The sequence below is a fragment of the Azospirillum sp. SYSU D00513 genome, assembly GCF_017356015.1.
In the GTDB taxonomy this organism is placed as follows: domain Bacteria; phylum Pseudomonadota; class Alphaproteobacteria; order Azospirillales; family Azospirillaceae; genus Azospirillum.
The window spans coordinates 1-53,494 of record NZ_JAFIQV010000038.1 but is presented as its reverse complement, the minus strand read 5'-3'; the positions used below and the strand labels follow the sequence as shown (position 1 = coordinate 53,494).

56 protein-coding genes and 1 tRNA gene (1 of these 57 cut by a window edge) are annotated in these 53,494 nt (G+C 69.3%); 18 read left to right on the top strand and 39 right to left on the bottom strand.

The window, feature by feature from the left end; all coding sequences use genetic code 11:
- Nucleotides 1–401, top strand: partial view of a thioredoxin-like domain-containing protein gene (locus JUB11_RS24265; protein WP_247887290.1) — the end only. 1,099 nt of this gene lie to the left of the window's left edge; 401 of the gene's 1,500 nt are visible here — the last part of the coding sequence; its start codon lies beyond the left edge, outside the window; its stop codon occupies nt 399–401.
- A gap of 71 nt (nt 402–472) precedes the next feature.
- Here JUB11_RS24265 and JUB11_RS24260 read toward each other — a convergent pair whose 3' ends face one another.
- The 4 genes from JUB11_RS24260 to JUB11_RS24245 form a co-directional block, all read right to left on the bottom strand.
- On the bottom strand, nt 473–1,246 hold the full coding sequence (locus tag JUB11_RS24260; protein ID WP_207461365.1) for a copper resistance protein B: 774 nt from the start codon (nt 1,244–1,246) through the stop codon (nt 473–475).
- Entirely contained in the window at nt 1,243–3,000 is a 1,758-nt protein-coding gene (locus JUB11_RS24255) for a copper resistance system multicopper oxidase (RefSeq protein WP_207461364.1), read from the bottom strand. The genes JUB11_RS24260 and JUB11_RS24255 overlap by 4 nt, the downstream gene beginning before the upstream one ends.
- 11 nt (nt 3,001–3,011) lie before the next feature.
- Entirely contained in the window at nt 3,012–3,569 is a 558-nt protein-coding gene (locus JUB11_RS24250) for a cupredoxin domain-containing protein (RefSeq protein ID WP_207461363.1), read from the bottom strand.
- A gap of 132 nt (nt 3,570–3,701) precedes the next feature.
- Entirely contained in the window at nt 3,702–4,064 is a 363-nt protein-coding gene (locus tag JUB11_RS24245; RefSeq protein WP_207461362.1) for a hypothetical protein, read from the bottom strand.
- A 234-nt stretch (nt 4,065–4,298) separates the two neighbouring features.
- On the opposite strand from JUB11_RS24245, the gene JUB11_RS24240 reads away from it, so the two are divergent.
- Nucleotides 4,299–5,630, top strand: coding sequence for an erythromycin esterase family protein (locus JUB11_RS24240; RefSeq protein WP_207461361.1), 1,332 nt, complete (start codon nt 4,299–4,301; stop codon nt 5,628–5,630).
- A gap of 19 nt (nt 5,631–5,649) precedes the next feature.
- On the opposite strand, the gene JUB11_RS24235 is transcribed toward JUB11_RS24240, so the two are convergent.
- Complete coding sequence (locus tag JUB11_RS24235; protein ID WP_207461360.1) at nt 5,650–6,738, bottom strand: site-2 protease family protein; 1,089 nt, start codon at nt 6,736–6,738, stop codon at nt 5,650–5,652.
- Nucleotides 6,739–6,924: 186 nt separating this feature from the next.
- On the opposite strand from JUB11_RS24235, the gene JUB11_RS24230 reads away from it, so the two are divergent.
- A complete protein-coding gene (locus tag JUB11_RS24230; protein ID WP_207461359.1) occupies nt 6,925–7,371 on the top strand; it encodes a PPC domain-containing DNA-binding protein in 447 nt (148 codons plus the stop codon).
- Between the two features lie 4 nt (nt 7,372–7,375).
- Here the strand turns inward: JUB11_RS24230 and JUB11_RS24225 are convergent, their stop codons facing one another.
- The 4 genes from JUB11_RS24225 to JUB11_RS24210 all read right to left on the bottom strand — a co-directional run bounded on the left by JUB11_RS24225 (nt 7,376) and on the right by JUB11_RS24210 (nt 10,479).
- Nucleotides 7,376–7,615: a hypothetical protein gene (locus JUB11_RS24225; protein ID WP_207461358.1), complete on the bottom strand. Its 240-nt coding sequence runs from the start codon at nt 7,613–7,615 to the stop codon at nt 7,376–7,378.
- 211 nt (nt 7,616–7,826) lie between these two features.
- Nucleotides 7,827–8,795, bottom strand: a complete 969-nt coding sequence (locus tag JUB11_RS24220; protein ID WP_207461357.1) for a tripartite tricarboxylate transporter substrate binding protein — start codon at nt 8,793–8,795, stop codon at nt 7,827–7,829.
- 44 nt (nt 8,796–8,839) lie between these two features.
- Nucleotides 8,840–9,163 carry a hypothetical protein gene (locus JUB11_RS24215; RefSeq protein WP_207461356.1) on the bottom strand — a complete coding sequence of 108 codons (324 nt, stop codon included), beginning with the start codon at nt 9,161–9,163 and terminating at the stop codon, nt 8,840–8,842.
- Nucleotides 9,160–10,479, bottom strand: coding sequence for an acyclic terpene utilization AtuA family protein (locus JUB11_RS24210; protein ID WP_207461355.1), 1,320 nt, complete (start codon nt 10,477–10,479; stop codon nt 9,160–9,162). The genes JUB11_RS24215 and JUB11_RS24210 overlap by 4 nt, the downstream gene beginning before the upstream one ends.
- Nucleotides 10,480–10,589: 110 nt before the next feature.
- Between JUB11_RS24210 and JUB11_RS24205 the strand changes: the two genes are divergently transcribed.
- Nucleotides 10,590–11,486, top strand: a complete 897-nt coding sequence (locus JUB11_RS24205) for a LysR family transcriptional regulator (protein ID WP_207461354.1) — start codon at nt 10,590–10,592, stop codon at nt 11,484–11,486.
- Between the two features lie 197 nt (nt 11,487–11,683).
- On the opposite strand, the gene JUB11_RS24200 is transcribed toward JUB11_RS24205, so the two are convergent.
- The 3 genes from JUB11_RS24200 to JUB11_RS24190 all read right to left on the bottom strand — a co-directional run bounded on the left by JUB11_RS24200 (nt 11,684) and on the right by JUB11_RS24190 (nt 13,163).
- Nucleotides 11,684–11,893, bottom strand: coding sequence for a hypothetical protein (locus JUB11_RS24200; RefSeq protein ID WP_207461353.1), 210 nt, complete (start codon nt 11,891–11,893; stop codon nt 11,684–11,686).
- Nucleotides 11,894–11,961: 68 nt separating this feature from the next.
- Nucleotides 11,962–12,615 carry an ERCC4 domain-containing protein gene (locus tag JUB11_RS24195; RefSeq protein WP_207461352.1) on the bottom strand — a complete coding sequence of 218 codons (654 nt, stop codon included), beginning with the start codon at nt 12,613–12,615 and terminating at the stop codon, nt 11,962–11,964.
- Nucleotides 12,616–12,683: 68 nt separating this feature from the next.
- Nucleotides 12,684–13,163 (bottom strand): hypothetical protein, encoded by a 480-nt coding sequence (locus JUB11_RS24190; protein WP_207461351.1) that lies wholly within the window; start codon nt 13,161–13,163, stop codon nt 12,684–12,686.
- A 286-nt stretch (nt 13,164–13,449) separates the two neighbouring features.
- On the opposite strand from JUB11_RS24190, the gene rpoZ reads away from it, so the two are divergent.
- The gene (rpoZ, locus tag JUB11_RS24185; RefSeq protein WP_207461350.1) at nt 13,450–13,905 is read left to right on the top strand and encodes a DNA-directed RNA polymerase subunit omega; all 456 of its coding nucleotides are present in this window, start codon (nt 13,450–13,452) and stop codon (nt 13,903–13,905) included.
- An 11-nt stretch (nt 13,906–13,916) separates the two neighbouring features.
- Here rpoZ and JUB11_RS24180 read toward each other — a convergent pair whose 3' ends face one another.
- From JUB11_RS24180 to JUB11_RS24170, 3 genes are read right to left on the bottom strand one after another with little or no spacing between them, the layout of a single operon-like run.
- Complete coding sequence (locus JUB11_RS24180; RefSeq protein ID WP_207461349.1) at nt 13,917–14,252, bottom strand: hypothetical protein; 336 nt, start codon at nt 14,250–14,252, stop codon at nt 13,917–13,919.
- A gap of 47 nt (nt 14,253–14,299) precedes the next feature.
- On the bottom strand, nt 14,300–14,545 hold the full coding sequence (locus JUB11_RS24175; protein ID WP_207461348.1) for a hypothetical protein: 246 nt from the start codon (nt 14,543–14,545) through the stop codon (nt 14,300–14,302).
- Nucleotides 14,546–14,589: 44 nt separating this feature from the next.
- Nucleotides 14,590–16,131: a ribonuclease J gene (locus JUB11_RS24170; protein ID WP_247887289.1), complete on the bottom strand. Its 1,542-nt coding sequence runs from the start codon at nt 16,129–16,131 to the stop codon at nt 14,590–14,592.
- Between the two features lie 617 nt (nt 16,132–16,748).
- On the opposite strand from JUB11_RS24170, the gene JUB11_RS24165 reads away from it, so the two are divergent.
- Nucleotides 16,749–17,210 carry a GNAT family N-acetyltransferase gene (locus tag JUB11_RS24165; protein ID WP_207461347.1) on the top strand — a complete coding sequence of 154 codons (462 nt, stop codon included), beginning with the start codon at nt 16,749–16,751 and terminating at the stop codon, nt 17,208–17,210.
- A 2-nt stretch (nt 17,211–17,212) separates the two neighbouring features.
- On the opposite strand, the gene JUB11_RS24160 is transcribed toward JUB11_RS24165, so the two are convergent.
- The 6 genes from JUB11_RS24160 to JUB11_RS24135 all read right to left on the bottom strand — a co-directional run bounded on the left by JUB11_RS24160 (nt 17,213) and on the right by JUB11_RS24135 (nt 22,628).
- Complete coding sequence (locus tag JUB11_RS24160; RefSeq protein WP_207461346.1) at nt 17,213–18,181, bottom strand: TIGR03885 family FMN-dependent LLM class oxidoreductase; 969 nt, start codon at nt 18,179–18,181, stop codon at nt 17,213–17,215.
- 317 nt (nt 18,182–18,498) lie between these two features.
- A complete protein-coding gene (locus tag JUB11_RS24155) occupies nt 18,499–19,542 on the bottom strand; it encodes a methyltransferase domain-containing protein (protein ID WP_207461345.1) in 1,044 nt (347 codons plus the stop codon).
- Between the two features lie 139 nt (nt 19,543–19,681).
- Nucleotides 19,682–20,668 carry a biotin synthase BioB gene (bioB, locus tag JUB11_RS24150; protein ID WP_207461344.1) on the bottom strand — a complete coding sequence of 329 codons (987 nt, stop codon included), beginning with the start codon at nt 20,666–20,668 and terminating at the stop codon, nt 19,682–19,684.
- Entirely contained in the window at nt 20,665–21,240 is a 576-nt protein-coding gene (locus JUB11_RS24145) for a biotin transporter BioY (protein WP_207461343.1), read from the bottom strand. The genes bioB and JUB11_RS24145 overlap by 4 nt, the downstream gene beginning before the upstream one ends.
- Nucleotides 21,241–21,527: 287 nt before the next feature.
- A complete protein-coding gene (locus JUB11_RS24140; protein ID WP_207461342.1) occupies nt 21,528–22,196 on the bottom strand; it encodes a GntR family transcriptional regulator in 669 nt (222 codons plus the stop codon).
- Between the two features lie 69 nt (nt 22,197–22,265).
- Entirely contained in the window at nt 22,266–22,628 is a 363-nt protein-coding gene (locus JUB11_RS24135) for a hypothetical protein (protein ID WP_207461341.1), read from the bottom strand.
- 67 nt (nt 22,629–22,695) lie between these two features.
- On the opposite strand from JUB11_RS24135, the gene JUB11_RS24130 reads away from it, so the two are divergent.
- Nucleotides 22,696–22,947, top strand: coding sequence for a hypothetical protein (locus JUB11_RS24130; protein ID WP_207461340.1), 252 nt, complete (start codon nt 22,696–22,698; stop codon nt 22,945–22,947).
- A 133-nt stretch (nt 22,948–23,080) separates the two neighbouring features.
- On the opposite strand, the gene JUB11_RS24125 is transcribed toward JUB11_RS24130, so the two are convergent.
- The 13 genes from JUB11_RS24125 to JUB11_RS24065 form a co-directional block, all read right to left on the bottom strand.
- Entirely contained in the window at nt 23,081–23,287 is a 207-nt protein-coding gene (locus JUB11_RS24125) for a DUF2795 domain-containing protein (RefSeq protein ID WP_207461339.1), read from the bottom strand.
- 57 nt (nt 23,288–23,344) lie between these two features.
- Entirely contained in the window at nt 23,345–24,355 is a 1,011-nt protein-coding gene (locus JUB11_RS24120; RefSeq protein ID WP_207461338.1) for an NAD(P)-dependent alcohol dehydrogenase, read from the bottom strand.
- 86 nt (nt 24,356–24,441) lie between these two features.
- On the bottom strand, nt 24,442–25,236 hold the full coding sequence (locus JUB11_RS24115; RefSeq protein WP_207461337.1) for an SDR family NAD(P)-dependent oxidoreductase: 795 nt from the start codon (nt 25,234–25,236) through the stop codon (nt 24,442–24,444).
- Nucleotides 25,233–26,744 (bottom strand): glycerol kinase GlpK, encoded by a 1,512-nt coding sequence (gene glpK / locus JUB11_RS24110; RefSeq protein ID WP_207461336.1) that lies wholly within the window; start codon nt 26,742–26,744, stop codon nt 25,233–25,235. Before glpK ends, JUB11_RS24115 begins: the two co-directional genes overlap by 4 nt.
- 195 nt (nt 26,745–26,939) lie before the next feature.
- The gene (locus JUB11_RS24105; protein WP_207461335.1) at nt 26,940–28,691 is read right to left on the bottom strand and encodes an ABC transporter substrate-binding protein; all 1,752 of its coding nucleotides are present in this window, start codon (nt 28,689–28,691) and stop codon (nt 26,940–26,942) included.
- A gap of 52 nt (nt 28,692–28,743) precedes the next feature.
- Nucleotides 28,744–29,046, bottom strand: coding sequence for a DUF2160 domain-containing protein (locus JUB11_RS24100; RefSeq protein ID WP_207461334.1), 303 nt, complete (start codon nt 29,044–29,046; stop codon nt 28,744–28,746).
- A gap of 13 nt (nt 29,047–29,059) precedes the next feature.
- On the bottom strand, nt 29,060–29,857 hold the full coding sequence (locus JUB11_RS24095) for a carbohydrate ABC transporter permease (protein WP_207461333.1): 798 nt from the start codon (nt 29,855–29,857) through the stop codon (nt 29,060–29,062).
- Nucleotides 29,858–29,872: 15 nt separating this feature from the next.
- Nucleotides 29,873–30,757 (bottom strand): sugar ABC transporter permease, encoded by an 885-nt coding sequence (locus JUB11_RS24090; RefSeq protein WP_207461332.1) that lies wholly within the window; start codon nt 30,755–30,757, stop codon nt 29,873–29,875.
- Nucleotides 30,757–31,857 carry an ABC transporter ATP-binding protein gene (locus JUB11_RS24085; protein WP_207461331.1) on the bottom strand — a complete coding sequence of 367 codons (1,101 nt, stop codon included), beginning with the start codon at nt 31,855–31,857 and terminating at the stop codon, nt 30,757–30,759. The genes JUB11_RS24090 and JUB11_RS24085 overlap by 1 nt, the downstream gene beginning before the upstream one ends.
- Before the next feature lie 29 nt (nt 31,858–31,886).
- Nucleotides 31,887–32,987, bottom strand: coding sequence for an ATP-binding cassette domain-containing protein (locus JUB11_RS24080; RefSeq protein ID WP_207461330.1), 1,101 nt, complete (start codon nt 32,985–32,987; stop codon nt 31,887–31,889).
- Between the two features lie 65 nt (nt 32,988–33,052).
- Nucleotides 33,053–34,573 (bottom strand): glycerol-3-phosphate dehydrogenase, encoded by a 1,521-nt coding sequence (glpD, locus tag JUB11_RS24075; protein WP_348771497.1) that lies wholly within the window; start codon nt 34,571–34,573, stop codon nt 33,053–33,055.
- A gap of 179 nt (nt 34,574–34,752) precedes the next feature.
- The gene (locus tag JUB11_RS24070) at nt 34,753–35,538 is read right to left on the bottom strand and encodes a DeoR/GlpR family DNA-binding transcription regulator (protein WP_207461328.1); all 786 of its coding nucleotides are present in this window, start codon (nt 35,536–35,538) and stop codon (nt 34,753–34,755) included.
- Between the two features lie 220 nt (nt 35,539–35,758).
- Entirely contained in the window at nt 35,759–35,986 is a 228-nt protein-coding gene (locus JUB11_RS24065) for a hypothetical protein (RefSeq protein ID WP_207461327.1), read from the bottom strand.
- A 791-nt stretch (nt 35,987–36,777) separates the two neighbouring features.
- Here JUB11_RS24065 and JUB11_RS24060 point away from each other — a divergent pair.
- From JUB11_RS24060 to JUB11_RS24025, 8 genes are all read left to right on the top strand, one after another.
- On the top strand, nt 36,778–37,431 hold the full coding sequence (locus tag JUB11_RS24060; RefSeq protein WP_207461326.1) for a hydrolase: 654 nt from the start codon (nt 36,778–36,780) through the stop codon (nt 37,429–37,431).
- Nucleotides 37,432–37,508: 77 nt separating this feature from the next.
- Nucleotides 37,509–37,811: a XapX domain-containing protein gene (locus JUB11_RS24055; protein ID WP_207461325.1), complete on the top strand. Its 303-nt coding sequence runs from the start codon at nt 37,509–37,511 to the stop codon at nt 37,809–37,811.
- A gap of 58 nt (nt 37,812–37,869) precedes the next feature.
- Nucleotides 37,870–39,738, top strand: coding sequence for an amidohydrolase (locus tag JUB11_RS24050; protein ID WP_207461324.1), 1,869 nt, complete (start codon nt 37,870–37,872; stop codon nt 39,736–39,738).
- A gap of 14 nt (nt 39,739–39,752) precedes the next feature.
- On the top strand, nt 39,753–40,178 hold the full coding sequence (locus JUB11_RS24045; protein WP_247887288.1) for a DoxX family protein: 426 nt from the start codon (nt 39,753–39,755) through the stop codon (nt 40,176–40,178).
- A complete protein-coding gene (locus tag JUB11_RS24040) occupies nt 40,175–41,830 on the top strand; it encodes an MFS transporter (RefSeq protein ID WP_207461322.1) in 1,656 nt (551 codons plus the stop codon). The genes JUB11_RS24045 and JUB11_RS24040 overlap by 4 nt, the downstream gene beginning before the upstream one ends.
- 218 nt (nt 41,831–42,048) lie before the next feature.
- The gene (locus tag JUB11_RS24035) at nt 42,049–43,674 is read left to right on the top strand and encodes an MASE4 domain-containing protein (RefSeq protein WP_207461321.1); all 1,626 of its coding nucleotides are present in this window, start codon (nt 42,049–42,051) and stop codon (nt 43,672–43,674) included.
- On the top strand, nt 43,671–44,363 hold the full coding sequence (locus tag JUB11_RS24030; RefSeq protein ID WP_207461320.1) for a response regulator transcription factor: 693 nt from the start codon (nt 43,671–43,673) through the stop codon (nt 44,361–44,363). The genes JUB11_RS24035 and JUB11_RS24030 overlap by 4 nt, the downstream gene beginning before the upstream one ends.
- A gap of 152 nt (nt 44,364–44,515) precedes the next feature.
- A complete protein-coding gene (locus tag JUB11_RS24025) occupies nt 44,516–45,151 on the top strand; it encodes an SH3 domain-containing protein (protein ID WP_247887287.1) in 636 nt (211 codons plus the stop codon).
- A gap of 28 nt (nt 45,152–45,179) precedes the next feature.
- On the opposite strand, the gene JUB11_RS24020 is transcribed toward JUB11_RS24025, so the two are convergent.
- Both JUB11_RS24020 and JUB11_RS24015 read right to left on the bottom strand, forming a co-directional pair.
- Nucleotides 45,180–45,389 carry a hypothetical protein gene (locus JUB11_RS24020; protein WP_207461319.1) on the bottom strand — a complete coding sequence of 70 codons (210 nt, stop codon included), beginning with the start codon at nt 45,387–45,389 and terminating at the stop codon, nt 45,180–45,182.
- 115 nt (nt 45,390–45,504) lie between these two features.
- Nucleotides 45,505–46,434: an AraC family transcriptional regulator gene (locus JUB11_RS24015; RefSeq protein WP_207461318.1), complete on the bottom strand. Its 930-nt coding sequence runs from the start codon at nt 46,432–46,434 to the stop codon at nt 45,505–45,507.
- Nucleotides 46,435–46,680: 246 nt separating this feature from the next.
- Between JUB11_RS24015 and JUB11_RS24010 the strand changes: the two genes are divergently transcribed.
- From JUB11_RS24010 to JUB11_RS24000, 3 genes are all read left to right on the top strand, one after another.
- Complete coding sequence (locus JUB11_RS24010; protein ID WP_207461317.1) at nt 46,681–47,517, top strand: oxidoreductase; 837 nt, start codon at nt 46,681–46,683, stop codon at nt 47,515–47,517.
- 151 nt (nt 47,518–47,668) lie between these two features.
- The gene (locus JUB11_RS32940; RefSeq protein ID WP_247887286.1) at nt 47,669–47,908 is read left to right on the top strand and encodes an Atu4866 domain-containing protein; all 240 of its coding nucleotides are present in this window, start codon (nt 47,669–47,671) and stop codon (nt 47,906–47,908) included.
- Nucleotides 47,909–48,099: 191 nt separating this feature from the next.
- Nucleotides 48,100–50,373, top strand: coding sequence for an EAL domain-containing protein (locus JUB11_RS24000; RefSeq protein WP_207461315.1), 2,274 nt, complete (start codon nt 48,100–48,102; stop codon nt 50,371–50,373).
- 180 nt (nt 50,374–50,553) lie between these two features.
- Here JUB11_RS24000 and JUB11_RS23995 read toward each other — a convergent pair whose 3' ends face one another.
- From JUB11_RS23995 to JUB11_RS23985, 3 genes are all read right to left on the bottom strand, one after another.
- Nucleotides 50,554–51,981 (bottom strand): UdgX family uracil-DNA binding protein, encoded by a 1,428-nt coding sequence (locus tag JUB11_RS23995; protein WP_207461314.1) that lies wholly within the window; start codon nt 51,979–51,981, stop codon nt 50,554–50,556.
- A complete protein-coding gene (locus JUB11_RS23990) occupies nt 51,981–53,192 on the bottom strand; it encodes a putative DNA modification/repair radical SAM protein (RefSeq protein WP_207461313.1) in 1,212 nt (403 codons plus the stop codon). The genes JUB11_RS23995 and JUB11_RS23990 overlap by 1 nt, the downstream gene beginning before the upstream one ends.
- Nucleotides 53,193–53,407: 215 nt before the next feature.
- A tRNA-Met gene (locus JUB11_RS23985) sits at nt 53,408–53,484 on the bottom strand.
- Between the last annotated feature and the right edge of the window lie 10 nt (nt 53,485–53,494).

Here is a 53,494-nt window from a genome sequence, read left to right as displayed (position 1 = left end):
TCGCCGATCCTGAAAGCTCCGCCATCCGAGCTGTGGATGCGGCGACAGGGGCGGTGAGGACGTTGGTGGGCGGCGGGCTGTTCGAATTCGGCCATGTGAACGGCCCGCTCGATCTGGCGCGGCTTCAACATCCCCTGGGCGTCGCCCTGTGGGACGACCGGCGCCTCCTCGTCGCCGACAGCTACAATGGCGCCGTGCGCGTGCTCGACCTGGAGCGGCGCACCCTTTCCGATCTGGAGGACCGCCCCTTCACCTGCGCCGACCCGCTCTGCCTGCCGCTGGGCGAGCCCGCCGGCATTCAGCCGGACGGGCCGGACCGGCTGCTGCTGTCCGACACGAACAACCACCGGATCGTCGAATACCGGATCGCGGAGCGCACCAGCCGGACTTGGTCAGGCTGAACGGGGGCAGGCTGAACGGGGCCGGCTGAACAGGGACCGGCCGCAGCAGTGGCCGGCCCCCGTTGCGGCCGTCAGAACCAGACGCGCAGGCCCGCCAGGAAGGACAGGCTGCTCGCGTCCTCGCCGTGGGCGCGGGCCATCTCGGCCGTTTCGCCGAGTTTCCGCTCCCAGCTCACCCCGACATAGGGCGCGAACTCCCGTGCCACCTCGTAGCGGAGCCGCAGGCCGAGTTCGACGTCGTTCACGCCCCGGCCCGCGTGCAGTTCCCGCACGCGCTGAGCCGACGCGTTCACCTCGATCCTGGGCTGGAGGACGAGGCGCTGGGTGATCAGCAGGTCCTGTTCGGCCTCCAGCCGGGCGCTGAGGTCGCCGTCCTCGCTGAGAAAGGCCAGGGCGGTGACGTCGAGGAAATAGGGCGCCATCCCCTCGAACCCGGCGACGGCGTAGGTCGTCTGCGGCAGCGGCCGGACGTCGTGCCGGACGCCGATCTGGGCATCCCAGAACTCCGAGACCATGCGGCTGTAGAGGAGCTGGAACTCCGCCTCCTCCACCGGCCCGTCCACCGGCTTTTCGCCCTCCGCACGGAAGCGGAGCTTGTGGGTGTCGCCGCCGATCCAGCCCTCGGCTTCCCAGTCCAGGCTGTTCTCTCCGTCCTTCCAGCGGTGCTCGAACCGCTCGACGGACAGGGTGGCCAGGATCGGCGGCTCCTCATGGAAGGCCTCCGCGCCGTGCTGAGAGGTGCCATGCGGATCCGCAGCCATGGCCGCGCCGGTCGAAAGCGCCAGCGCGCCGGCGATGAGCGTGGCGCGTGCCGCCGGGATCATCCCCTTCAAGTGCCGTCTCATGCGCCGTTCCCCCGCCGGAGCTGGGCCGTGCGCGGCTCGACGATGAAGCGCGTCATCATGCCGGAAGCCATGTGATAGAGAAGGTGGCAGTGGAAGGGCCATTCGCCCGCCTCGCTCGCGGTCAGCACGACTGAACTGGTCTGGCCCGGCGGAACGAGCACGACGTGCTTCTTCGGCAGCCGTCCCTTCTGGCCGTTCTCCATCTCCACGAACATGCCGTGCAGGTGCATGGGGTGGGCCATCATGGTCTCGTTCACGTAGCGGATGCGGATGCGGTCGCCCTGGGCCACCCGGATCGGTTCGCCCTCGCCGAACTTCCGCCCGTTCAGGGTCCAGATGTAGCGGGACATCATGCCGTTCAGCCGCAGCTCGAGCTCATGGGAGGGCTCGCGGGAATCCTCGGTCGGGGTGAAGGACTTCAGGTCCGCATAAGCGAGCGCCCTGGCGCCCGGCGGTGTGCCCGCGTCCGCCCAGCCGGCGGCGTGACCGGCACGCTTTTCCGCGCCATGGTCCATGCCGGCCATGGCGCCATGCTCCATCGAACCATGATCCATCGCGCCGTGGTCCATGGAGTCATGCCCCATGCTTCCATGGTCCTTCCCGCCATGGTCCATTCCTCCGTGATCCATTCCCCCATGCGCCATTCCCCCATGCGCCATTCCCATGTCGGCCATGGTCAGCACGGTGCGCGGGCGTCGCTCGGGTAGGTCGCCCTGCATGCCCTCGCGCGGGGCGAGCGTGGCGCGGGCGAAGCCGGAGCGGTCGATGGGCTCGGCGAAGAGGGTGAAGGCCTTGTCCTCGCGCGGCAGCACGACGACGTCGTAGGTCTCGCCCACCCCGAAGCGGAATTCGTCCGCCCGCACCGGCACGACGTTCTGCCCGTCGGCCGCGACCACGGTCATGGGCAGGCCCGGAATGCGGACGTCGAAGATCGTCATGGCCGAAGCGTTGATGATCCGCAGCCGCACCCGCTCGCCGGGGGTGAAGAGGCCGGTCCAGTTGTCCTGCGGCCCCTTGCCGTTGACCAGGAATTGGTAGCCGGTCACGTCGGCGAGGTCGGTCGCCTCCATCCGCATTTCGCCCCAGTCGAGCCGGTCGCCGACCGTGGCCTGGAGCCCGTCGCGGCGGGCGTCGCGGAAGAAGTCCAGCAGCGTGCGCTTGCCGTTGTTGTAGTAGCCCTCGCTGATCTTCAGCTTGCGCAGGACCGCTTCCGGGTCCTCCGCCGTGTGGTCGGAGAGCAGGAGGACATAATCCCGGTCAGCCCGCACGGGGTCGCGGCCGGCGGGCTCGATCACGATGGCGCCGTACATGCCCTCCTGCTCCTGAGAGGCGGAGTGGCTGTGGTACCAGTAGGTGCCCGCCTGGCGGAGCTGGAAGCGGTAGGTGTAGGTCTGTCCGGGCCGGATCGGCTCGTAGCCGTTGAAGCCCGGCGCGCCGTCCATCACCCCCGGCAACAGCAGCCCGTGCCAGTGGATGGAGGTCGGCTCGTCCAGGCGGTTGGTGACGCGGACGACCACCTCCTCCCCCTCGCGCCAGCGCAGCGTGGGGGCGGGAATGGAGCCGCCGATGGCGATGCCCCGGCCCGGCACGCCGTCGATGGCGATGCGGGTCCGCTCCACCGCCAGATCCAGCGTCCGGTCGGAGGAGGCGAAGCTGCGGCGCCCCGGATAGGCGGTCACCACGCCGGCGAGCCCCGCCATCCCGGCGAGCCGCAGCGCGTCGCGCCGGGAGAGGCCGTGCGATTGGTTGGTCATGCCTTCCCCCCTCAGCGCTGGACGGCGAGCTTGCCGACCATGCCGGATTCGTAATGGCCGGGCATGTTGCAGGCGAATTCGAGCGCCGTGGCCTTGGTGAAGGTCCAGGTCAGCTCCCCGGTCCGGCCGGGTTCGACCAGCACGCTGTTGGCGTGGTCGTGCTTCATGGAATGGTTCATTCCCGGCATCTTGGAATGGTCCATGTTCATCATCTTGTGGTTGATGCCGCTCTCCGTCAGCATGCCGTGTTCCACCATCATGGCCATCTGCTCCTGGTGTTCGGCGTGCATCGCGGCGGTGCCGAGATTGAACTCGTGCAGGAACTGGCCGCTGTTCTTCACGACGAAGCGGACCGTCTCCCCGGCCTTCACCTGGATGGTTTCCGGCTCGAAGAAATTGTCTCCCATGGTGACCTGGATGGTGCGCTTGGCGGCGGAGGCTTTCGCCGGCTTGCCCACGGCGTCGGTGCCGTGGGAATGGCCGGCGGCACCCTGGGCGGCCAGGGCCGGCGGCGCGATCAGGCCGGCGGCGGCGATCAGGGCGGCGAAAAGCGTGCGGTTCGAAGGCATGGGGATGCTCCTCCTCCACGGCATCGGGGATGCCGGGCAGGGTTGCGGCTCGCGGCTGTGGCGGGCCGGACGTGACTGGGGAAAAAAGGCCGGCGGCCGGACGACGAGGGTCCGGCTCTTCCGGGAAAGGCCTCAGGCGGCGCGGGGCGGGCGTCTCGGCGGCGACAGGGCGCGCCCGTGGCGCGCCGATTCCGTGAAGGCCGGCAGGACGGCCTCCGTCCAGGACACCGGCGTCATCTCGGCCCGCGCGGGCTCCAGCGCCACGGCGCCGCAGGCCATCAGGCAGCAGCCCGCATGGCCCTTGTGGGAAGCATGGCCGCCATCGGAGCCGCCGCCAGGGGCGCCGTGATCGCGAGCGCCATGGGAATGCGCGTCACCGGAGTGGGAGGCTTGCCCATGGGCGCCATGCCCATGCAGGCCGTTCCCATGCTCCGCATGCGTGGCGCAGTGCGGGGAAACGGCCCCATCGAGCGGCGCCGCCGTCGCGGCGGGCATGGCGAAGGCTCCCCAGCCGAGGAGGAGTCCGAACAACACAAACGCCAGCAAGCGTGCGATGCGCATCCGTGCCCTTGGTGCCATGCCGGCCGGGCCGCTGCCCGGTCCCGCCCAATATAGGGCCGCACCCCCGCGGGCCGCAATGCCGCGCGGCCCTCCCTCGTGCCACGGAACCCCGGCGAAGGCGGACGGTTACGGGATCCGACATTGCTTCCCCAAGCTGGAGTGGCGCCCATGGCCGCCTTTCGCGCTTCCCTCGACCCCGTCCCGAAGATGATCGCGGAACAGGCCCGGCCTCTTCCGGATCCGGACGATCCGGACTTCGCCGCCGCCTTCGACAGCCTGGGCGAGGCGCGGGTCGTCCTGCTGGGCGAGGCGTCGCACGGCACGTCGGAGTTCTACCGGGCGCGGGCGGCGATCACCCGGCGGCTGGTGGAGAAGCACGGCTTCACCATCATCGCGGTGGAGGCCGACTGGCCGGACGCAGCGCATCTCGACGCCTTCATCCGCGGGGGGCTGCGCCCCTCCCAGGCGGACGGGCCGCCCTTCGGCCGCTTCCCGACCTGGATGTGGCGCAACGAGGAGGTCGCCGCCCTGATCGGCTGGCTGCGCGCCCACAACGAGACGGTTCCTGAGATGGAGCGCAAGGCCGGCTTCTTCGGCCTCGACCTCTACAGCCTCAACAGCTCCACCCAGGCGGTGCTGGCCTATCTCGAGCGCATCGACCCGGAGACCGCGAAGGAGGCGCGCCGCCGCTATTCCTGCTTCGAGCCCTGGCTGCGCCGGCCGGAGGTCTACGGCCACATGACGATGGCCGAGGGCTTCGGCTTGTGCGAGGACGGCGTGCTGAAGGTGCTGCGCGACCTGCTGGAAAAGCAGCTCGACTACATGCGGCAGGGCGGTACCGCCTATTTCGACGCAGCGCAGAACGCCCGCGTCGTCGCCTCGGCGGAACGCTACTACCGCTCCATGTACCGGTCGGACGATGATTCCTGGAACCTGCGCGACACCCACATGGCCGACACGCTGGACGCGCTGCTGTCCTGGCGGCCGGACGGCAAGACGGCGCCGAAGGCGGTGGTCTGGGCGCACAACTCCCACATCGGCGACGCGCGCGAGACCGGCATGTCCGACCGGGGCGAGCTGAACCTGGGCCAGCTCTGCCGGGAGCGCCACGGCGACGCGGTGCGGCTGGTCGGCTTCGGCACCCACACCGGCACGGTGGCCGCCGCCACCGACTGGGACGACCCGATGGAGGTGAAGAAGGTGCTCCCCTCCCGTCCGGACAGCGTGGAGCGTCTGTTCCACGACAGCGGCCTGCCCCGCCTCGCGCTCGACCTGCGGGCCGCCCCGGAGGAACTGCGCGAGCTGCTCGCCACGCCGCTGCTGGAGCGCTACATCGGCGTCATCTACCGCCCGGAAACCGAGCGCTGGAGCCATTACGTCGAATCCCGCCTGTCGCGGCAGTTCGACCAGTATGTCTTCTTCGACCAGACCCGCGCCGTCACCCCGATCGCCGGCGCCGAGAAGGCGGGTGCGGCGGAAACCTACCCCTTCGGGCTGTGACGCATGCCGGCGCGGCGCCTCACCGCCGCGCCGGCTGAGGCCGCGCCGACTGGATCATCATCATCTCGCCGACATTCTCCGGCGTCACCAGCCCGACCAGCCGGCCCTCGCCGTCGGTGACGCCGACGGCGGGCAGCCGGTTCTCCTGCATGACGCGCAGGGCTTCCTCTAGATTGCCGCGGTTGCGGACGACGGGGATGTCGGTGCGCATCACCTCCAGCACGGGGGTGTCGGGGCCGCGCTCGCGCAGGGCGCGGATCATGTCGTCGCGCGTCAGCACGCCGCGCAGCCGCCCCGCCCCGTCCACCACCGGGAACTCGTGCTGGGTGGTGCGGATCAGGCACTGCACGGCGTCCTCCACGACGCTGGAGGGCGACAGGCTCTCGAATCGCGTGACCATGGCGTCGGACACGGCGACCCCGCGCGTGATCTCCCGCATCTGCACCGCGTGCGCCTCCGACGCGGCACCCAGATAGACGAAGAGCGCGATGAAGATCAGCAGGGGGTTGCCGAACAGGCCGAGCAGCCCGAGCCCGAAGGCCACCGCCTGACCGACCGAGGCCGCCATCTGCGTGCCCCGCCCATAGCCAAGCCGTGCCGCGAGGATCGCCCGCAGCACGCGCCCGCCGTCCATGGGAAAGGCCGGGATCAGGTTGAAGAGCGCCAGGAACAGGTTCACCGAGGCGAGCCGGGCCAGCATGTCCACGCCCGCGTTCTGGACCTCCATGCTCCCCGCTGGCAGGAAGCCGCCGAGCAGGAGATAGAGGATGCCGGCGATCACGATGTTCACGGCCGGACCGGCCAGCGCGATCACCAGCTCCTGCGACGGCTTTTCCGGGATGCGCTCCAGCCGCGCGACGCCGCCGATGGGCAGGAGCGTGATGTCCGGTGTCTGCACCCCGTAGCGCCGGGCTGCGAAGACATGGCCGAACTCGTGCAGCAGGACGCACAGGAACAGCAGCGCGATGAAGACGACGCCCTCCAGGGCCGCCTCCGCCCCGCCCTGCGCGTGGTGGGCGATGCCGATCCACAGCAGGAACAGCAGGAAGGTGATGTGGATGCGGATCACCGTGCCCTTCACGGTGCCGATGGGGATCGACCAGTTCATCGCGCGTCTCGCCCTTTGAGTCTCGCCCTTTGAGGGAAGTAAGGCGGGAACAGGCGGAAAACAGGAACGATCCGTCACGATGGCTTGAGCGGAGCTTGTTCGCCCCCGGCCCCCTCCCCACCGGAACCGTGACCGGACGGTCCTGTTGCGAAAAGGGAGGCATGGTGGAACGGAAAGGGCCTGCGCATGAGGATCAAGAAGCTGAATGACGGCGCCGAACGGGTCTTCGCGGTCGTCTTCCAGAGCGGGGAGGACCCCATGGCCGGCCTGACCGAGATGGCGCGGCAACGGGAGTTCAACGCCAGCAGCTTCACCGGGATCGGCGCCTTCCGCCGCGCCGTGCTGGGCTTCTTCGACCTGGACCGCTCCGACTACCACCGCATCCCGGTCGAGGAGCAGTGCGAGGTCGTGTCGCTGACCGGCAACATCGCGCTGGTGGACGGGGCGCCCAGCCTGCACATTCACGCCACGCTGGGCCGCCGTGACGGCAGCGCCGTGGTCGGCCACCTGCTGGAGGCGGAGGTGCGCCCGACCCTGGAACTCATCCTGACCGAACTGCCCGCCTGCATGGCCCGCCGCCGGGATCCTGCCACCGGCCTGCCGCTGCTGGCACCGTCGAACCTCGGCGACTGACCGGTCAGCCCGTCCGCATCAGCCGTTCGCGCGCCAGCCGGGCGCTGTTGTGGCGCAGGCCCGGCGGCCTGGTGCGCAGATAGGCGACCCGGAGCGAACGGGCCAGGGCGCCCAGCGCCGCGAGGCTGATCCCGGTGAGGATGGCGGCAGACGCCATGTGCTTTTCCGTGCCCGAGGACTGAAGCGTGTAGAGCAGCCCGAGGCCCGTCACCGTGAGAAGCAGCAATCCACCGCGAAAGGTCATCGACGACGCTCCGTCTCCACCAGCCTATTTGGAGACAATGCGAACGCGATGGTGCGGTTTCCAGGCCGGCTCAAGCGGTAACGCGCATGAGGCTGTTCGGGACCGGAGAATCGGTGGCGGGTCCTACTCCGCATGACCGGGATCCGACGTTCGGACGGGAGCGGCGGGCCGCAGGCCGCTCCCGTCCGCCGCCCCCATCAGCCGAAGGTGCTCACTCTTTCTGGATGCCGGCGGCCTGGACGATGTCGGCCCACTTCTTGGTTTCCGACTGGACGAGCGCCGCCAGCTCCTCCGGCGTGCTGGTGGTCGGCTCGATGCCGGCGTTGTTGAGGCGGGCCGCCGAGTCCTTGTCCTTGATCGCGGCGGTGAAGGCGGCGTGCAGCTTCTCGATGACGGGCTTGGGCGTGCCGGCCGGCACGAAGGCGGCGAACCAGGCGGTCAGCTCGTAGCCGGGAACGCCGGCCTCGGCCATGGTCGGCAGCTCGGGCGCCAGCGCGGCGCGGCGAGCGCCGGAGACGGCGAGACCCTTGGCCTTGCCGGCGCGCACGTGCGGCAGGGTGGTGGCGAGATCGGCGAAGACCAGCGAGATCTGGCCGCCCAGCAGATCCTGGATCGCCTGCGGGTTGCTCTTGTAGGGCACGTGCAGCATCTCGATGCCGGTCATGCTCCGCACCATCTCCGCCGCGATTCGCGACGAGCTGGAGCCGCTGCCGAAGGAGAGTTGGCCGGGGTTGGCCTTGGCGTGGGCGACCAGCTCCTGGACCGTGTTGGCCGGCACCGAGGGATTGGCGATGAAGGCCAGCGGGATGTCGCCCAGCTTGGTCACCGGCGCGAAGTCCTTCACCGGGTCGTAGGACATGGTCTTCATCATGTTCTGGTTGGCGGCGTGGGTGGTGTTCGTCGCCATCAGAACCGTGTAGCCGTCCGGCGCGGCGCGCGCGACCTGCGAGGCGGCGATGGAGCCGTTGGCGCCGGGGATGTTCTCCACCACGATAGACTGGCCGAGGGTCTGGGACATGTGCTGGCCCAGCACGCGCGCCAGCGTGTCGGTCGCGCTGCCGGCGGCGAAGGGGACGAGGAAGCGGACGGACTTCTCCGGGTAAGTGGCCTGCGCCCCGGCCGTGCCGGCCGCCGTCACCGCCGCGAGGGCGATGGCCCCCGCCATGATGGTCCTGAACATGTGTCTTCTCCCTAGGGTGCTTTCGTTTTTCGGATGAATGTTTTTCAAAGGCCGGTGCCGGTCTCCAGCTCCATCTCCAGCAGTTCGGAGCTGAGGCACTTGCCGTGCGGATCGATGGCGAGCGAGGTGGTGACCCCGCCCCCCAGCGCGCCGGTGCAGACGAACTGAAGGGCGGGCAGGTTCGGCAGCTCGTGGCGCGTCACTTCCCCCCGGATGGTCCGGCCCAGGAAAGCCTTCACGGCCTCGGCGGTGACCTCCCGGCACAGCAGCGGGTAGTCGGCCTCGTCGAAGGGGATCAGCGACAGGGTGGAGGTGTCGCCCTTGTCCCCGGCGCGGCAATGGGCGATGTCGTGCAGGCGGAACTTCATGGCGCGGTCCGGATGAGGGTGACGCCGGGGCGGGCCTTGCCGCGCGGCAGCAGGGTGGACACGATCCCGACCGTCTCCTGCGCGTGGCGGCGGGTGCCGCCGCCGCCGGCCGGCCCGTTGGTCAGCATGGCCTCGACCTCGCGGCCGATCTCCTCGGCCTCGGCCAGGGTGGTGGCGCGTCCGGCCACGCGCAGGCGGTATTCGCGGGTGGGCTCCGCCCCCTCCAGGAAGCCGTAGCGGTAGGCCTCGCCGCCCAGGCATTCGATGCGGAATTCGGAGAAGCCATGGGCCAGCCGCCGGTGCAGCACCGCGCCGGCCTGGCGCGCGCGGGCCAGCGCGTTGGCGCCGCAGTAGGAGATCTCCCCCTCCCCGACATAACCGGCGTGATAGCCGACGCTGACCTTCAGCGTGTCCGGCCGGGTCCGCCCGGTCCCGCCGCTGACCTCCACCCGGTCCCCGCCCAGCGGGCGGATGCGGATGGCGCGGAAGTCGGCGGTCACGTCGGGGGTGAGATAGCCGCCGGGATCCGTGACCTCGTAGAGGAGCTGTTCCTTGACCGTGCCCGCGGTGATCAGCCCGCCCGTCCCCGGCAGCTTGCCCAGCACGCAGCGTCCGTCCGGCTCCACCTCGGCGAAGGGGAAGCCCAGATCCTCCAGCCCCTCGACCTCCTTGCGGCCGGGGTCGGCGAAATAGCCGCCGGTGACCTGCCCGCCGCATTCCAGGAGATGGCCGATGGCCGTCGCCTGCCCGATGCGCGCGGCGTCGGCCAGGTCCCAGCCGAAGTGATGGGCGAGCGGGGCGACGACCAGGGAGGGGTCGGCGACGCGGCCGGTGATCACGATGTCGGCCCCGGCCTCCATCCCCGGCAGAATGGCATCGGCGCCGAGATAGGCGTTGGCCGACAGGATGCGCCCGTAACCCGACAGCGGGCGGCCGTCTTCCATGGAGGGCGCCTCCGGGTCCAGTTCGGACAGGACGTCGTCCCCCGTCACCACCGCGATGGTGAGGTCGAGCCCCATTTCCCCCGCCATCCGCGCGGTCAGCCTTCCGGCCGCCAGAGGGTTCGCGGAGCCCATGTTGGTGACGAGGCGCGTTCCCTTCACCCTCAACAGCGGCAGCAGGGGGCGCAGGCGCCGTTCGAGCAGCGGGTCGTAACCGGCCTCCGGATCATGCAGCCGGCGCTTCTGGCCGAGCGCGATGGTGCGCTCCGCCAGACACTCCAGCACCAGATAGTCCAGCCCGCCCTCTTCGAGCAGCCGGACCGCCGGCTCCAGGCGATCGCCCCCGAAGCCGGCCCCGCAACCGATCCGCACCATCTTCCGGCCGCACTCCCGCTGGTCATGGACGTATTGTTCGTCGGGCAGATTATTGCGCTAACCTTCATAGGTGAATTGAAAAATTCTGATATCAGCGATAAAGAACCGTTATGAACGTGAACCTGCGTCAGGTCCGGGCCTTCATCGTCACGGCGCGCTTCGCCAGCTTCACGCGGGCGGCGAACCTGCTGAACCTGTCCCAGCCGGCGCTGACGGTGCAGATCCGCCAGCTCGAACAGTCGCTCGGCGTGCGCCTCTTCGACCGCAACACGCGGTCGGTGGAGCTGACGCGGGTCGGCCGGGATCTGCTGCCGGCGCTGGAACGGCTGCTCGGCGATTTCGACGCGGTGGTGGAGAGCGCGCGGGAGATGGCCGCCCTGCGGTCCGGCAGCGTCTCCATCGCCGCCCTGCCCTCCGTCGCCGCCACCGTCCTGCCGCCGCTGATCGCGGAGTTCCGGGCGGCGCATCCCCGGATCCGGGTTCAGATTCGCGACGGCGTCGGGCGCCGCATCAACGCCCTGGTGCAGGAAGAGGCGGTGGATTTCGGCATCGGCGCCGACATCGAGCCGGAGGCCGGGCTGGAGACCGTCCGGCTGTTGGGCGACGAACTGCTGGCCGTCCTGCCGCCGGACCACCGGCTCTGCGCGGCCGAGCGCCTCACCCTGGAGGAGTTGGCGGCCGAGCCGCTGATCCTTACCAATCCTGAGAGCACCGTGCGCTATCTGGCGAACCGCGCCTTCGCCGAACGGAACCTGCTGATCGCGCCGGCCTACGAGGTCACCTACATGAGCACCGCCGTCGGCCTCGTCCGCGCCGGTCTGGGCATCGCACTGCTGCCCTCCACGGCGATCGAACTGTCGCTCGCCCCGGCCATCGCCCTGCGCCCGGTGGACACGCCGGCCCTGCGGCGCTCCATCGCGCTGGTTCTGAAGGCCGGCCGCTCCCTGTCGCCCGCCGCCCAGGCCTTCCGGGAGATGCTGACGGCGCGGGTGGACGCCCAGGCTTGACGGCGTCCGGGAATCGGCCAATATGAAAAATGCATCTATGGTGCTCATAACGATCTGTTTGCCGGCCTGGGCTTTTCGAGCTTTCATCCGGCAGGCGGATCGAAGTCTTCAGAGGCCTGCCGTCTGCTACCGGCGGGCCTCGCTCTTTTGACGAAACCGTGGTGTTTTTGAAACCGCAGTGTTTTGTGACTGTCTCTCTACAGCGTCGCGTCCCCGGCATCCGGCTTCGGCCGGTCGATCTCTGGCTGCAACTCTGTCTGCCCGTCCTCGACCGAGCGGCCGGCAGGCTGGGCGTCGGATTGATCGAGGGCGCCGTCGTCGGGCATGGGGCGGTCCGGGCCGCCGACGCCCGGCTGCATGGCGCGCTGGTCCTGCTCGACCGCGTGGTCCTTCCGTTCGTCCGTCATCGGCTGTCCTCTCCTGTCGTGCCTTCCCCTTTCAACGGGGCAGCAACGGAGGCATCACGCCGGGCGGATCAGGGTGGAACCTGGTAGGGCGTGTCGAGCGCCGCGCGGATGGACTCCGCGGTCTTTCGGCCGAAGCCGCGGACTTTGGCGATGTCGGCCGTGTCCGCCGCAAAGACCCCGCGCACGGTGCCGAAGCGCTGGAGGAGGGAGCGCGCCTTGGCGCGGCCGATGCCGGGCAGGCCGCTGACGATGTATTCGGCGAGAAGGCGCGGGTCGGCCGGCTTGCCGGGGCGGAGCGCCAGGTCCTGGCGGCCGTCCTGAAGCCGCTTGGCCATGGACAGCAGCAGATCCGCCGTTTCCTGGAGGCTCTGCGTCCGCAGGACGGTGGCGCCCTCGACCATGGCGAGATGGCTGATGGCACCGGTGATCACCTTCGGCTCCAGCGCGACGTGGCCGTCGTAGGGGTTGCCCTCGATGATCCAGACGACCTTCTCGTAGCTCGCGCGCAGCTTGGCCGCCTGCTCGGCGAAGCGTCCGTCGAGGAGCGAGGCGACGAAATCGCCGCCGGCCTTGCGTTCGACGGCGGCGCTCGGACCGATCAGGTAGTCGCCAACGTCGAGCAGGCCGGCCTCGACCTCCACGGCGCTGCCGTCCACGCTCTTGGTCGCGCGGAGCAGGTTGATCAGTTCTGCGGGCTCGTGGCTGTCGGCGACGATGCGCATGGGGGTTCCGGTGCCGGTGGCGGTCGCAATAAGCACAACCGCGCCGGGACCGGAACGTCGCGCGGACCCTACCGGTCGTCGCGGGGCTTGCGCGGCGGCCAGCCCATGGCGTTGCGTTCCCCGGCGCGCGCCGGGGGACGGGACGCGGTGGCACCCTGCGGGCCGGGCGCCGGAGCCACGCCCTTCGCGGCGACGTCGCCGAGCAGTCCGAGCGCCCGGCGCTTTTCCGCCATGCCCTCCCCCAGCCCGGCGAGCGCCCAGAGGTCGGCCACATAGATGCGGGCCGCGGCCAGCAGCGCGTTCGGCCCCGAGGCGCCGGTGACGCGGCTGGCCGCCGAGGCGAAGCGGCGGCGCTCGTCGGCGTCGGTCCGCGCCGCCTCCTCGATGACCGCCATGGCCGCCGCGCGCGACCGGGGATCGTCGAGCGCTGCCAGCGCGTCATCGCCGAGATTCCGCTCGCGGCCGCGCGGCGTCGGAGACGCGGAGGCCTTGGACGGCATGCCCCGGTTGGGGCGGGGCTGCATCGGGGAGCGGGGCGGAGGTGACATTCTGAAACTCATGATCGCGGATGATTCTGGCGTGCTGGGTAACCCCGGTCCGGGGCCTTTGTTGCCGGGCGGCGGCCCGTGCCGGGCCGCCCTGGCCCGTCGGCCTATCCCATCGGAACGCGTGGCGGCGTCACCCCCGCACCCTGTTGGGATGAGGGTGCCGGATGCCCGGCCGGCGGGCCGACGGTCATAGGGGCCAAGCGCCGGCACATCAACCTTTTTCCACCGCCGGCATCGTTGCCGCCGGCCTGTCCCAGCCCGATGCCTCAAGCCAGGAGTGCGCCGCATGGCCCGCGTCACCGTCGAAGATTGCGTCCTTCACGTCCCGAACCGGTTCGATCTGGTCATGGTGGCGGCCCAGCGCGCCCGGCATCTCGCCGGCGGGGCCGCCCCGTCGCTCGACCGCGACAACGACAAGAACCCGGTCGTCTCCCTGCGGGAGATCGCCGAGCAGACCGTGTCGGTGGAGGAGCTTCGCAACGCACTGATCAAGGGCCATCAGCGCAGCGTCGAGCCGGACCAGCCGGAGGAGGAAATCGCGGAGCTGATGGCGAGCGAGCATGACTGGGCCGCCCGCACCGACAACTCCCTGGACGGCGACGACGCCATGGGCGACCGCGAGGAGGACCTGACCGAGGACGAGGACATGCTGTCTGAGATGGATGGCAATCCGGGCGCCGCCTTCGACATGACCGAGGAGGACGTGGTCGGTCAGGACGCCGACGGCGACGTCGGCCCCTGATCCGCCCCCTCTTACGCGGCGCGGGTTCCGCGCCGCTTGCGGTCGCGGCGGCGGCCGAACCGGTGGATGGTGTCCATGAGATCGCCCAGATCGGCGGCGCCCTCGACGTCGCCGAAATGCAGAAGCTCGCGGATGTAGGTGTCCAGGACGATCAGGATCGCCTGCTCGTCCGTCACGCCATGGGCCGGGCGGCCCAGCGCGTCCACCATCAGCGTCCCGCAATCGGCGAGCGTCTCGGCCACCTCGTTGATGGCCCGGTCCAGCGCGACCTCGTCGCCTTCGAGCACGGTCAGGACCGGCTCCAGCAGTTCGGACAGGGACAGTTGGTTGGCAGCGAATTCCGCCATGATGCACTCCGTAGCGCGTCGCGGCGGCCCGTCCGGTTTCGCCCGGCTCAGGCCGCCTTCAATTCCAGTGTGGCCGGTTCAGGCTTGGCCGGTCCGGCCCCGCTCAGGAGGGCGCGGGCCTGGTCCATGGCCGTGGTCAGGTCGGGGCAATGCGCCCGGGCGCGCCCCTCGACGAGAACGACCCAGTTGCTGAGGAAGCCGTCCGCCTCGTAGACGAGCCGGACGTCCTGGCCGGTGCCCTCCGCCCTCAGCAGGCGCGGGGTTTCGAACGACCAATGCAGGGATGTGGACATGATCCGCCTCCTTCGCGGATGCGTCGGTTCAGGATGCGCCCGCCTCAGGCGGCGAGGCGCACCGGTTCTTCGGTCCTGGCGGCGGCTTTCCCGCTGGCCTCATCGGCCGCGGGCAGGCCGGCCCAGGCGACCAGCTCCTGGCCGTTGTTGGCGAGGCGCTTGGGCTCGATGCGGCCGACGACCGCCGTGCCCTCGCGGGCCAGGCGCAGGATGTCGCCGTCCTCCGGGATCAGCGCGCGCTCGGCGCCGCAGTCGCGGGCGAGACGGGCGTGCGCCTCCAGATGCTCGATGGTGCCGTGGACCGGAACCGCGAAGCGCGGCCGGACCAGCCCGTACATGCGGCGCAGGTCGTCCCGCTTCGGGTGGCCCGAAACGTGGACCGGCGCCTCGGCCGGGGTCAGCACCTCAACCCCGATGCTGCGCAGATGGTTCTGCACGCTGCCCAGAGCCTCCTCGTTGCCGGGGATGGCGCGGGCGGAGAAGATCGCCGTGTCGCCGCGCTCCAGCCAGAGGTCGCGGTGGTCGTTGCGGGCGAGCCGGCTCAAGGCCGCCCGCTCCTCGCCCTGGCTGCCGGTGCAGAGCAGGACGAGGTTGCGGCGGTCGGTCCAGGCCGCTTCCTGCACGCTGATGAACTCCGGCACATGGTCCAGATAGCCGCAGGCCCGCGCCGCCTTCTCCATGCGCAGCATGGAGCGGCCGACCAGCACGACCTTGCGGTCGTTGGCCGCGGCGGCCTCGGCGACGGCGGTCATGCGCGCCACGTTGCTGGCGAAGCCGGTCACGGCAATGGCCCCCTTGCGTCCCGCGAAGGCCTGGATCAGACCCTCACGCGCGTCGGCCTCGGAGCCGGTGCTGCCCTCGACGTTCGCGTTGGTGCTGTCGCAGAGCATCGCCAGCACGCCTTCGTCGCCGAGGCGCTTCAGCGCCGCGATGTCCGTGGGACGGCCGACCAGCGGGTTCGGGTCGAACTTCCAGTCGCCGGTGTGCAGCACCGTGCCCGCCGGGGTCCGGATGGCGAGCGCCATCGGTTCGGGGATCGAGTGCGTCACGGCGATGGTCTCGACCTGGAAGGGGCCGAGCTTGAGGGTGTCGCCGATCGTGAAGCTCCGCACGCGGACCTCGCGCAGGGTGCCGGCCTCCTTGAAGCGGTCACGGATGACGTGCGCCGCGAAGGGGCTGGCGTAGATCGGGCAGCGCAGGCGCGGCCACAGATGGTGGATGGCGCCGATGTGGTCCTCGTGCGCGTGGGTCACGACCATGCCCACCACGTCCTCGATCCGCTCCTCGATGAAGGTCGGATCGGCCATGAGGGAGTCAATGCCCGGTGCCTCGTCGCGCATGAAGGCGACACCGGCATCCACGATCAGCCATTTTCCGGCATGGCCGTAGAGCGCCATGTTCATGCCGATGCGCGAGCAACCGCCCAACGGAAGGAACAGGATCTCGTCGGTGCCCGGGACGGGGCCGCCCGTCGGGCGGCGTCCGCCGCCCTGGTGCGGGCCGCGCGGGTGGGATTGCGACGTCGTGCGTTGCTGGCGCAGACGGTCGTTCGGCGCCATGCGGCGCCGCTTCTGTTGGTGGGTCATTCGTCTTGGTCTTCGATCAACCGGCATTCGACGCTGCCGGGCGGGCGTGCATCGCTCGTCGATGCGGAAGCTCGTTTTTGAAAGGGGTCCTCCCCGGCCATGCCGGCGGCGCCAGGACGCGGGGAGGCATCAAGGCGGCCAGCCGAACAGGCCAGGGAGGAGGGGGACCTCTCCAGCCCCGCCGGCGGCGCCAGGATCGCGGGAGGGACGATCGAGGCGACCGGCGCGTGCGGGGCCGGAGAGGAACGCTGAGGCGCGCGGTTGTCGGCGCGCCAATGGGTGTGTCTGGGAAGTCGTCCTGCCGCCGGCTCATCGCCGCGACAAGGATATATGTAAGAACGCGGTGTCGGTTTTCAAGAGCGCTTTAGGATCTTGTCCAGGGAGCTGTTCCGAAACAGTTCAATGAACGCACTGTTTTATTCAGGATGATGCCTGATGTTTCTGATGCGAGCGGCGCGGTTGCTGGAATTGTTCTTCCCCTATCCGCAGCCATCGGGCCGTTGTCGCGGGGAAACACCTAGATGGGCATCGCAATGGCGGGAACAAGGGGCGGAACCAATCCTTCCTGTCCGGTTATGTGCGTGTCACCGCGACACCGACCGGGAGCCACGGCCGCCATGATCCGCCCCGCCACCGCCGCCGACCTGCCGTCGCTGACCGACACCATCCGGCGCGCCTGGATCTTCGCCTATGGGCAGATCCTGCCCTTCGACGTGATCCAACGCTGGGCCTGCGAGGACTGGAGCGGCAACCAGGCCGCGGAGCAGTGGCCGGAGATCACGGTCTACGAGCATGAGGGCCGCGCCGTGGGCATGGTGCGGACGGAGGGACCGGACATCTCCGACCTGTTCGTCCACCCCTCCTGCCACCGCCGGGGCATCGGCACGGCACTGCTCCGCCACGCGGAGGCCCGCGTCGCGGCGGATGGGTACGAGGACGCCGAGGTCGGCGTGGTGGACGGGAACCTGACCGCCCTCTCCTTCTACGGTGCCCAGGGCTACGCCCGGCTCCGGGTGGAGGGGGAGACGGTGCCCGGCGAGGAGGCGGCCATTTTCATCCTCGCCAAGCGCCTGCGCTGAACTCAGAGGCCCTTGCGGAGCGCCGGCAGCACACGGCTTCCGAAGGCCTCGATGAACTCGGCCTGGTTGGTGCCGACATGGTGCAGGTGCAGCTCCGAAAAGCCCAGGGCCGCGAACTCGGCGAGCCAGCCCGCATGCCGTTCCGCGTCGGTTGAAATGAGAACGCTCTCCCGCATGTCCTCCGGCCTTATGAAGCGCGTGGCCATGTCGAAGTCCTGCGGCGTGCGCAGGGTCCAGTTCACGTCGCCGCCGATGGCGTTGGCCCGCCACTGGTCGTGCGCCTGCCGCAGGGCCTCCTCCTCCGTCGCCGCCCAGGACAGCCCCACCTGGAGGAACAGCGGCTTGCCCTCCCCGCCGCCGCGCCGGAAGGCCTCGATCACCTTGCGCAGCTGGTCCGGCTTGGCGCTGACCGTCAGCAGCCCGTCGGCCCAGCCGCCCAGCCATTCCGCCGTCTGCTCGGTCACCGCGGCACCGACCAGCAGGGGCGGCGTCTCGGGCCGGGTGTAGAGCTTGGCCTCGACCACGTCGATGCGGCCGCGGTGCGTGACCGTCTCGCCCGCGAAGAGCGCGCGGATCACGTCGGCGCATTCGCGCATCCGCGCGTTGCGCTCCGGCTTGTCCGGCCAGGGCAGGCCGGTCATGTGCTCGTTGATGGCCTCGCCGCTGCCGAGTGCCAACCAGAAGCGGCCCGGATACATCTGGCAGAGCGTCGCGGCCGCCTGTGCCAGGATCGCCGGGTGATAGCGGTAGCCCGGCGCCGAGATCACCCCGAAGGGCAGCCGCGTCGCCTCCATCGCCGCTCCCAGCCAGGACCATGCGAATCCCGACTGCCCCTGCCGCTCGCTCCAGGGGTGGAAATGGTCCGACGACATGACCGCGTCGAACCCCGCCGCCTCCGCCAGCCGGACCCAGCCCAGCAGGTCCCTCGGCGTGAACTGCTCGTGCGACGCGTGATAGCCTATGCGCACCATGTCCCACTTCCCCCTGTCCGTTCCGCCAGCCGCGTGAGGCGCACGGAGAACCGGGCGGGAGTGGGACGGGTTCCGTCAGAGGCGGCCGCGCATGGCCTCAACTCAGACAGCGTTTTCGAAATCGTCGGTCAACCGCTCCTCCGTTGTGAGGAACCACTGAACGAATGGGTCTGGTGGAAGGGAAATCGGGGCGAGTGTGCTCGCTCTTTCCGGACGGATCCGGAAGCGCATTCGACGTTTCCGTGCTGAAGACGGGGCTTGTCGTGGGGGCATCGGACACAGGCTCCGCGATGGGTTTGAGAATAAGGCACAATTTCTCAGCAGCAGCTTGCCGCGACGCCCTCCCCGGTGTCCGTGTCGAAGGGCAGGCTGCCGCCGCAGCCGGGAAACAGGCCGAAATGGCGGTCCCAGTCGCCCAGGAAATCGAAATGGTCGCGGAAGCGGGTCTCGTTCAGCATGCGGTAAGTGTTGCCGCAGACCGGGAAGATGCGGCCCGCGTCGATCAGGTGGTGCTTGTCGAGCGGGAACTGCCTGGGGTGCTGCGGGATGGTGCCCTTGTAGCGAACGGCCTGCCCGTAATCCTCGCAGGCCGGCTCCAGCCCCTCCAGCTTGAACAGCCGGTATGTGGCCGAGAAGAAACGGATCGGGGCGACGCGCTCGGCCAGTTCGGCGTTGCCCAGCGTGATGGGGCGGTCCTCCACGAGGCGCGGGTCGAGGAAGCCGCAGGCCTTCGCCAGATTGACGAAATCGTTCCAGTAGAGCGCCCCGCTGAGGCATTCGCCGTAGAGGACCGGGTCGTCGCGGAGCGGCTTCGGCACGCGCCGGTCGGAGTAGACGTCGGCGAAATACAGCTCCCCGCCGGGCTTCAGCACCCGCCGGGCCTCGCGCAGGACGCTTTCCTTGTCGGGCGACAGGTTGATGACGCAGTTGGAGACGATCACGTCGAAGCTGTTGTCGGGCAGACCCAGCTCGCCCAGCCGCTCGATGTAGCCGAGCCGGAAATCGACGTTGCTGCGGGCGTGGCCGAAGGCCCGCCGGTGGTGGTCGCGGTGCCGCTCGGCGATGGCGACCTGCGCCTCGGTCATGTCCACGCCGGTGACGGCGCCGGATTCGCCGACGAGCGCCGACAGCAGGAAGCAGTCGCGCCCCGACCCGCTGCCGAGGTCGAGCACCCGCATCCCGTCGAGCAGCGGCGGGCAGACCAGCCCGCAGCCGTAATAATGGCTCACCACCTCCTCGTGCAGCTTCGCCATCAACGGCTTCAGGTGGGCCGGCGGCTCGGTGCTGCAGCAGGCGTTGGTCTTGAGGTCCGCCGTGCCCTGGAGGGTCTCGCCGTAATAGCTTTTCACGACATCGTGCATGCTGTCCCCTCTTCGGGCTGAACGGATCGGGCTGAACGGATCGGGCTGAACGGTTTGGCGGCGGACCGCCGTCCGCTGGAAGCTACCCTTTTTCAAGGGCCAAGGCGACGGCCCGTTCCCCGCCGGTTTTCTCAAAGGCCTAAAGGGCGCGCTCCTCCTCGTGCCGGCGCGCGGGGCTGCCGATGGCCGCCATCAGCTCCGCATCCTCGCCGATGCCGGCGTTGGGCGTGGTCAGCAGCGTGTCGCCGTAGAAGATCGAGTTCGCCCCGGCCAGCAGGCAGAGGATCTGCGCCTCGCGGTTCAGGGCGGAACGTCCGGCGGAGAGGCGCACCGTGCTGGCCGGCAGGACGAGCCGGGCGGCCGCGACCATGCGGACCAGCTCCAGCGGGTCGATCCGGCGGCTGCCCGCCAGCGGCGTGCCCGCGACCGGCACCAGCGCGTTGATCGGCACGCTTTCCGGGTGCGGTTCGAACCCCGCCAGCACCTGGAGCATGGAGGCGCGGTCCCGCACCGTCTCGCCCATGCCGATGATCCCGCCGCAGCACAGCTCGATCCCGCAGGCCCGCACCGCCGCCAGCGTCCTCAGCCGGTCCTCGTAGGTCCGGGTGGTGGTGATGCGGCCGTAATATTCGGGGCTGCTGTCGAGGTTGTGGTTGTAGGCGGTCAGCCCGGCCTCGGCGAGGCGTTGCGCCTGGTGCGGCTGGAGCATGCCCAGCGTGACGCAGGCCTCCATCCCGAGCCCGCGCACGCCCCGCACCATCTCCAGCACGGCGTCGAACTCCGCGCCGTCGCGGACCTCCCGCCAGGCGGCGCCCATGCAGAAGCGCTCAGCACCGGCGGCCTTGGCGCGGGCCGCCAGGGCGACCACGCCGTCGGGGTCCATCAGCTTGGCGCGGTCGAGATCCACCTCGCGGTGGTGGGCCGACTGGGGGCAGTAGGCGCAGTCCTCCGGGCAGCCGCCGGTCTTGATGCTGAGAAGGCTCGCCTTCTGCACCGCGTTCGGGTCGTGGTGCCGGCGGTGCACCGCGTTGGCGCGGCCGACCAGTTCGAGCAGGGGCAGCTCGTGAAGGTCCGCGATCTCCTCCACCGTCCAGTCGTGGCGGATCACCCCGTCCCGCGCGGTCATGAGCGCAGGCCCCGGAACCGGCCGAGGGTGGCGGGCAGCAGGGCCGCCCCTGCCGCGACGACGCCGATCTTCAGGAGGTCGCCGAGGATGAAGGGAAAGAAGCCGAGCGCAAGCAGCCGGTCGCCCGGCACGAAGACCGCCAGGCAGGCAAGGCCCAGCCCATAGACCGGAAGGAGTCCGGCGAGCATGGCGCCGAGCCGTCCCGCCGTGCCCCGCCCCTCGGCGAGCCGGCCAGCCAGCCAGGAGGCGACGAGATAGCCCAGCAGATAGCCGCCGGTCGGCCCGGCCATGTAGGCGATGCCGATCCCGTTGGCCGGCGTGCCGGAGAAAACGGGAAGGCCGGCCGCCCCGGCCCCGAGATAGGCCAGGAAGATCGAAACCGCCAGGAACGGCCCGAGGGCGACGGCGAAGCCCATGACCGCCAGCGTGTGCAGGGTCATCGGGACGGGCCAGAAGGGCACCTGAGTCTTGGCGCTGAGCGTCATGAGCGCGACGCCGGCCAGGACGGTCAGGCCGAACCGGGCGGCGGATGAAAGCCGGCTTCTGGTCGGCCATGGAACGGCGGAGAGCATGGATCGATTCCTCCAGTGGAGGCCGGTGCAGCGATTATAGATAAACGGCCCGGCCCATTTTCGGATTGCGCCATACGATCTATAAAAATTCAAGAATGGATTGGGCGCGTGCGGACAGGGTTGTGCCTTCATGGGGCAGCGACCCTGCTCCTCAGACCTGAAAACGTTGGCATTTCAAATCTCTACGTTGAGAACGGAAGGATGATGCCATTCCCAGTCTGGCGATGAATTATAGATAAAATGTCCCCTAGCCTGCGTTCGCATGAGCAAGCCGTGGCGAATCGCCGTCAGCCGACGATGGCGAAAGTCTCGCGCGTCTTGCCGGAAGGGGTCTTGACCGGGCGCTTGCCGATCCACTGGACGTGGCGCGCCAGGGTGGCGGCGGCGGCATCGAGCTGCCCCTGGCGAAGGGATGCGAGGATGGCGCGGTGGTCGTGGTCGGTGCGCGCCTCCCACTCGGCGTGCCAGGTGGCGAAGAGGAATCGCGCGCTGGCGGCGTGGAGGTCGTCGATGGAGGCGAGAAGGCGCGGCATGGCGCAGGGGGCGAGGATCAGCCGGTGGAAGGCCCGGTTCGCCTCCTCCCAGGAGCGCACGTCGCGGGCCGTGTCGCCGGCCCGCGTCGCCTCCTCCGCGGCATCGAGGATGGCGGCGGTCAGGTGGGGTGCGGCGTGGCGCAGGGCCAGCACCTCCAGCGCGGCGCGCATTTCCGCGACCTCCCGCACCTCGCGCAGGTCGAAGGCGGCGACGCGAACGCCCCGGCGCGGCTCGCTGACCGCGAGACCCTGCGCCTCGAGCCTCCGGAAGGCCTCGCGCACCGGCACATGGCTCGTCCCGAACTCCTTGGCGACATGGTCCTGCCGCAGCCGGGCACCCGGCTCGATCGCGCCCAGGATGATGCGGTCAGCCAACTCCCGGCTGATCCGCCCCGCGATCGTGTCGTCCGTGTCCTTCGCCATGATCCATAGATAATCGGCGGGCGGCGGGCCTGTCGAGCGCGGCGTGGCTGGGCGTGATGCGGTGGCCTTCTACGTCGGCATGGCGCTTACGACACCCTGCGCCAACTGCAACGCCCTGTCGGCCTGATCGGCCGTGAAGGGCTGATCAAGACAGTAATCCGCGGATCGGCGAAGCTGCCAGAGTTCCAGGATCGCGCGCCGCGCGTGAGCTATGAAGCGCGGCTGTGCCGGGTTGGAAGCGGTCTCCTTGAAGCGGGACCGGATTACCTTGTGGTCTGCCTCGTACCCGGCCGGATCGAGTTGAAACTGCCGAGCGGAGACATGGTAGACGGCGTAATAGCAAGCGTGCGCGGCAAGGCGCCAATCCGCTTCGTTCTGATCGTCACTTTGCAGAAGACGCTCGGCCGATATGACCAAGTCATCAGGCGGCATCGGCTCTTCGCTCGTAGCGGATTATGACGCGCCCTGACAACTCCGGACAGCGTGCCTCGACCCCCATATGAACGAGTCTTTCTTTATCCGCGTAAGCGCGATGGGGTCGCTCAATGCCCGGTTCCACAGGGATTTTCACCACATGGACGGTTTCGCCCTCGATGGTCTCCGTCTCAACGCAGCAGGGCACGTTGAAGATGGCCTCGGCCGAATTCTTGTAGGCCTCGGCTGCCGACTTGTCCCTCGCCGCATCGTCCTGTTGCCGGACAGCCTCGCTTTGCTGCCGGGGAGACGCTTCGAGCGCTTCATCGAGTTTTGAAGGATGTCCCATGAAACAAAAGGTGCCGCTTACCTACAGGAGAGTCAATGGGCGTGCATGCACTTGCATGACCGGAAGGGACGACACCACGCCAGCGCCGCCCCTTCCCTAACCAAACCGGAAACCGCCGGCCCTACTCGGCCTTGCCGAAGCCCTTCATGACGTCCGCCATGGTTTCGTAGGTGCCCTCGGGCATCCCTTCGATGGCCTTCAGCACCTCGCCGTCGGCGCCCTGCTTCTTCGCGTGCTGCACGAGGTCCGGCTTTTCCGCCGGGAAGTCGATGCCTTTCAGGTGGTGGGTCACGTTGATCGGTGACTGGCCGCCGTTGCCTTGGGTCATGATGGAAACTCCTTTGTCAGTGGTTGTGTGAGAAGCCGATGGAAAGGCCTTCGGGTCTCAGTCGATGCGGATCACCACCTTGCCGACATGTGCCGCACTCTCCAGGTGGCGGTAGGCGTCGTGCGCGCGGTCGAAGGGGAAGACGGTGTCGATCACTGGGCGCAGCCGGTGCAGTTCGATCGCGCGGTTCATCGCCTCGAACATCTGGCGGGAGCCGACATAGATGCCGCGCACGGTGACGCCGGCGCCCATGATCATGGTCGGGTCCATTTGCCCGCCGCTCAGAACGCCGATCAGATGGACCCAGCCGCCGAGCCGGCAGGAGGCGATGGAGCGCGGCAGCGTGCCGGCCCCGCCGACCTCCACGACGTGGTCGACGCCGCGCCCGCCGGTCAGCCGCCGCACCTCCGCCTCCCAGTCGGGATGCCGCCGGTAGTTGACGCCCTCGGCGGCCCCGAGATCCCGCGCGCGCTGGAGCTTTTCGTCGGACGAGGAGGTGGCGATCACGCGGGCGCCAGCGGCGTGGGCGAACTGCAGCGCGAAGATCGACACGCCGCCGGTCCCCAGCACCAGCACCGTCTCGCCCGCTTGCAGGGGCTTCGCCCCGTACAAGGCGTTCCAGGCGGTGACCGCGGCGCAGGGCAGCGACGCGCCCTCCTCGAAGGACAGGTGGTCCGGCAGCGGCACCAGCCCCTGCTGGTCGAACAGGCGGTATTCCGCCAGCACGCCGTCGATGGCGCCGCCCAGCGCCGTGGCGCGGTCCTCGACCGTGATCTCGCCGCCGATCCAGCCTTGCATGAAGATGCCGGCCACCCGGTCGCCGCGCTTGAAGCGCGTCACCTCCGGGCCGGCCTCCACCACCTCGCCGGCCCCGTCCGACAGCGGGATCAGGTCCGGCGGGATGCTGCTCAGCCGGTATTTCCCCTTGGCGACGGAGAGGTCCCGGTAGTTCAGCGAGGCCGCCCGCATCCGGACCAGAACCTGTCCGCGCCCCGGCTTCGGCCGTTCGGCCTCGGCCAGCGTCAGGTCGTCGATGCCCCCGGTCGTGGCAAAGCGATAGACACGCATGCACCATCCTTCTCGAAACGGAACCGCACCCCCTCAACAGGCGGGATCGGCGATTCAGCGCCTCGAACCGAGAATCGGCATGCGCCTTACGCCATCAGCTGCCCGCCATTCACCTCGACCACCTGGCCCGTGACGTAGCCGCCGAGCCGTTCGGAGGACAGGAACAGGTAGGCGCCGACGCAGTCCTCGGCGGTGCCGAGGCGCTGGAGCGGGATGCGGGCGGCCGTGGCGGCAAGCTTTTCGGGGCTGGAGTAGCGGCCGTGGAAGTCGGTGTCGATGGTGCCCGGCGACACGGCGTTGACGCGGATGCGCTCGGGCGCCAGCTCCGTCGCGAGCGAGCGGGTGAAGGTCGAGACGAAGGCCTTGGAGGCGCTGTAGAGCGAGGATCCCGGGCTGCCGCCGGTGCGTGCGGAGATGGAGACGGTGTTGACGATGGCGCCACCGCCTGCCGCCTTCAGCGCCGGCAGGGCGCGGCGGCAGGCGACGACGACGGAGCGGAGGTTGAGGTCCACCACCTCGTCCAGGAAGGAGTCCTCCAGCGAGGCCAGCGGCATCCGGCCGACCATGGTGCCGGCGTTGTTGACGAGCACGTCGAGGCCGCCCAGGAAATCCACGGCCCCGTCCACCACTGATTCCACCGCGCGCGGGTCGCGGAAGTCGCCGGAGAAGGCGCGGGCCACCGCACCGCCGGCCGAAAGCTCCGCGGCCAGCGCCTCCGCGGCCCCGCTTTGGCCGGAGCCGTGCAGCGCCACCCGCGCGCCCAGCCCGGCGAAGGCGGCGGCGAGTGCGGCACCGATGCCCCGGCTGCTGCCCGTCACCAGGACACGCTTGCCGCGCAGGTCGTCGCCGAGCGCCGTCGCGGGCCATCCGTTCATGCTCATTCCCCCGCCTCCGTCCGGCGCGCGCGCCGCACCCGTTCCACCGCGTCGAGCCAGCCGGCGTAGAGCCGGTCGCGGCGGGCCGCCTCCATGCGGGGCTCGAAGCGGCGGTCGCAGCGCCAGCCGGCGGCCACCGCCGCCTGGTCCTTGTAGACCCCGGCCTTGAGCCCGGCGAGGCTGGCGGCACCCAGCGCCGTCGTCTCGATCACCACCGGCCGCTCGACCGGCACCTCCAGCATGTCCGCGAGGAACTGGCACAGCCAGTCGTTCGCCGCCATGCCCCCGTCCACCCGCAACGCGCCCGCCCGCATCGGCCAGTCCGACAGCATGGCATCGCGCAGGTCGCGCGTCTGGAAGGCGACGGCCTCCAGCGCCGCGCGGGCGATGTGCGCCGGCCCGGCGTCGAGCGTCAGGCCGGAGATGGCGGCGCGGGCGTGCGGATCCCAGTGCGGCGCCCCCAGCCCGACGAAGGCCGGCACGAGATAGACGCCGTGGCTGTCCGGCACGCGGGTGGCGAGGTCGTCGGTCTGCGAGGCGTGGGTGATGATGCCCAGCCCGTCGCGCAGCCACTTGATCGCGGCACCCGCGATGAAGATCGACCCCTCCAGCGCGTAGGTCGTCCGCCCGTCCAGCCGGTAGGCGACGGTGGTCAGCAGGTTGTTGCGCGACGCCACCGGCTTGTCGCCGGTGTTCAGCAGGGCGAAGCAGCCCGTGCCGTAGGTGGACTTCACCATGCCCGGCTCGAAGCAGGCCTGGCCGAAGGTCGCGGCCTGCTGGTCGCCGGCGATGCCGGTGATGGGGACCGGCCGGCCGAGCAGGTCCGGCTCGGTGGCGCCGAACTCGGCGTTGCTGTCCAGCACCTCCGGCATGATGGCGCGCGGCACGCGGAACAGGGCCAGCAACTCCTCGTCCCAGTCCTGCGCATGGATGTCGAACAGCATGCTGCGGGACGCGTTGGTCGCGTCGGTCGCGTGCACGCGCCCGCCGGTCAGCCGGTGCAGAAGGAAGCTGTCGATGGTGCCGAAGCACAGCTCGCCCCGCTCGGCGCGCGCGCGGGCGCCGTGCACGTGGTCGAGGATCCAGGCGATCTTGGTCGCGGAGAAATAGGCGTCGATGACCAGGCCGGTCTTGCGCTGGACCAGCGGGCCGCAACCCTGCTCCACCAGCGCGCGGCAGGCCTCGGCGGTGCGGCGGTCCTGCCAGACGATGGCGCGGTGCACGGGCTCTCCCGTCGCGCGGTCCCAGACGACGGTGGTCTCGCGCTGGTTGGTGATGCCGATGGCCGCGATGTCCGCCGCGCCGAGACCGGCTTCGGCCACGGACTCGCGCAGCACGGCCACGGTGTCGCGCCAGATGTCCTCCGGGTCATGCTCCACCCAGCCGTCGGCCGGGTAATGCTGCGCGAATTCCCGCCGCGCCACCCCGACCGGAAGCCCCTGCCGGTCGAAGACGATGGCGCGCGTGGAGGTGGTGCCCTGGTCGATGGCAAGCACGTGGCCCGGTGCGGACATGGCGTTTCCTTTTTCTTCGTTTCCCTTCCCGCCCACGGGTCCCTCTCCCGCCCCGGGAGAGGGTGGCGCGCAGCGCCGGGTGAGGGTGCAAATTAATGAGGGTGAGGGGCAAGCTTGCACCCTCACCCTCCCGCCGCTACGCGGCGGGTCCCTTCCCTCTCCCGGGGCGGGAGAGGGAATCTGCCAGCCGTAACCTTACTTCATCGCCGCCTTCTTCGGCGGGGTGGCGGGCCAGGACTTGATCAGCTCGTCGTAGTTCACGGTCTCGCCCTTCGGCTTCTCGTTGTCCAGCTTGCGCTGGGGCGCGATGTTGCCGTCCTTCTCGGCCTTGGCGTACCAGAACTCGGCCGATTCCTTCTTGTTCATCTTCGGGCCGCACTCGCCCTGCACGCCGGACCGTTCCAGACGCTCCAGCACGGAGTCCTGGGCCGCGGCCAGCGCGTTCATGGCCTCCTGCGGGGTCTTGGCGCCCGACGAGGCGTCGCCGATGTTCTGCCACCAGAGCTGGGCCAGCTTCGGGTAGTCGGGGATGTTGTTGCCGGTCGGGGTCCACTGCACGCGCGCGGGCGAGCGGTAGAACTCGATCAGCCCGCCCAGCTTCGGCGCGCGCTCGGTGAAGGTCTTGTCCCAGATGTCGCTCTCGCGGATGAAGGTCAGGCCGACATGGCTCTTCTTCAGGCTGACCGACTTGGCGGTGACGAACTGGGCATAGAGCCAGGCAGCCTTGCGGCGGTCCACCGGCGTGGACTTCAGCAGGGTCCAGGAGCCGGCGTCCTGGTAGCCGAGCTTCATGCCTTCCTTCCAGTAGGCGCCGTGCGGCGAGGGGGCCATGCGCCATTTCGGCGAGCCGTCGGCGTTCACCACCGGCAGCCCGTCCTTCACCATGTCCGCGGTGAAGGCGGTGTACCAGAAGATCTGCTGGGCCACGTTGCCCTGGGCCGGCACCGGGCCGGATTCGGAGAAGGTCATGCCCGCTGCCTGCGGCGGCGAGTATTTCTTCATCCACTCGACGTACTTGGCGATGGAATAGACCGAGGCCGGACCGTTGGTGTCGCCGCCGCGCTCGATCGAGGAGCCGACCGGGCGGCAGCCCTCCATGCGGATGCCCCATTCGTCCACCGGCAGGCCGTTGGGAAGGCCGCGGTCGCCGTTTCCGGCCATGGACATCCAGGCGTCGGTGAAGCGCCAGCCCAGCGATGGGTCCTTCTTGCCGTAGTCCATGTGGCCGTAGACCTTGACGCCGTCGATCTCCTTCACGTCGTTGGTGAAGAACTCGGCGATGTCCTCGTAGGCCGACCAGTTGACCGGCACGCCCAGCTCGTAGCCGTACTTGGCCTTGAACTTTTCCTTCAGGTCCGGGCGCTGGAACCAGTCGTAGCGGAACCAGTAGACGTTGGCGAACTGCTGGGTCGGCAGCTGGTACAGCTTGCCGTCCGGGCCGGTGGTGAAGGACTTGCCGATGAAGTCGTCGATGTCCAGCGTCGGCGAGGTGACGTCCTTGCCCTCGCCCGTCATCCAGTCGCTGAGCGCCACCGCCTGCTTGTAGCGGAAATGGGTGCCGATCAGGTCGGAGTCGTTGACCCAGGCGTCATAGATGTTCTTTCCGGACTGCATCTGCGTCTGGATCTTCTCCACCACGTCGCCTTCCTGGATCAGGTCGTGGCGGAGCTTGATGCCGGTGATCTCGCTGAAGGCCTTGGCCAGCACCTTCGCTTCATACTCGTGGGTGGTGATGGTCTCGGAGACGACGTTGATCTCCATGCCGGCGAAGGGCTTCGCGGCGTTGATGAACCATTCCATCTCCTTGAGCTGCTCCTCCTTCGACAGGGTCGAAGGCTGGAACTCGCTGTCGATCCAGCGCTTGGCCGCCTCCAGGTCGGCGAAGGCCGGCGCCGAGCCGAACAGGAGGGCCGCCGCGGACGCGGTGGCCAGACAGAATTTGCGCATGTGTCCCTCCCCTAGTTTTGTTCTTCGAAAAACCGGTCCTGTCCCCCCGCCCCTACACCCAGCGGAACACCGCCGCGGCGTAGAGGAGCGAGAGGGCGGATGCGTAGTGCAGGTCCGGGCCGATCAGCCCGAGCCAGGCGAGATGGATGAAGGCGCTGCCGAGCAGCGTGATGAACAGCCGGTCGCCGCGCGTGGTGGCGATGCCGAGGACGCCGTCGCGCTCCACCTCCGGCCGGCGGACGGCCAGCACGGTCAGCAGCGTCAGCACGCCCAGGATCGCGGCGAAGAAGGCCGCCGTCTCCCAGGTCCAGGCCATCCAGGCGAACTGCTCGCCGAACTGCGCTGTCTGTTCCATGACGGACCCCTCCTCAGACGCGGCCCAGGGCGAAGCCCTTGGCGATGTAGTTGCGCACGAACCAGATCACGAGCGCGCCGGGCAGGATGGTCAGCACCCCCGCGGCGGCCAGCAGCCCCCAGTCCATGCCCGAGGCCGAGACGGTGCGGGTCATGGTCGCGGCGATCGGCTTGGCGTCGACCGAGGTCAGGGTGCGCGCCAGCAGCAGCTCGACCCAGCTGAACATGAAGCAGAAGAAGGCGGTGACGCCGATCCCGCTCGCCACCAGCGGCATGAAGATCTTCACGAAGAAGCGCGGGAAGGAATAGCCGTCGAGATAGGCGGTCTCGTCGATCTCGCGCGGCACGCCGGACATGAAGCCTTCCAGGATCCAGACGGCGAGCGGCACGTTGAACAGGCAGTGCGCCAGCGCCACGGCCAGCGGCGTGTCGAACAGCCCGATCGCCGAATAGAGGTTGAAGAAGGGCAGCGCGAAGATGGCCGGCGGCGCCATGCGGTTGGACAGCAGCCAGAAGAACAGGTGCTTGTCGCCGACGAAGCGGAAGCGGGAGAAGGCGTAGGCCGCCGGCAGCGCCAGCGCGATGGACAGCACCGTGTTCAGCGCCACGTACTGCAGAGAGTTCAGGTAGCCCGAATACCAGGACGGATCGGTGAAGATCGTCACGTAGTTCTGGAAGGTCAGCTCGTGCGGCCAGAGCGTCAGCCCGCCGACGATTTCGCTGTTGGTCTTCAGGCTCATGTTGACGAGCCAGTAGATCGGCAGCAGCAGGAAGACGATGTAGAGCGTCAGCACGATCCGCGCGCGCAGCATGTTTTGTGTCTCCCCTCAGTCCCGTTGCGCGTCCATGCGGGTCATCACCGTGTAGAAGACCCAGCAGACCGCGAGGATGATCAGGTTGTAGACGATGGACAGCGCCGCCGCCTTGCCGAGGTCGAACTGCCCCAGCGCCAGCTTGACGAGATCGATCGACACGAAGGTGGTGGAGTTGCCGGGGCCGCCGCCGGTGACGACGAAGGGCTCGGTGTAGATCATGAAGCTGTCCATGAAGCGCAGCAGCACGGCGATCAGCAGCACCCGGTGCATCTTCGGAAGCTGGATGTTGCGGAAGATCGCCCAGCGCGAGGCGCCGTCGATGCGCGCCGCCTGGTAGAAGGCATCGGGGATGGAGCGCAGCCCGGCGTAGCAGAGCAGCGCCACCAGCGAGGTCCAGTGCCACACGTCCATGGCGACGATGGTCACCCAGGCCGACAGGGGATCGGCCGTGTAGTTGTAGGGGATGCCCAGCCGGTTGACCGCCCAGCCCAGCAGGCCGATGTCCTCGCGGGCGAAGATCTGCCAGATGGTGCCGACGACGTTCCAGGGGATCAGAAGCGGCAGCGCCATGACCACCAGCGTCGCCGCCACCCGCCAGCCGTCGCGCGGCATGGACAGCGCCACGGCGATGCCCAGCGGGACCTCGATGGCGAGGATCAGGGCGGAGAAGAGCAGGTTGCGCCACAGCGCGTCGAGAAAGCGGCCGCCGAGGTCGGTCGAGGGGTCCAGAAGCTCCTGGTACCAGCCGATGCCGTTCCAGAAGAACTGGTTGTTGCCGAACGTGTCCTGCACCGAATAGTTCACGACCGTCATCAGCGGCACGATGGCCGAGAAGGCGACGATCAGCAGCACCGGCAGGACCAGAAGCCAGGCCCTCTGGTTCACGGGCTTGTCCATCACGCGGCCTCCCCTTCCAGAAACGCCCCTTCGACCAGCGCCCCGTCGGCGTAGACGTGGATCATGGCGGGCTCGAACAGCACGGACGCCTCCTCCCCCGCCGGCTCCAGACCGTCCGGCACGGTGGCGGACAGGGGCAGCCCGGCCAGCTCCACCCGCGCGATGCGCAGCCGGCCGAGATCGTCGATCCGGCGGACGCGCACCGGCACGCCGGCGCCGGCGGGCGCCAGGGTGGTGAATTCCGGCCGCACGCCGATCTCGACCGCCGCCCCGCCGGAGATCGGCCGGTAGCCGCGCGCCAGAGCCACCGTGTGGCCGCCGACGCGGGCATGCCGGCCGGACAGCTCGGCCGGCAGCACGTTCATGCCGGGGGATCCGATGAAATGGCCCACGAAGGTGTGGGCGGGCCGCTCGAACAGCTCCTCCGGACGGCCGATCTGCAGCACCCGGCCGTCGTGCATCACCACGACCTTGTCGGCGAAGGTCAGCGCCTCCGTCTGGTCGTGGGTCACGTAGATCATGGTCAGGTCGAGCGCGCGGTGCAGCGCCTTCAGCTTCGACCGCAGCTCCCATTTCAGGTGCGGGTCGATGACGGTCAGCGGCTCGTCGAACAGGATGGCCGCGACGTCCGGCCGCACCAGCCCGCGCCCCAGCGAGATCTTCTGCTTGGCGTCGGCCGTCAGGCCGCGCCCGCGCCGGTTCAGGTCGGGGGTGAGGTCCAGAAGCTCCGCGATCTCCCGCACCCGCGCGTCCACCGCCGGGCCGCGCAGGCCCCGGTTGCGTAGGGGGAAGGCCAGGTTCTCGTAGACCGTCATGGTGTCGTAGACGACCGGGAACTGGAAGACCTGGGCGATGTTGCGGGCTTCGGTCGGCAGGCTGGTCACGTCCTTGCCGTCGAACAGCACCCGCCCCTGGCTGGGCGTCAGCAGGCCGGAGATGATGTTCAGCAGCGTGGTCTTGCCGCAGCCCGATGGACCCAGCAGCGCGTAGGCCCCGCCCTGCTCCCACACATGCTGCATGGGCTTCAGCGCGTAGTCCTCGTCCCTCGCCGGGTTGGGGGTGTAGCTGTGCCCCAGATTGTTCAGTTCGATGCGCGCCATGGCTTTTCCTCCCCGCCCCTCCTTTTTCCTTACGCCGCCGCGGCCAGCGGCGGGGCGGCGGCGAGGCTGCCGTCCTGGCCGAAGACGAAGATGCGGCGGGGGTCGATGAAGGTTTCGATCCGCTCGCCGGGCTCCACCGTGGTGACGCCGCGCGTGACGGCGACCCAGCGGTCGGAGCCGACGTCCACATGCACGAAGCTTTCGGACCCCGTGATCTCGCTGACCGCGACGGTGCCGCCGATGGACAGAATCTCGGCGTCCGCCGGCGCGGCGGGGCCCGTCAGGTGCAGGTGGTCGGCGCGGAAGCCGATGGTGTAGTGATCGTCCGGCAGCCCGGCCAGCACGCCGCGCGCCGGCCAATGGTCGCCGGTCGCCAGCACGACCTGCCCGCCGCGCTTGTGGACGCGCATGCTGTTCAATGGCGGGTCGGAGAAGACCCGCGCGCTGGTCAGGTTGGCCGGGCGGCGGTAGACGTCGGGCGTGCGGCCGAACTGCGCCAGCCGCCCTTCCCACAGCGTGGCCGTGTTGCCGCGCAGCAGCAGGGCCTCCGTCGGCTCGGTCGTGGCGTAGACGAAGACGGCGCCGGATTCGGCGAAGATCCTCGGCAGCTCCTCCCGCAGTTCCTCCCGCAGCTTGTAGTCGAGGTTGGCGAGCGGTTCGTCCAGCAGGACGAGCTGCGCCTTCTTGACCAGGGCGCGGGCGATGGCGGTGCGCTGCTGCTGCCCGCCGGAGAGCTGCTGGGGCGTGCGGTCGAGATAGGGGGCCAGCTTCAGAAGTGCTGCCGCCTCGCGCACGGCGCGGTCGATCTCCGCGCGCGACCGGCGGGCGACACGCAGGGGGGACGCGATGTTCTCGTAGACGGTCAGGGAGGGGTAGTTGATGAACTGCTGATAGACCATCGCGACCGAGCGGTTGCGCACGTGCAGCCCCGTCACGTCCTTGCCGTCCACCAGCACGCGGCCGGAGGTCGGCTGGTCCAGCCCGGCCATCAGCCGCATCAGCGAGGTCTTGCCCGACAGGGTCGGGCCGAGCAGCACGTTGAGCGAGCCGCGCTCGAGCGTCAGCGACACATCCTCGATGTGCGCCTGGCCGCCCACCCGTCGGCTCACCTTGTCCAGAACCAGCGTCACCGTCCCGCTCCCCCCTCTTCCGCCTTGCCCGCCGTTCCTCGGCGTCTTGTTCTTGCCGGGCCGCCCTACTCGGCGGCCTCGAGATTTCGCCTGGCCTCGGCCATGTAGTCGTCCAGGGCCCGTGCCTCCGCTTCCGTCAGCCGCAGCCCCAGCTTGGAGCGGCGCCACAGCACGTCCTCGGCGGTCTGCGCCCACTCCTCCCGCATCAGGTAGCGGACCTCCGCCTCCGTCAGCGTCTGGCCGAAGTCGCGGCCGAGATCCTCCAGCCGCTTCGCCGTGCCCAGTATGTCCCGCGCCCGCGTGCCATAGGCGCGTACCAGACGCACCAGCGGGCGGTGCGGCAGGAAAGGGTAGCGGCCGGACAGCTCGGCCACCAGCGCGTCGACTCCGTCCATGGGGAAGTCGCCGCCGGGCAGCGTCGCGTCGCTGGACCATCCGTTGCCGCCGGCCACCGCCGGCAGGTGCGGCGCCAGCTTCGCCAGCGCGTGGTCGGCGAGGCGCCGGTATGTCGTGATCTTGCCGCCGAAGACGCTGAGCAGCGGCGGCTGTCCTGCCGGGGCGTCGAGCGCCAGCACATAATCGCGGGTCGCCGCCTGCGCCTGGGAGGCGCCGTCGTCGTAGAGCGGGCGGACGCCGGAATAGGTCCAGACCACGTCCTCCACCCGGACGGGCTTGGCGAAATACTCGCCGGCGGCCGCGCAGAGATAGGCCACCTCCTCGTCCGAGGCGCGCACGGCGGCGGGATCGCCTTGATAATCGCGGTCGGTCGTGCCGATCAGGGTGAAGTCGCGCTCATAGGGAATCGCGAAGACGATGCGGCCGTCGGCGTTCTGGAAGATGTAGCAGCGGTCGTGCTCGAACAGGCGGCGCACGACGATGTGCGATCCCTGGACCAGCCGGATGCGGTGGTCCACGTCGGTGCGCACGCCCTGCTCCAGCAGCTTGGCGACCCAGGGGCCGGCGGCGTTGACCAGGGCGCGGGCCTGGATCGTGCTGCGGCGGCCGGTGCGCGTGTCCTCCAAGGTCGCGTGCCACAGCCCGTCGCGGCGCACCGCCTCGATGAGGCGGGTGCGCGTCCGCACCGTGGCGCCGAGCCGGGCGGCGTCCTGCGCGTTGAGGACTACCAGCCGCGCGTCCTCAACCCAGCAGTCCGAATATTCGAAGGCGCGGCCGAAGCCGGGCTTCAGCGGCTGGCCCGCGGGATCACGGGCGAGGTCGAGCGTGCGGGCGCCGGGCAGCTTTTCCCGTCCGCCGAGGTGGTCGTAGAGGAAGAGGCCGGTCCGCAGCAGCCAGGCCGGCCGCAGGCCGGGCAGGTGCGGCAGCACGAAACGCAACGGCCAGATGATGTGCGGCGCCATGCGCCACAGCACCTCGCGCTCGCGCAGCGATTCGCGGACCAGCCGGAACTCGTAGTATTCGAGATAGCGCAGGCCGCCGTGGATCAGCTTGGTCGAGGCCGACGAGGTGGCCGAGGCGAGGTCGCCCTGCTCGCACAGGAAGACCGAGGCGCCGCGTCCCGCGGCGTCGCGCGCGATGCCGCAGCCGTTGATGCCGCCGCCGACGATGGCAAGGTCGTAGACCGCCACCCTCCCCTCCCTTCCGCCGGCGCGGAGCGCTGCCGGCATTGTTGGTTCATTCCGCAAACGATAGACGCGCTCGTTTCAAAGCGCAACGCGAAAATACTGCACCTGAAACGAAAATCCGAAAAGAGCGAAAAAAGCGCGTGCGCAAACGAAAGCGGATGAAACGGAAGGGGGTGGGGTTTCTAAGCCTCCTCGATGGCGCCGGGCAGAACCTCCTCCACCTTCACGCCCGCTTCGCGGCAGACGCGGGCGAGCCGGCCGGACGGCAGCGCGTCGGTGACGAAGGTGTGGATCTGGGAGACATGGGCGATGCGCACGGGGGCCGTGCGCTCCAGCTTGCCGTGGTCGGCCACGAGGATGACGTGGCGGGCGTTCTCGATGATGGCCTGCGACACGCGCACCTCGCGGTAGTCGTAGTCGAGCAGCGCCCCGTCCTCGTCGATGGCCGACGCGCCGATGATGGCGTAGTCCACCTTGAACTGCTTGAAGAAGTCGATGGTCGCCTCGCCGACGATGCCGCCGTCCGACCGCCGCACCACCCCGCCGGCGACGATCACCTCGATGTGCGGCTCGGACCGCAGGAGGTTGGCCACGTTGATGTTGTTGGTGATGACGACGAGGTCGGACCGGCCGCGCAGCGCCCGCGCCACCTCTTCCGTCGTCGTGCCGATGTTGATGAAGAGGGAGGAGCCGTCGGGCACCAGCGCCGCCGCGCGCCCGCCGATGGACTGCTTTTCCTCCCGCGCGATCTGTCGGCGCGCCTCGTAGCCGAGATTTTCGATCCCCGACCCGGCGATGGCCCCGCCATGCACCCGTTGCAGGAGCCGCCGCTCGCACAGGTCGTTCAGGTCCTTGCGGATCGTCTGCGGCGTGACGTTGAAGCGCAGCGCCAAGTCATCGACGCCGACGCGCCCGCTGGAGCGCGCCAGCGCCAGGATTTCGTTCTGTCGGGGCGTGATCGCATCCATCGCGCGGCGCTTCGCTCCTGGTATCTGGTGGGCCGGGCTTCGGACCCACGCGCATTTGACCAGCGGGCGCTTTCGCGGGCAAGTTCATTCGAAAGGAACGAACGGGAAAAACGATGGCGGCGCCCGCCTTGCGAAACGGGCACCGCCGGTCAGGAAAATCGAAGGGAGAAGCAATCGAAAGGATGGGAAAGGAGGGGGGCGGCTCGGCCCCCTCCCCGCTTCAGTTCCGCTCCTCGCGCAGGCCCGCGGACGCCTCGTCCATCGGGGTCACGCTGGCCGTCTCGCAGCCCGCCTCTCCGCAGGGCATCGACGCGGCGTTGCCGGCCTGCCCGTTACCCGACGGGGCCTGGGCCGTCGCCTGCGTCTCGAGGGCGCCGTTCTGGAAACCGTCGCCCTCGCAGGCCGCGAGCAGCAGCAGCGGGATGGCGGTGAGCATCGAATATTTCATCTCTGTCCTCCCATGCGTGTCGTGCGCCGGTCTTACCGTGGTCCTCTGCCGGGGCCGCGGTCGCGGCGCGGATGTGCGGGGTTTCCCGTCAGCGCCGGTATCCCGATGGCGCTCCGGACGGCCCCGCGTCCAGGCTACTGGTCCGGATGCCGTCGCCCGAACATCCGGCGAGGAAAAGCAAGGGAATGATGGAGATCAGCAGATACCTCATTGCACCCTCCAGTGTCGGAAAGGTGTCGGCAAATGTCGGCACCACCGGCACTCTAGGCCTCGCACCCCGGTAGGCTGGGGCGTGCATCGGTACAGACCGGGTAATGTCGTTTCTGGTTATCCCGTCCACACGAAATTTCATCGAACATCATGGTCCGATCCAAGGAAAGGCGAGAACGTAGACAAGGGAAAATCAAAATTTCCCGGGCAGTCGCATGGAGTGGGTGCCCGTTCCTCCGGAATGGCGGAAAGCTTAGGAATGGGCATGAAGGAAAGACCGATATCCGGCAGGGCGAAAATTCCTGAAGGCTGGCCCATAAGCCTATATCCGTGGAATGTAAGCTCCTGAATAGGGCAAAGAAAAGCCGGTGAAGTCAGGACAAAGTCTTGGGATCCTGTACCCCTGGACTCCCCTTCACAGGTCCGCCGCCCTCGAAACGGCAGACCCGAAACGGCAGGCCCGGAACGGCATGCCGGGATCCGTCAAGGAATGTCCGTAAGCGACAAGCCCGGTCCGGCCCTTTGTTCCTACCATCCCGCTCGTGATCCGCAACACCTTCACCTGCAGGGATGAAAGCACCATGAGCATCAAAGCGACCCCGACTCCCGGTTCCATGCTGGTCTCGCCGAAGGACCACACGCTGGTCATGATCGACTTCCAGTCGCAGATGTCCTTCGCGACCCACTCGATCGACGCCGTGACGCTGCGGAACAACGCGGCCCTGGTCGCCCACGCCGCCGCCGGCTTCGGCGTGTCCACCATCCTCACCACGGTCGCCGAGAAGAGCTTCTCCGGGCCGATGTTCAGCGAGATCACCGACGCCTTCCCCGGCCAGATGCTGCTCGACCGCACCTCCATGAACACCTGGGAGGACGCCGCCGTCATCGAGCAGGTCAACATGATTGGCAAGGACCGCCTGGTCTTCTGCGGCCTGTGGACCTCGGTCTGCATCGTCGGCCCGACCCTGTCGGCGCTCGACCAGGGCTATGAGGTCTACGTCATCGCCGACGCCTGCGGCGACGTCTCGGCCGAGGCGCACGAGCGCGCCATGGACCGCATGGTGCAGGCCGGCGTCCGCCCGATGACCTCGCTCCAGTACATGCTGGAACTGCAGCGCGATTGGGCCCGCACCGAGACCTACGACATGACCACCGGCATCGCCAAGAAGTACGGCGGCGCCTACGGCCTGGGCATCATCTACGCCAAGTCCATGTTCAACGCCCACGAGGGCTGAGCCGGGCTGACCTCCGCCGGCGCCGGGCTGCAAGCCCGGCGCCTTTTTTCGTCCGGCTTTGCGGTGGAGACCGTCTTATGAAAGTCTATCTCCTGTCGCTCGGCGCCGGCCTGCTGGTCGGCGTGATCTACGCCCTTCTCAACGTCCGCTCCCCGGCCCCGCCCGTCGTCGCCCTGATCGGGCTGCTCGGCATTCTCCTTGGCGAGCAGATCCCCCCGCTCGTCAAGAGCGTCTGGCGCCAGGAGCCCACGGCGCTCTCCTGGCTGCACCAGATCCAGCCCCACATGTTCGGCCACCTCCCCAAGGGGCAGCGCCCGGCCGACCGGATGGCCGCCGGCGCCTCGGCTGGCGCCCCAGCCGCACCGCGCGTGGAAGGCTGACGGCTCCCGCCCTCCCCCTCCCCATCCGCCGATCCGAATCCTTCCAAGGAGATCCCCGATGAAGGAAAGCCTTCCTCCCGACCTGATCCTGTTCAACGGCCGGATCACCACGCTCGACCGCGAGAATCCCGAAGCAACGGCGGTCGCGGTCCGCGACGGGCGCTTCGCGGCGGCCGGAACCGAGCGGGAGATCATGGCGCTGGCCGGGCCCGAGACCCGCAAGATCGATCTGCGCGGCCGCCGGGCCATCCCGGGGCTGATCGACAGCCACATGCACATCATCCGCGGCGGCCTGAACTACAACATGGAGCTGCGCTGGGACGGCGTGCGCTCGCTGGCCGACGCCATGCGCATGCTCAAATCCCAGGCCGAGCGCACCCCCGCCCCGCAATGGGTGCGCGTCGTCGGCGGCTTCACCGAGCACCAGTTCGCCGAGAAGCGCCTGCCGACGATCGAGGAGATCAATGCGGCGGCCCCCGACACGCCGGTCTTCATCCTGCACCTCTACGACCGCGCGCTGCTGAACGCCGCCGCCCTGCGCGCCGTCGGCTACGGCAAGGACACGCCCGATCCCCCCGGCGGCGAGATCCAGCGCGACGCGCAGGGCAACCCGACGGGCCTGCTGATCGCCAAGCCCAACGCCACGATCCTCTACGCGACGCTCGCCAAGGGGCCGAAGCTCCCGGCCGAGTACCAGAAGAACTCCACCCGCCACTTCATGCGCGAGGTCAACCGGCTGGGCGTCACCAGCGTGATCGACGCCGGCGGCGGCTTCCAGAACTACCCCGACGACTACCGCATCATCGAGGAGCTGCACCGTGAGGGCCAGCTCACCGTGCGCATCGCCTACAACCTCTTCACGCAGAAGCCTAGGGAAGAGCTGAAGGACTTCGCCGGCTGGGTGAAGCAGGTGACGCCCGGCCAGGGCGACGACCGCTACCGCCACAACGGCGCCGGCGAGATGCTCGTCTACACCGCCGCCGACTTCGAGGACTTCCGCGTCGAACGTCCGGAGATGGCCCCGTCGATGGAGGCGGACCTGGAGCCGGTCGTCCGCCTGCTCGCCGAGAACCGCTGGCCCTGGCGCCTGCACGCCACCTACAACGAGACCATCACCCGCGCGCTCGACGTGTTCGAGAAGGTCAACCGCGACGTGCCGCTCGACGGGCTGCACTGGTTCATCGACCATGCGGAGACCATCGACGCCCGCAACATCGACCGCATCGCGGCGCTCGGCGGCGGCATCGCGGTCCAGCACCGGATGGCCTACCAGGGCGAGGAGTTCGTCGCGCGTTACGGCAACCGCGCCGCCGAGAGCACGCCGCCGATCCGGCGCATGATGGAGGCCGGCGTGCCGGTCGGTGCCGGCACCGATGCCACCCGCGTCGCCTCCTACAACCCCTGGGTCTCCCTGTCCTGGCTGGTCATCGGCCGGACGCTCGGCGGGCTGACGCTCTATCCCCCGGCCAACCGGCTCGACCGCGAGGCGGCGTTGCGGCTGTGGACCGAGGCCAACACCTGGTTCTCGACCGAGCCCGGCAAGAAGGGCCAGGTGAAGGAGGGGCAACTCGCCGACCTCGTGGTGCTGTCGGACGACTATTTCTCCGTCCCGGAGGATGGGATCCAGGACATCACCTCGGTGCTGACGCTGCTCGGCGGCGAGCCCGTCCATGGCGACCGCGAGTTCCGCGACCTCGCCCCGCCCCTGCCGGCGCCGATGCCCGACTGGTCGCCCGTGGGCTTCCACGGCGGCTACCAGCCGCGCAACCAGCCGCAGGCGGGCGACGCCTTCGCCTCGGCCTGCGGCTGCGCCAACAGCTGCGGCGTGCACGGCCACAGCCACGCCAAGGCCCTGGCGGACAAGCTGCCGGTGTCCGACAGCCGCTCCTTCTGGGGCGCGCTCGGCTGCTCCTGCTGGGCCTTTTGATGATGGAGGGTTCCATGAGCGACATCGCCGTTCCGCGCCCGGTCTCCCAACTGCTGGCCCTTCCCGGCCTCGACCATCTGGCGCGCCTCGCCCTCGCCTCGCCCTTCCTGGTGAGCGGGATCGTCAAGCTCCTCGACTTCTCCGGCGCCACGGCGGAGATGGCCGGGCTCGGGCTGGAGCCGGCATCCCTCTTCGCCGGGGCCGTCGTTGCGACGCAGCTCGGCGGATCGCTGCTCTTCCTGACCCGGCGCTGGTGCTGGCTCGGGGCGGGCATGCTGGCGGTCTTCACGGCCATCGCCACGCTGCTCGCCCACCCCTTCTGGGCCTTCGAGGGGGCTGACCGGGGCCGGCAGACGGCGACCTTCTTCGAGCATGCCGCCATCGTCGGCGGGCTCGCCGTCGCCGCCCTGCTGGTCAACCGCCGGGCGGGGCGGTCATGACGGCAACATCCGGTCCGGCGCCCGGCCCGGCGCCCCACCCGGTGCCCGAGGCGGGAGCGGCTCCGGCCGCTCCGCCCGGCACCTTCGCTCCCCTGCGCCACCCCCTGTTCGCCGCGATCTGGATGGCGACGGTGCTCGGCAACATGGGCACCTTCATGCGCGACGTCGCCAGCTCCTGGCTGGTGACGGAGATCTCGGCGTCCCCGGCGGCGGTGGCGCTGATCCAGGCGGCGGGCACGCTGCCGATCTTCCTGCTCGCCATTCCCGCGGGCGTCCTGTCCGACATACTCGACCGGCGCCGCTTCCTGATCGGCATCCAGGTCGCCCTGGCCCTGGTCAGCGCGACGCTCGCCCTGCTCGCCTGGTCCGGCAGCGTCTCGGTCGGAAGCCTCGTCGCCCTGACGCTGCTCGGCGGCACGGGGGCCGCACTCGCCATGCCGACCTGGCAGGCGATCACGCCGGAGCTGGTGCCCCGCGCGGAGCTGAAGGGGGCGGTGGCGCTCAATTCGCTGGGCTTCAACATCTCCCGCGCCATCGGCCCGGCGCTGGGAGGCCTCGTGCTGGCCACCTTCGGCGTCACGGCGACCTACGGCCTCGATGTGCTGAGCTACCTCATCGTCATCGCCGTGCTGTTCTGGTGGAAGCGCGACGCGGGTGCCGGGGATGGGCTGCGCGAGGAGTTCGGCGGCGCCCTGCGGGCCGGGCTGCGCTACGCCCGGGCGAGCGGCGAGATGCACCGGGTGCTGTGGCGCGCGGTGCTCTTCTTCGCCTTCGCCAGCGCCGTCTGGGCGCTGCTGCCCATCGTCGCGCGGCAGGAACTCGGCGGCGGGCCGGGCTTCTACGGGCTGATGCTCGGCAGCGTCGGGGCGGGTGCCATCGCCGGCGCGCTGCTGCTGCCGCGCCTGCGCGCCCGGCTGGGGCAGGACCGGCTCGTGCTGGCGGCCTCGCTGGTCACGGCGGCGGCGACGGCGCTGCTGGCGGTCATCGGCATCCCGGCGGTGGGCCTGGTCGCGGCGCTCGTGCTCGGCATGGCCTGGATCGCCATCCTGACCACGCTGAACGCGACGGTGCAGGGCATCCTGCCGAACTGGGTGCGCGGACGCGGCCTCGCCATCTACCTGACCGCCTTCAACGGCGCCATGGCGGCGGGCAGCGTGGGCTGGGGCCTGCTTGCCCAGGCGGCGGGGGTGGACGTGGCCCTGCTCCTGTCCGGGGCGGGGCTCGCCGTCACCTCGCTGCTCGCCTTCCGGGCCAGGCTGCCGAGCGGGGAAAGCGACCTCACCCCCTCCATGCACTGGCCGGAGCCACTGATCTCCGAGCCGGTGGCGAACGACCGCGGCCCGGTGATGATCACGGTGACCTACCGCATCCGGCCGGAGGACCGCGCGGCCTTCCTGGCGGCCCTGTCGGCCCTGTCCGGCGCCCGCCGGCGGGACGGCGCCTATGGCTGGGGCGTCTCGGAGGACGCCGCCGACCCCGAGCGCCTCGTCGAATGGTTCTTCGTCGAATCCTGGGCCGAGCATCTGCGCCAGCACCGCCGCGCCTCGAAGGCGGATGCGGACGTGCAGACCGAAGCCCGCCGCCTGCACCAGGGCGCCGAGCCGCCGCTGGTGCAGCATTTCCTGGCGCTGGACACCCGGTCCGCGCCCTGAACCGGCAACCCCCCGAGTGGCTCCCTTGATGGCTCCGTGCCCACCGTCCGGCGGCCGGAGCCACGCCCGTGTTGGGCCTGACCGTCCTTTTCCTATACCTTGGCATAATGGACGCGGGGTGCCGGGAGAGGGCAGTTTCGCCCTCCCCCCGGTCCCCATCCGAGCGGCCGGCGGAAGATCCAGGGGGACGAACCGGGGGGCCGTGCCGGGAGGGAGCCATGCCGAGGACCATCGATCCGCCGGCCGAGCAGCATTTCCTGCTCTCCGGCCTGCCGCCGGGTCCGGGGCAGAAGAGGCTCGCCGCCGGCGTCCTGCTGGTCCTGCTCGCCGCGCTGGCCCTGACCGCCCCCTTCGCGCGCGTGGCGCTCGCGGGCACCGAAATCCTTCTGCCGGCCTACGCGACCGCGGTCGTGACGACCGAGGCGATCACCGCGGCCCTGCTGTTCGCCCAGTTCGCGATCAGGCCCTCGCGCGCCCTGCTCGCGCTGGCGGTCGGCTACCTGTTCGCGGCGCTGATGATGATTCCCTGGCTGCTCACCTTCCCCGGCGTCTTCGCGCCGAACGGGCTGCTGGGCGCCGAACTTCAGAGCACCGCCTCCATCGCCGGCCTGCGGCGCCTCGGTTTCCCACTGTTCGTGCTGGCATACGCCCTGCTGGATGACGGGAGCGGCGGCTGGCCCTCCGGGGCCGCCGCGCGGCGCACCGTGTTCGGGTGCATCCTGGGGACCGTTGCACTGGTCTGCGGCCTGACCTGGCTCATCCTGTCGAACGACGCGGCCATGCCGGATTTCATGATCGACCGGGCGCGGACGACGGGGGTCTGGAACCTCGTCCTCTACGCGACGCTGCTGGTCTGCCTGGTGGCGCTGGCGCTGCTGTGGCTGCGGCGGCGTTCGGTGCTGGGGCTCTGGCTCATGGTGGTGGTCGGGGCCTGGATCATCGAGACGGTCCTGCTCGGCTTCGTCAGTTCGGGGCGCTACAGCCTCGGCTGGTGGGCGGGGCGGCTCTATGGGCTCGCTTCGGCCAGCATCGTGCTGGTCGTGCTGCTGGCGGAGACGGCCGCGCTGTACGCCCGGCTCGTCCGGTCGGCCGCGGCGGAGCGCCGCGTGCGGGAGGCGCGGCTGATGACGATGGAAGCGCTCTCGGCCTCCATCGCGCATGAGGTCAACCAGCCCTTGTCGAGCATGGTGACCAACGCCAACACGGGGCTGAAATGGCTGGAACGGGATGTTCCGGACATCGGCGAGGCGCAGGCGGCCCTGCGGCGCGTCGTCCGCGACGGGCACCGCGCGGGAAAGATCGTCGAGAACACCGGCCTCGTCTTCCGGAAGGAAGCCCGCGAACGGGCTCCGCTGGACCTGAACGCCCTCATCCGCAGGGTCCTCCGGCGGGTCGAGGGCGAGGCCCGGCTGGGGCGCGTCTCCGTGCGGACCGAACTCGACAAATGGCTGCCGTCGGTCACCGGGAACCCGGTGCAGCTCGAACAGGTGGTGCTGAACCTCGTCGCCAACGCGCTCGACGCCATGGAGGCGGCGGGCGGTCCAGCCGGCGGAGCCTGCAGCTTGCGCGTGCGAACGGAACGCCACGCCTTCGGCAGCGTTCTGGTGTCCGTCGAGGACAGCGGCCCGGGGCTGGATCCGGGGCATCGGGACCGGGTTTTCGAGCCGTTCTTCACGACGAAGCCCCACGGGATCGGCATGGGGCTGATGCTGTGCCGCTCGATCGTCGAGGCGCATGGCGGCCGTTTGTGGTTCACCGAAGCCGCCCCGCACGGTAGCATGTTCCAGTTTACGTTGCCGGCGGACCCGGATGACGGGCCGCCAACGACGGAGCGAGCGCGATGAGACCGGACCGGAAGCCCGACCTTTCCCCCGCCGACGCCCCCGCCCTACATCCAATCGTCCTCATCATCGACGACGACCCCTACATCCGGGAGTCGCTCGAGAACCTGCTGCGGTCGGTCGGGCTGGCGGCGCTGTCCTTCGAGTCCACGCACTCCTTCCTGGAGGCCAAACGTCCCGACGCGCCTGGCTGCCTCGTGCTCGACGTCCGGCTGCCGGGGCGCAGCGGGCTGGAATTCCAGAGGGAGTTGGCGGAATTGGGCGTCGGCATTCCCCTGATCTTCATCACCGGCCATGGCGACATTCCCATGTCCGTCAGCGCGATGAAGGCCGGCGCCATCGAGTTCCTGACAAAGCCCTTTCGCGACCAGGACTTCCTCGATGCGGTCCAGAGGGGGATCGACACCGACCGGAGCCGGCGCGAGGCCGCCGCGGCGATGTCCGACCTGCGGGCACGCTACCGGCTGCTGACGGGGCGGGAGCGGGAGGTCATGGCGCTGGTTGCCAGCGGGCAACTCAACAAGCAGATCGCCGCCACGCTCCAGCTCAGCGAGATCACCGTGAAGGTTCACCGCGCGCAGGTCATGAACAAGCTCCAGGCCAAGTCCCTGCCGGAGCTGGTGCGCATCGCCGACCGGCTGGCCGCCGACGGCGGGGCGGCGGAGCGGGACCGCCACGCCGCCCTGCGGTAAGCCCTTTCGCCAAGCCCCCTCCTCCGGATGTCCGCCAAGGCTCGCCTGCGGGGCACTGCGACGCCTTTGCTCTCGCGCTGTTGTATCCCGATGGCGGAACGGCGCCTTGGCGGTGAGAGGCAGGCCTTCGGGCCAAGATCCGGGAGAGAGACATGTCGAAAGCAATCACGGGCATTCGCGGCCTCGGGGCCGTTCTGTGCGGCTGCGCCATGCTGGCGCTGGCGCCACCGGCCGGGGCCGAGACCGGGGACGTCTACAGCGTCTCCGGCGAGCGGGTGAACCTGCGCTCCGGGCCGTCGGACAGCGCCAGCATCCGCTCCACGGTCGAGCGGGGCACCGACCTGATCGAGCTGAAGCGGGACGGCCAGTGGATCGGCGTCCGCGTCGAGCGGACCGGCGAGGAGGGCTGGGTCTTCTCCGACCTGGTCCGCCGCGTCGAGGCGTCGAACCTCGGCGGCGGCGTTGGCGCCTTCGCGCGCATCTCGCCGCAGTTCGATGGGCTCCTCGACGAGATCGGGCGGGAGGTCGGCTATTCCATCATCGACCGCGTGGTGAGCGCGGAGGGCGACCGGCTGCGCGTCCGGCCGACGGCCGACTGGATGGACAAGGCCAGCAGCGACACCAAGATGATGACCGCGCTGGCCATCTATCAGATGTGGAAGAACCACAACAACGGCCGCCCCGTAGACGTCGATCTGGTGGACCGGCGGGGCACCAGCCTCATCGGCATCGCCGACGGGGCGGACGGCCCGGAACTGGCGCTCGACCGCTCCCTCGCCACGCGCTGAGGAGTTGGGCGTCGAGGGCCGCGCGGCATCAATCCACGCGCCGCCATAAGTTCCGGTCCTGGAGGGCGCTCACGCTGACGAGCAGCACGTCGGTCGGGGTGCCCTCCTCCAGGAGAAGGCGCGCGTGCGGCGCATGGCCCGGCTTCTCGACGAGTTCGATCACCTCATAGACCTTGGTCGAGGCGTCCGCGCGGGTGAAACGTTCCCCCGCCTGAATGATCTTGCCTCGTCTTGCCATCGGTTCCTCCGATTTGTTAACCATCGCCTTTCGGCGGGGCTCACGCTAGCAGATGGACAGGCCATCGGCATGCGGGCTTTCGGGGCGGGTGCCCCTATTGGATGGGCGTGCGTGGTCAGACCGGCTGGAAGAGGTCGGGGGCGGCCCGCAGCCGGGCGACGTCCCGCAGGGGCGGCGCGCCGAACATCCGGCGGTATTCCCGGCTGAACTGCGACGGGCTCTCGTAGCCGACGTTGAAACCCGCCGTGGCCGCGTCCATGGCGCGGCTGACGATCAGCCGGCGCGCCTCCTGGAGCCGGAGCTGCTTCTGGTACTGCAACGGGCTCATCGCGGTCACCGCCTTGAAATGCTGGTGGAGAGCGGACGGGCTCATCCGCGCCTCGGCGGCGACACGGTCGATGCTGAAGGGCTCCGCGAAGTTCTGCTTGATCCAGCGGATGGCGCGGTTGACCCGCTGAAGCTTGCCGTCGGCGAGCGCGATCTGCCGGAATTGGGCGGATTGTTCGCCGGTGAGCAGCCGGTAGAGGATTTCCCGCTCCGCCAGCGGGGCGAGGATCGGGATGTCGCGCGGCGCGGCCAGCAGCCGCAGGAGCCGGACCGCGGAGTCCAGCAGCTCCGGCGTGACCATGCTGAGCGACAGCCCGGCGCCCGTCGCGCGCCTGTCCTTTTCCCGGCTCTCCGCCGCGGTGCGGTCCGGGGTGCCGCCGGCATCCAGCATGAGGGCGCTGAGCATCGCCGGGTCGAGATCGAGGCGCAGGCAGAGATAGGGCTGGTCCGGCGTGGCCTCGGTCACCTGTCCCGCGATGGGCAGATCGACCGAGACCACCAGATACTGCTCCGGCCCGTAGGCGTAGACGCTCTCCCCCAGCATGACCTGCTTGCGCCCCTGCGCGACGATGCACAGGGCCGGCTCGTGCAGCACATGAATAGGTTCGGTCGGCCGCGACACGCGGATCAGATGGACGCGCGGGATGGCGGTCGGATGCACCCCGTCCGTCGTAGCGTATCGTTCAATCAGGGCCGCGAGTTCCTTCCGTCCTTGCATCTCCAGTTCCTCCTCTCCCGTCCGCTCGGTGCCGATACGGCCTCGCTCCGTTCTCCATCCGCAAGATAACCCGTCCATGCCCCTGCCGGTATCGCCACGGCGCAGGTCTGGAGGATCAGGCAAGATCCTCGCAGCTCTGGTCTACCGGCCCAGGGGCGCCGGACGTCATCTTCCACCCATCGCGGCGCCCCGCCGCGGTCCGGGGATCGGCCCCGGCCAGACGCACATCCAAGTGGGAGTTGAGACATGAGCAAGACCTGGTTCATCACCGGTGCGGCGCGTGGAATCGGCGCGGCGATCGCCCGGGCGGCTCTGGAGGCGGGCGACCGCGTGGTTGCGACGGGCCGCAACGCCGCGCGCATCGAAGAGGTCTTCCAGGCACACGCCGGCAAGGTGCTGGCGCTGGAGCTGGACGTCACCGACGGGGCGCGGGCGGTGGAGGCCGCCGAGGCCGCGGCCGCGCGGTTCGGACGCATCGACGTGCTGGTCAACAACGCGGGCTACGGTCAACTCGGCGCCTTCGAGGAGATCGCCGCCGAGGACGCCGACCGGCAGTTCGACACGAACTTCTTCGGCACCCTCAACGTCACCCGCGCCGTCCTGCCCGTCATGCGGCGGCAGCGCGCCGGGCGCATCTTCAACCTGTCCTCCATGGGCGGAATGCTCGGCTTCCAGGGAGCCTCGATCTACTGCGCCACGAAATTCGCCGTGGAAGGCTTCTCGGAATCCCTGGCGCTGGAGGTCGGGCAGTTCGGCATCCGCGTCACCATCGTGGAGCCGGGCTTCTTCCGCACGGACTTCCTCGACGGCAGCTCCGTCCGCTACGGGACGGGCAGCATCGCGGACTACGCCGCGTCGGCCGCCGAGTGGCAGGCCACCTACGAGGCGCACAACCACAAGCAGGCCGGCGATCCGGCGAAGCTGGGTGCGGCTCTCGTGACGCTGGCCGCTTCCGAGGAGCCGCCCCTGCGCTACGCCGCCGGCACCGACGCGGTCGAGGCGATCACCGGGAAGCTGGACGCCGTGCGGAGCGAGATCGAGCGGTGGCGCGCGCTCTCCGTCTCCACCGACGGCGCGCGCTGACGGGGAGCACTCCATGACGGACACTCATCGGATAACGGGGCTCCGCGCCGGAGCCATCTGCCTCCTCCTGGCGGCCGCCCTCACGGCCGCAGCACAGCCCGGCAGGGGAGCGGAGGCAACCTCGACCAAAGCAGAAGAGGGAACGGAAAGCATGACGCAGCATGACTATGTCGGGATGTGGGTCACGGCGGACGGCTACATCCGCCACGAACTCCTGCCGAACGGCCGTTATGACGAGGCCCGGGGCGACCGGAAGAGCGCCTACCAGGGGCGCTACACGATCCGGGGGAATCACATCGACTATGTGGACGACACCGGCTTCACCGCCGACGGCGACTTCATCGACGGCGTGCTCCACCACGCGGGCATGATCCTCTACCGGGAGCGCTGATGGCGAAAGCGGCAGGGGCGGCGTTGCCCCTTTATTACAACGTCGCCGCCGCAGATGCGTGGCATATGCGATAAATCGTATATATGCTTGGGTGGAATTTCGCCCAAGGTCGGAAGGCCAAGCATGCTCAGCCAATGTCCGTCCAACTCCAGCATTCCCGGCTGGCCGGTGGATGAGCCGAGGAGTCCGGGATGGGGGGCGGCGCCGTGCCGCCGATGATCGCCGGGGTCGCGTCCCTGATCGAACGGATCTCCGGCTCGGCGGATTGGAGCACGGAGGCCAGGGCCATCCTGGCGGAACTCGGCCAGCTCACCGGGGCCGACCGGGCCTATCTGTTCCGGCTTCACGAACACGGCGGTTTCGGGCTGGCGCAGACCTGCCTCGCCGACTGGGCGCGGGACGGCCTCGCCCCGCTGACGGGCGACCGGCGGAACACCGACGAGAACCTGAGGGACGCCGACCCGCTCTTCATGTCCTGGACGGAGCGGCGGCGGCGGGGCGAGGTCATCCGGGGCCACACGCGCGACCTCACCGGCTACCTGCGCGCGGATTTCGAGCATCAGAGGATCCTGTCCTTCCTCTCCGTCCCCATCATGGTTGCCGGTGCCTGGTGGGGGCATATCGGGCTCGACAGCTGCTTTTCGGAGCGGGAATGGACGGAGGAGGAGGTCGCGGCACTCCGGCTCGTCGCGGCGTCGGTCGCGCTGGCGGTGGCCCGCTCCTCCAGCGGCTACTCCCGCAGCGAGGCGGTCCGGGCCGCGATCGTCGCCACCTCGCTCGACGCCATCGTCACCGCCGACGAAGCGGGGCGCATCGTCGAGTTCAATCCGGCGGCGGAGGCGATGTTCGGCCTGTCGCGCGGGGAGGCGGTCGGTCTTCCGCTGTGGGACGTCATCGTTCCGGAGCGGCTGCGCGCGGATTACGCCGGCACCGTCGGGCGCCGCCTGTCCGTTGACGGGAGCGGGCCGTTCGGCCAGCGGGTGGAGATGCCGGGCCGGCGCCAGTCCGGCGCGGAGTTTCCGGCGGAAATGACCTTCAGCGAAGTCCAGGTCGCCGGGCGCCGTCTGTTCACGGCCTTCATCCGCGACATCACGGAGCGCAAGGCGGCGGCGGCGGCGCTCGAGCGTCTGGCCTACGCCGATGCCGCCACCGGCCTGCCGAACCGGGCCGGCCTGACGCGCGCGATGGCATCGATGGGTGGGGCATCGATGGGTGGGGCATCGACGGGTGGGGCGCCGATGGGCGGGGAAGCCGCCCTGTGCGTCCTTGCGGTGCGTTTCATCGACTTCGACGCCATCGTCGCGGGGCTGGGACAGGATTTCGCGGAGTCGCTGGCGGTCGAGGCCGCGCGGCGTTGCGCCGGGGCGCTGCTGGACGGTGCCGTGCTGGCGCGGATCGCGCCCAACTGCCTGGCGGTGGCGTTGCCCTGCGGCATGACCGATCCCGGCATGATGGCGGATGCCCTGCGCGGCTGCCTGGCGCGTCCCTTCCATCTGGCGAACCGCTCCATCAAGCTGCGCGTCGGGCTCGGCATGGAGGTGGCACCCTGGCACGAGCAGATCCTCGACGACGCGGTCATGGCGAGCCTTCAGGCGGCGGCCGATGCCGTCGTGGTGTTCGACGCCGCCCTGCGCGCCTCCCGCGTCAACCGTCTCACGCTGGAATCCGATCTCCGCACGGCCATGGAGGTGGCCTTCAACGTGGAGACGGAACGGAACGTCCGGCGGCCGGGCGGGCTCTGGGTCGCCTATCAGCCGATCGTGCGGCTCGCCGACGGCGGCCTCGCCGGATTCGAAGCGCTGGTGCGCTGGGACCATGCGTCGCGGGGCATCCTGTCACCGGCGGAGTTCATCCCGATCGCCGAGGAAACCGGTCTCATCTTTGCCCTCGGCCGCTGGGTGCTGGAGGAAGCGACGCGTCAGGCGGCGCTCTGGACCCGTTTCGGCCTTCCGCTCTTCGTGAGCGTCAACGTGTCGCCGCGCCAGTTCGCCGACCCCGACCTGCCGCTCGCCCTGACCGAGGCCATCACCCGCGCCGGATTGCCCAAGGGGGCACTCAAGCTCGAAATCACCGAGAGCGTGGTCGCCGGCAACGAGGAGGAGGCGGTCGCGATCCTGAAGGACGTCCGGTGCTTGGGCGCCTCGGTCGCCATTGATGATTTCGGGACGGGCTATTCGTCGTTGAGCTACCTGCACCGACTTCCCATCGACGTGCTGAAGATCGACCGCTCCTTCGTCACGGGCATGCGCAGTGCCGGGAACACCCGGCAGATCGTCCGTTCGGTGCTGGACCTGTCGCGCTGCCTGGGGATCGACACGGTCGCCGAAGGCGTGGAGACCGCCGAGGATGCCGAAACGCTCCGGGAATATGGCTGCCGTTACGGGCAGGGCTGGCTCTACGGTCAGCCGTTGCTGCCGGAAGACGCCACCCGGCTGATCGGCGCCGAGCAGGCAAGGGGCGTTTAGCGCGCTGCGGAAGGAGGCGTTTTTCCGCAGCCTGTCAGAGCATTTCCAGCAAGGCCGTGCGGTGATCGCGGTCCGCCACCGCCAGAACCTGATTGGACCCGAACGGCTCGACCTCGCGCTCCGGCAGCATTCCGGGGCGCGGCTGCCGGTCGGGCGGGATGAAGTGTTCGATCGGCTGCTTTACGTCACCGGGGCGCCGGCAAGGTCCCGCGCACGCCGCAACTCATCAACGAAAGCGCCGTAGGCGCTGCTCCGTTGCTCCTCGTCAGGCAGGCGCAGCAGATAGGAGGGGTGGACGGTCACGAACCCGTTCCAATCGCCGAAACGCGCTGGTCCCCGCTCATGGAGCACCGAGACCTTGCGTCCGGCCAGGGCGAGCGCCGCCGTTGCCCCGAGCGCTACGATCAGGCGCGGGCGAACGAAACGCAGTTCCTCCATGAGCCACCACCGGTAATGCTTCACCTCTCCGGTGGTCGGCGATTGGTGGATGCGGCGCTTTCCTCGCAGCACGAATTTGAAGTGCTTGACCGCGTTGGTCATGTAGGCGGCGCCGCGCTCAACACCCGCTTCCGCCATTGCGCGGTCCAGCAGTTGCCCGGCCGGTCCGACGAAAGGACGGCCTTGCAGATCCTCCTGGTCACCCGGTTGCTCCCCGACGAAGGCGATCGCCGCGTCTTGCGGTCCTTCTCCCAGGACGGCCTGCGTCGCCCCGGGCACCAATGACGGCGAACGGCGGATGATGGAGTTGAGGTCCTCCAAACTGGCCGGACGGCTGGACGCCATGGCGGCGACGGCCCTGTCCGGGTTGCGGCGGATCGGGGCGGCGGCCTCCCGCTCGATCATCGAACGCACGCGCGCCGGAGCCTCGCGGATCATTTTCGGTATGGATTCCGCTTCGGGCATGTGCGCCCAGTATCTCTTGGGCATTTCGGCCCGCATCGCGACCGGATTGAGGCGTGCCGGGTTGAAGGTGCTCTCATAGTAGCGCTTCCAGCCGGCCAGGAACGCGTCGGCGCCCATTCCATCGGGCATGGCAGCCGGAGGCCCGACGGTGAGAGTGTTCCGATCCCAGTGCAGGGAGCCGACGGGGGTCAGGATCGACCAATCCATGCTCTGGAACCGTTCGACGAAAAAGGGTGCCACGGCTTGGATGATGAAATGATCGGGTTCGAAAAAGGCCACGAAACGGTCGCCACCGTCCGCGGCAGGAAACTCATGGAAACGCAAAAAAGCATGCATCTTGTGCAGGTCGCGGCGCACCGCTTTTTCTAGAAGCGCCAGACGGTGGATCAACGGGTCACTGTGGAAGCCCAGCACCTCGCGCTCGCCATGCAGCACCCGCCAGATCAGCCGGTAAAGCAGGGCATAGCGTTCCGGCTCCCGATGGCAGACGACGGCCTCCACCAGTGTCCCGACGGCGCGTGGCAGGGTGATCGGCAAAGCCGCATCGACGTCGAGGGTGGCGGATGCGCCGGACAGCAGGGGGGCGTCGTCTGCGGTCCATAGCACCTCGTCCGGCGCTATCCCGGCGCTGACCAGCCCACGCACGGCCTTTCGGAAACCGGCGAGATCCGCCCCTTCGGCGAGATCGATGTGGTGCAGCGCCATCAGAACAGGCTCAGCTGCTGTGGAGGCGCCACCAGACGCTGACGCAGGTCCAGCCGGTCGATCAGGCCGTTGGGATGATGGTCCACGGTGATGATGAAGGGCCGCGCCCGCTTCACCCCGGTGGACAGCCGTTGCAAATCCTCCAGGCGCAGACCGGTGTGCCGCCGCGCCTCGATGATCTTGTCCACGGCACGGGCTCCCAGGCCCGGCACACGCAACAGCAGCTCCCGGTCGGCGCGGTTCACGTCGGCGGGAAAGCGGTGGCGGTTCTTCAGTGCCCAGGCCAGCTTCGGATCGACGCCGAGGTCGAGCATCCCGTTCTCGCCGCCTTCAGCGATCTCATCGACCGTGAAGCCGTAGTAGCGCAGCAGCCAGTCGGCCTGGTACAGGCGGTTCTCGCGCTGGAGCGGCGGCGACTTGGCCGGCAGGACAGTGCTCGCTTCCGGGATCGGGCTGAAGGCGGAGTAGTAAACCCGGCGCAGCCCATAGCGCTGGTAGAGCGTGTTGCTGGTCTGGAGCACGGACTGGTCCGTTGCCGCATCCGCCCCAACGATCATCTGGGTGCTCTGTCCAGCCGGAGAGAAGCGGCGGCGCTCCTCCTTCGCTTCCGTGATCCGTTCGTTGACTTGGCCCATCATCGCCCTGATGGAGGCGCCATCCTTTTCCGGGGCAAGCTGCCCCAGGCTTTGGTCGGATGGCAGTTCCAGGTTGATCGACAGCCGGTCCGCCCACAGTCCCACCTGTTCGATCAACCAGGGGCTGGCCTCCGGGATCGTCTTCAGATGGATGTATCCGGCAAAGCCGTGTTCCTGCCGCAAGGTCTTCGCCACGAGCATCATCTGCTCCATGGTGTAATCCGGCGAACGGATGATGCCCGAGGACAGGAACAGTCCCTCGATGCAATTGCGCTTGTAGAAGCCGATCGTGAGGGCCACCACCTCGTCCACGCTGAACCGAGCCCGGCGTACATTGGATGAACGTCGGTTGATGCAGTAGGCGCAGTCGAAGAGACAGTAGTTGGTGAGCAGAATCTTGAGCAAGGAAACACAGCGCCCGTCCGGCGTATAGGCGTGGCAAATGCCGGCCCCGGTGGTGGAGCCCAGTCCCCCTGCCCCACCCTTGCGACCCTTGGCGCCCGACGACGCACAGGATGCGTCGTATTTCGCTGCATCGGCCAGAATTCCAAGCTTTTCGAGCAGCACGTCGTCCACCGGATCTGATCCCTTTCCTATGATGTTCCTAATATGTTCCGGTTCGGCCGGAAGGCAAGGACGGCTTTTTCGCGGAAGGATGGTGGGGGGCATTGTCACAGAGACGGTGGTCGCGAGCCTCGGGGGGCTTTGCTGGTGCGGGTCGGCAAGTTGCAGATCAGGGACCGGAAATGCAAAAGGCCCGGTTCCGTCAGGAACCGGGCCTTTTGCGTATTTGGTTGCGGGGGCAGGATTTGAACCTGCGACCTTCAGGTTATGAGCCTGACGAGCTACCGGGCTGCTCCACCCCGCGATTGTGCCGT

Coding starts and splice junctions, on each gene's coding strand:
- bioB (WP_207461344.1), bottom strand. CDS start 20,668: ATGACCGCGCGGGACGGGGTGATCCGCCACGACTGGACGGTGGAGGAG.
- JUB11_RS24015 (WP_207461318.1), bottom strand. CDS start 46,434: ATGCAAGGACGGAAGGAACTCGCGGCCCTGATTGAACGATACGCTACG.
- JUB11_RS24220 (WP_207461357.1), bottom strand. CDS start 8,795: ATGTTCAGGACCATCATGGCGGGGGCCATCGCCCTCGCGGCGGTGACG.
- JUB11_RS24085 (WP_207461331.1), bottom strand. CDS start 31,857: ATGGCGCGCATCGAACTGAACAATCTGGGGCACAGCTACACCCCCAAC.
- JUB11_RS24180 (WP_207461349.1), bottom strand. CDS start 14,252: ATGGCGGAATTCGCTGCCAACCAACTGTCCCTGTCCGAACTGCTGGAG.
- JUB11_RS24050 (WP_207461324.1), top strand. CDS start 37,870: ATGAAGGAAAGCCTTCCTCCCGACCTGATCCTGTTCAACGGCCGGATC.
- JUB11_RS24055 (WP_207461325.1), top strand. CDS start 37,509: ATGAAAGTCTATCTCCTGTCGCTCGGCGCCGGCCTGCTGGTCGGCGTG.
- JUB11_RS24000 (WP_207461315.1), top strand. CDS start 48,100: ATGGGGGGCGGCGCCGTGCCGCCGATGATCGCCGGGGTCGCGTCCCTG.
- JUB11_RS24190 (WP_207461351.1), bottom strand. CDS start 13,163: ATGTCACCTCCGCCCCGCTCCCCGATGCAGCCCCGCCCCAACCGGGGC.
- JUB11_RS24025 (WP_247887287.1), top strand. CDS start 44,516: ATGTCGAAAGCAATCACGGGCATTCGCGGCCTCGGGGCCGTTCTGTGC.
- JUB11_RS24140 (WP_207461342.1), bottom strand. CDS start 22,196: ATGGCGAAGGACACGGACGACACGATCGCGGGGCGGATCAGCCGGGAG.
- JUB11_RS24255 (WP_207461364.1), bottom strand. CDS start 3,000: ATGACCAACCAATCGCACGGCCTCTCCCGGCGCGACGCGCTGCGGCTC.
- JUB11_RS24175 (WP_207461348.1), bottom strand. CDS start 14,545: ATGTCCACATCCCTGCATTGGTCGTTCGAAACCCCGCGCCTGCTGAGG.
- JUB11_RS32940 (WP_247887286.1), top strand. CDS start 47,669: ATGACGCAGCATGACTATGTCGGGATGTGGGTCACGGCGGACGGCTAC.
- JUB11_RS24060 (WP_207461326.1), top strand. CDS start 36,778: ATGAGCATCAAAGCGACCCCGACTCCCGGTTCCATGCTGGTCTCGCCG.
- JUB11_RS24040 (WP_207461322.1), top strand. CDS start 40,175: ATGACGGCAACATCCGGTCCGGCGCCCGGCCCGGCGCCCCACCCGGTG.
- JUB11_RS24090 (WP_207461332.1), bottom strand. CDS start 30,757: ATGGACAAGCCCGTGAACCAGAGGGCCTGGCTTCTGGTCCTGCCGGTG.
- JUB11_RS24195 (WP_207461352.1), bottom strand. CDS start 12,615: ATGCGCATCGTCGCCGACAGCCACGAGCCCGCAGAACTGATCAACCTG.
- JUB11_RS24130 (WP_207461340.1), top strand. CDS start 22,696: ATGAACGAGTCTTTCTTTATCCGCGTAAGCGCGATGGGGTCGCTCAAT.
- JUB11_RS24155 (WP_207461345.1), bottom strand. CDS start 19,542: ATGCACGATGTCGTGAAAAGCTATTACGGCGAGACCCTCCAGGGCACG.
- JUB11_RS24065 (WP_207461327.1), bottom strand. CDS start 35,986: ATGAAATATTCGATGCTCACCGCCATCCCGCTGCTGCTGCTCGCGGCC.
- JUB11_RS24100 (WP_207461334.1), bottom strand. CDS start 29,046: ATGGAACAGACAGCGCAGTTCGGCGAGCAGTTCGCCTGGATGGCCTGG.
- JUB11_RS24160 (WP_207461346.1), bottom strand. CDS start 18,181: ATGGTGCGCATAGGCTATCACGCGTCGCACGAGCAGTTCACGCCGAGG.
- JUB11_RS24145 (WP_207461343.1), bottom strand. CDS start 21,240: ATGCTCTCCGCCGTTCCATGGCCGACCAGAAGCCGGCTTTCATCCGCC.
- JUB11_RS24120 (WP_207461338.1), bottom strand. CDS start 24,355: ATGCGTGTCTATCGCTTTGCCACGACCGGGGGCATCGACGACCTGACG.
- JUB11_RS24205 (WP_207461354.1), top strand. CDS start 10,590: ATGAACGTGAACCTGCGTCAGGTCCGGGCCTTCATCGTCACGGCGCGC.
- JUB11_RS24235 (WP_207461360.1), bottom strand. CDS start 6,738: ATGAACTGGTCGATCCCCATCGGCACCGTGAAGGGCACGGTGATCCGC.
- JUB11_RS24215 (WP_207461356.1), bottom strand. CDS start 9,163: ATGAAGTTCCGCCTGCACGACATCGCCCATTGCCGCGCCGGGGACAAG.
- JUB11_RS24105 (WP_207461335.1), bottom strand. CDS start 28,691: ATGCGCAAATTCTGTCTGGCCACCGCGTCCGCGGCGGCCCTCCTGTTC.
- JUB11_RS24045 (WP_247887288.1), top strand. CDS start 39,753: ATGAGCGACATCGCCGTTCCGCGCCCGGTCTCCCAACTGCTGGCCCTT.
- JUB11_RS24260 (WP_207461365.1), bottom strand. CDS start 1,246: ATGAGACGGCACTTGAAGGGGATGATCCCGGCGGCACGCGCCACGCTC.
- JUB11_RS24245 (WP_207461362.1), bottom strand. CDS start 4,064: ATGCCCGCCGCGACGGCGGCGCCGCTCGATGGGGCCGTTTCCCCGCAC.
- glpK (WP_207461336.1), bottom strand. CDS start 26,744: ATGTCCGCACCGGGCCACGTGCTTGCCATCGACCAGGGCACCACCTCC.
- JUB11_RS24125 (WP_207461339.1), bottom strand. CDS start 23,287: ATGACCCAAGGCAACGGCGGCCAGTCACCGATCAACGTGACCCACCAC.
- JUB11_RS24165 (WP_207461347.1), top strand. CDS start 16,749: ATGATCCGCCCCGCCACCGCCGCCGACCTGCCGTCGCTGACCGACACC.
- JUB11_RS24240 (WP_207461361.1), top strand. CDS start 4,299: ATGGCCGCCTTTCGCGCTTCCCTCGACCCCGTCCCGAAGATGATCGCG.
- JUB11_RS24135 (WP_207461341.1), bottom strand. CDS start 22,628: ATGCCGCCTGATGACTTGGTCATATCGGCCGAGCGTCTTCTGCAAAGT.
- JUB11_RS24200 (WP_207461353.1), bottom strand. CDS start 11,893: ATGACGGACGAACGGAAGGACCACGCGGTCGAGCAGGACCAGCGCGCC.
- JUB11_RS24225 (WP_207461358.1), bottom strand. CDS start 7,615: ATGACCTTTCGCGGTGGATTGCTGCTTCTCACGGTGACGGGCCTCGGG.
- JUB11_RS23995 (WP_207461314.1), bottom strand. CDS start 51,981: ATGGCGCTGCACCACATCGATCTCGCCGAAGGGGCGGATCTCGCCGGT.
- JUB11_RS24010 (WP_207461317.1), top strand. CDS start 46,681: ATGAGCAAGACCTGGTTCATCACCGGTGCGGCGCGTGGAATCGGCGCG.
- JUB11_RS24030 (WP_207461320.1), top strand. CDS start 43,671: ATGAGACCGGACCGGAAGCCCGACCTTTCCCCCGCCGACGCCCCCGCC.
- JUB11_RS24095 (WP_207461333.1), bottom strand. CDS start 29,857: ATGCTGCGCGCGCGGATCGTGCTGACGCTCTACATCGTCTTCCTGCTG.
- JUB11_RS24115 (WP_207461337.1), bottom strand. CDS start 25,236: ATGAGCATGAACGGATGGCCCGCGACGGCGCTCGGCGACGACCTGCGC.
- JUB11_RS24070 (WP_207461328.1), bottom strand. CDS start 35,538: ATGGATGCGATCACGCCCCGACAGAACGAAATCCTGGCGCTGGCGCGC.
- JUB11_RS24250 (WP_207461363.1), bottom strand. CDS start 3,569: ATGCCTTCGAACCGCACGCTTTTCGCCGCCCTGATCGCCGCCGCCGGC.
- JUB11_RS24230 (WP_207461359.1), top strand. CDS start 6,925: ATGAGGATCAAGAAGCTGAATGACGGCGCCGAACGGGTCTTCGCGGTC.
- rpoZ (WP_207461350.1), top strand. CDS start 13,450: ATGGCCCGCGTCACCGTCGAAGATTGCGTCCTTCACGTCCCGAACCGG.
- JUB11_RS24170 (WP_247887289.1), bottom strand. CDS start 16,131: ATGACCCACCAACAGAAGCGGCGCCGCATGGCGCCGAACGACCGTCTG.
- JUB11_RS24020 (WP_207461319.1), bottom strand. CDS start 45,389: ATGGCAAGACGAGGCAAGATCATTCAGGCGGGGGAACGTTTCACCCGC.
- JUB11_RS24210 (WP_207461355.1), bottom strand. CDS start 10,479: ATGGTGCGGATCGGTTGCGGGGCCGGCTTCGGGGGCGATCGCCTGGAG.
- JUB11_RS24035 (WP_207461321.1), top strand. CDS start 42,049: ATGCCGAGGACCATCGATCCGCCGGCCGAGCAGCATTTCCTGCTCTCC.